The sequence below is a fragment of the Halobacillus trueperi genome (assembly GCF_003386945.1).
Classification (GTDB): Bacteria; Bacillota; Bacilli; order Bacillales; family Halobacillaceae; genus Halobacillus; species Halobacillus aidingensis.
This window is the reverse complement of the sequence record NZ_QUAE01000017.1, coordinates 1-57,671: the sequence shown is the minus strand read 5'-3', so window position 1 is coordinate 57,671 and position 57,671 is coordinate 1. Positions and strand designations below refer to the sequence as shown.

Annotated in this window: 55 protein-coding genes, 1 riboswitch and 1 other annotated feature (1 of these 57 running past the window's edge); of the genes, 29 read left to right on the top strand and 26 right to left on the bottom strand. The window is 46.0% G+C overall.

Going from position 1 to position 57,671, the window contains the following annotated elements; translation table 11 throughout:
• From DYE48_RS16205 to DYE48_RS16190, 4 genes are all read right to left on the bottom strand, one after another.
• On the bottom strand, positions 1-252 hold the 5' portion of the coding sequence (locus DYE48_RS16205) for an HD domain-containing phosphohydrolase (protein WP_115824550.1). The gene continues 1,233 nt to the left of window position 1, outside the view; the window shows 252 of its 1,485 coding nt (coding positions 1-252); it begins with the start codon at positions 250-252; the stop codon falls past the left edge of the window.
• A 216-nt stretch (positions 253-468) separates the two neighbouring features.
• A complete protein-coding gene (locus DYE48_RS16200; RefSeq protein ID WP_115824549.1) occupies positions 469-921 on the bottom strand; it encodes a DUF4064 domain-containing protein in 453 nt (150 codons plus the stop codon).
• A 17-nt stretch (positions 922-938) separates the two neighbouring features.
• On the bottom strand, positions 939-1,895 hold the full coding sequence (locus DYE48_RS16195; protein WP_115824548.1) for an ABC transporter permease: 957 nt from the start codon (positions 1,893-1,895) through the stop codon (positions 939-941).
• Positions 1,888-2,808 (bottom strand): ABC transporter ATP-binding protein, encoded by a 921-nt coding sequence (locus DYE48_RS16190; protein ID WP_115824547.1) that lies wholly within the window; start codon positions 2,806-2,808, stop codon positions 1,888-1,890. Before DYE48_RS16190 ends, DYE48_RS16195 begins: the two co-directional genes overlap by 8 nt.
• 782 nt (positions 2,809-3,590) lie before the next feature.
• On the opposite strand from DYE48_RS16190, the gene DYE48_RS16185 reads away from it, so the two are divergent.
• Both DYE48_RS16185 and DYE48_RS16180 read left to right on the top strand, forming a co-directional pair.
• Positions 3,591-4,733 (top strand): conserved virulence factor C family protein, encoded by a 1,143-nt coding sequence (locus DYE48_RS16185; protein WP_115824563.1) that lies wholly within the window; start codon positions 3,591-3,593, stop codon positions 4,731-4,733.
• A 12-nt stretch (positions 4,734-4,745) separates the two neighbouring features.
• Positions 4,746-5,174 (top strand): BrxA/BrxB family bacilliredoxin, encoded by a 429-nt coding sequence (locus DYE48_RS16180; protein ID WP_115824546.1) that lies wholly within the window; start codon positions 4,746-4,748, stop codon positions 5,172-5,174.
• A 36-nt stretch (positions 5,175-5,210) separates the two neighbouring features.
• On the opposite strand, the gene DYE48_RS16175 is transcribed toward DYE48_RS16180, so the two are convergent.
• Both DYE48_RS16175 and DYE48_RS16170 read right to left on the bottom strand, forming a co-directional pair.
• On the bottom strand, positions 5,211-6,401 hold the full coding sequence (locus tag DYE48_RS16175; RefSeq protein ID WP_115824562.1) for an MFS transporter: 1,191 nt from the start codon (positions 6,399-6,401) through the stop codon (positions 5,211-5,213).
• A gap of 113 nt (positions 6,402-6,514) precedes the next feature.
• Positions 6,515-6,967 carry a GNAT family N-acetyltransferase gene (locus tag DYE48_RS16170; RefSeq protein WP_115824545.1) on the bottom strand — a complete coding sequence of 151 codons (453 nt, stop codon included), beginning with the start codon at positions 6,965-6,967 and terminating at the stop codon, positions 6,515-6,517.
• 341 nt (positions 6,968-7,308) lie between these two features.
• Here DYE48_RS16170 and DYE48_RS16160 point away from each other — a divergent pair, with 341 nt between their 5' ends.
• Both DYE48_RS16160 and DYE48_RS21225 read left to right on the top strand, forming a co-directional pair.
• Entirely contained in the window at positions 7,309-7,590 is a 282-nt protein-coding gene (locus DYE48_RS16160) for a hypothetical protein (RefSeq protein ID WP_115824543.1), read from the top strand.
• Positions 7,591-7,691: 101 nt separating this feature from the next.
• Complete coding sequence (locus tag DYE48_RS21225; RefSeq protein WP_160917632.1) at positions 7,692-7,838, top strand: hypothetical protein; 147 nt, start codon at positions 7,692-7,694, stop codon at positions 7,836-7,838.
• Positions 7,839-7,881: 43 nt separating this feature from the next.
• On the opposite strand, the gene mscL is transcribed toward DYE48_RS21225, so the two are convergent.
• Positions 7,882-8,373 carry a large conductance mechanosensitive channel protein MscL gene (mscL, locus tag DYE48_RS16155; RefSeq protein WP_115824542.1) on the bottom strand — a complete coding sequence of 164 codons (492 nt, stop codon included), beginning with the start codon at positions 8,371-8,373 and terminating at the stop codon, positions 7,882-7,884.
• Between the two features lie 186 nt (positions 8,374-8,559).
• Positions 8,560-9,678, bottom strand: a complete 1,119-nt coding sequence (locus tag DYE48_RS16150; RefSeq protein WP_115824541.1) for an IscS subfamily cysteine desulfurase — start codon at positions 9,676-9,678, stop codon at positions 8,560-8,562.
• Between the two features lie 97 nt (positions 9,679-9,775).
• Between DYE48_RS16150 and nadB the strand changes: the two genes are divergently transcribed.
• The 5 genes from nadB to DYE48_RS16125 all read left to right on the top strand — a co-directional run bounded on the left by nadB (position 9,776) and on the right by DYE48_RS16125 (position 14,148).
• Positions 9,776-11,341 carry an L-aspartate oxidase gene (gene nadB / locus DYE48_RS16145; RefSeq protein WP_167449531.1) on the top strand — a complete coding sequence of 522 codons (1,566 nt, stop codon included), beginning with the start codon at positions 9,776-9,778 and terminating at the stop codon, positions 11,339-11,341.
• Positions 11,322-12,173: a carboxylating nicotinate-nucleotide diphosphorylase gene (gene nadC, locus DYE48_RS16140; RefSeq protein ID WP_115824540.1), complete on the top strand. Its 852-nt coding sequence runs from the start codon at positions 11,322-11,324 to the stop codon at positions 12,171-12,173. Before nadB ends, nadC begins: the two co-directional genes overlap by 20 nt.
• Positions 12,170-13,270, top strand: coding sequence for a quinolinate synthase NadA (nadA, locus tag DYE48_RS16135; RefSeq protein WP_115824539.1), 1,101 nt, complete (start codon positions 12,170-12,172; stop codon positions 13,268-13,270). Before nadC ends, nadA begins: the two co-directional genes overlap by 4 nt.
• A gap of 109 nt (positions 13,271-13,379) precedes the next feature.
• Positions 13,380-13,562 carry an H-type small acid-soluble spore protein gene (locus tag DYE48_RS16130; RefSeq protein WP_115824538.1) on the top strand — a complete coding sequence of 61 codons (183 nt, stop codon included), beginning with the start codon at positions 13,380-13,382 and terminating at the stop codon, positions 13,560-13,562.
• Positions 13,563-13,728: 166 nt separating this feature from the next.
• Entirely contained in the window at positions 13,729-14,148 is a 420-nt protein-coding gene (locus DYE48_RS16125; protein ID WP_115824537.1) for a hypothetical protein, read from the top strand.
• 41 nt (positions 14,149-14,189) lie between these two features.
• On the opposite strand, the gene DYE48_RS16120 is transcribed toward DYE48_RS16125, so the two are convergent.
• Both DYE48_RS16120 and ileS read right to left on the bottom strand, forming a co-directional pair.
• Positions 14,190-14,804 carry a PH domain-containing protein gene (locus tag DYE48_RS16120; RefSeq protein ID WP_115824536.1) on the bottom strand — a complete coding sequence of 205 codons (615 nt, stop codon included), beginning with the start codon at positions 14,802-14,804 and terminating at the stop codon, positions 14,190-14,192.
• 123 nt (positions 14,805-14,927) lie between these two features.
• A complete protein-coding gene (gene ileS / locus DYE48_RS16115; RefSeq protein ID WP_115824535.1) occupies positions 14,928-18,017 on the bottom strand; it encodes an isoleucine--tRNA ligase in 3,090 nt (1,029 codons plus the stop codon).
• Between the two features lie 96 nt (positions 18,018-18,113).
• Positions 18,114-18,341 (bottom strand) — a binding site (T-box leader).
• Between the two features lie 192 nt (positions 18,342-18,533).
• On the opposite strand from ileS, the gene DYE48_RS16110 reads away from it, so the two are divergent.
• From DYE48_RS16110 to metH, 11 genes are all read left to right on the top strand, one after another.
• Positions 18,534-19,310, top strand: a complete 777-nt coding sequence (locus tag DYE48_RS16110) for a class I SAM-dependent methyltransferase (RefSeq protein ID WP_115824534.1) — start codon at positions 18,534-18,536, stop codon at positions 19,308-19,310.
• 66 nt (positions 19,311-19,376) lie between these two features.
• Positions 19,377-20,708, top strand: coding sequence for a cytochrome ubiquinol oxidase subunit I (locus tag DYE48_RS16105; protein WP_115824533.1), 1,332 nt, complete (start codon positions 19,377-19,379; stop codon positions 20,706-20,708).
• Between the two features lie 32 nt (positions 20,709-20,740).
• Positions 20,741-21,766 carry a cytochrome d ubiquinol oxidase subunit II gene (locus tag DYE48_RS16100; RefSeq protein WP_115824532.1) on the top strand — a complete coding sequence of 342 codons (1,026 nt, stop codon included), beginning with the start codon at positions 20,741-20,743 and terminating at the stop codon, positions 21,764-21,766.
• A gap of 908 nt (positions 21,767-22,674) precedes the next feature.
• Positions 22,675-23,643, top strand: coding sequence for a glutaminase A (gene glsA / locus DYE48_RS16095; protein ID WP_115824531.1), 969 nt, complete (start codon positions 22,675-22,677; stop codon positions 23,641-23,643).
• Positions 23,633-24,079 carry a DUF4385 domain-containing protein gene (locus DYE48_RS16090; protein WP_115824530.1) on the top strand — a complete coding sequence of 149 codons (447 nt, stop codon included), beginning with the start codon at positions 23,633-23,635 and terminating at the stop codon, positions 24,077-24,079. The genes glsA and DYE48_RS16090 overlap by 11 nt, the downstream gene beginning before the upstream one ends.
• An 82-nt stretch (positions 24,080-24,161) precedes the next feature.
• On the top strand, positions 24,162-24,494 hold the full coding sequence (locus tag DYE48_RS16085; RefSeq protein WP_115824529.1) for a hypothetical protein: 333 nt from the start codon (positions 24,162-24,164) through the stop codon (positions 24,492-24,494).
• Positions 24,495-24,549: 55 nt separating this feature from the next.
• A complete protein-coding gene (locus tag DYE48_RS16080; RefSeq protein WP_115824528.1) occupies positions 24,550-24,939 on the top strand; it encodes a hypothetical protein in 390 nt (129 codons plus the stop codon).
• Between the two features lie 128 nt (positions 24,940-25,067).
• A riboswitch (SAM riboswitch) is annotated at positions 25,068-25,178 on the top strand.
• Positions 25,179-25,753: 575 nt separating this feature from the next.
• Complete coding sequence (locus DYE48_RS16075) at positions 25,754-26,872, top strand: methionine biosynthesis PLP-dependent protein (protein ID WP_115824527.1); 1,119 nt, start codon at positions 25,754-25,756, stop codon at positions 26,870-26,872.
• Positions 26,869-28,047, top strand: a complete 1,179-nt coding sequence (gene metC / locus DYE48_RS16070; RefSeq protein ID WP_115824526.1) for a cystathionine beta-lyase — start codon at positions 26,869-26,871, stop codon at positions 28,045-28,047. Before DYE48_RS16075 ends, metC begins: the two co-directional genes overlap by 4 nt.
• A gap of 3 nt (positions 28,048-28,050) precedes the next feature.
• Complete coding sequence (locus DYE48_RS16065) at positions 28,051-29,910, top strand: bifunctional homocysteine S-methyltransferase/methylenetetrahydrofolate reductase (protein WP_115824525.1); 1,860 nt, start codon at positions 28,051-28,053, stop codon at positions 29,908-29,910.
• Positions 29,891-33,346 (top strand): methionine synthase, encoded by a 3,456-nt coding sequence (gene metH / locus DYE48_RS16060; RefSeq protein WP_115824524.1) that lies wholly within the window; start codon positions 29,891-29,893, stop codon positions 33,344-33,346. Before DYE48_RS16065 ends, metH begins: the two co-directional genes overlap by 20 nt.
• A gap of 250 nt (positions 33,347-33,596) precedes the next feature.
• On the opposite strand, the gene DYE48_RS16055 is transcribed toward metH, so the two are convergent.
• Genes DYE48_RS16055 through DYE48_RS16045 form a run of 3 tightly spaced genes read right to left on the bottom strand, consistent with a single transcriptional unit; the run spans position 33,597 to position 36,553 of the window.
• A complete protein-coding gene (locus DYE48_RS16055; RefSeq protein ID WP_115824523.1) occupies positions 33,597-34,574 on the bottom strand; it encodes an NAD(P)/FAD-dependent oxidoreductase in 978 nt (325 codons plus the stop codon).
• 18 nt (positions 34,575-34,592) lie between these two features.
• Positions 34,593-35,603 (bottom strand): FecCD family ABC transporter permease, encoded by a 1,011-nt coding sequence (locus DYE48_RS16050; protein ID WP_425269309.1) that lies wholly within the window; start codon positions 35,601-35,603, stop codon positions 34,593-34,595.
• Positions 35,594-36,553: a FecCD family ABC transporter permease gene (locus tag DYE48_RS16045; protein ID WP_115824560.1), complete on the bottom strand. Its 960-nt coding sequence runs from the start codon at positions 36,551-36,553 to the stop codon at positions 35,594-35,596. The genes DYE48_RS16050 and DYE48_RS16045 overlap by 10 nt, the downstream gene beginning before the upstream one ends.
• 191 nt (positions 36,554-36,744) lie before the next feature.
• Here DYE48_RS16045 and DYE48_RS16040 point away from each other — a divergent pair, with 191 nt between their 5' ends.
• From DYE48_RS16040 to DYE48_RS16015, 6 genes are all read left to right on the top strand, one after another.
• The gene (locus DYE48_RS16040; protein ID WP_115824521.1) at positions 36,745-37,722 is read left to right on the top strand and encodes an ABC transporter substrate-binding protein; all 978 of its coding nucleotides are present in this window, start codon (positions 36,745-36,747) and stop codon (positions 37,720-37,722) included.
• A gap of 106 nt (positions 37,723-37,828) precedes the next feature.
• A complete protein-coding gene (locus DYE48_RS16035) occupies positions 37,829-38,152 on the top strand; it encodes a PadR family transcriptional regulator (protein ID WP_244157193.1) in 324 nt (107 codons plus the stop codon).
• The gene (chrA, locus tag DYE48_RS16030) at positions 38,145-39,323 is read left to right on the top strand and encodes a chromate efflux transporter (protein WP_115824519.1); all 1,179 of its coding nucleotides are present in this window, start codon (positions 38,145-38,147) and stop codon (positions 39,321-39,323) included. The genes DYE48_RS16035 and chrA overlap by 8 nt, the downstream gene beginning before the upstream one ends.
• A 129-nt stretch (positions 39,324-39,452) precedes the next feature.
• Positions 39,453-42,248: an EAL domain-containing protein gene (locus DYE48_RS16025; protein ID WP_115824518.1), complete on the top strand. Its 2,796-nt coding sequence runs from the start codon at positions 39,453-39,455 to the stop codon at positions 42,246-42,248.
• 4 nt (positions 42,249-42,252) lie between these two features.
• Complete coding sequence (locus DYE48_RS16020) at positions 42,253-43,887, top strand: thiamine pyrophosphate-binding protein (RefSeq protein WP_115824517.1); 1,635 nt, start codon at positions 42,253-42,255, stop codon at positions 43,885-43,887.
• Positions 43,888-43,980: 93 nt separating this feature from the next.
• Positions 43,981-44,454, top strand: coding sequence for a PCYCGC motif-containing (lipo)protein (locus tag DYE48_RS16015; RefSeq protein ID WP_115824516.1), 474 nt, complete (start codon positions 43,981-43,983; stop codon positions 44,452-44,454).
• Positions 44,455-44,518: 64 nt separating this feature from the next.
• Here the strand turns inward: DYE48_RS16015 and DYE48_RS16010 are convergent, their stop codons facing one another.
• From DYE48_RS16010 to DYE48_RS15980, 7 genes are all read right to left on the bottom strand, one after another.
• Complete coding sequence (locus tag DYE48_RS16010) at positions 44,519-44,899, bottom strand: VOC family protein (protein WP_115824515.1); 381 nt, start codon at positions 44,897-44,899, stop codon at positions 44,519-44,521.
• A gap of 132 nt (positions 44,900-45,031) precedes the next feature.
• Entirely contained in the window at positions 45,032-45,784 is a 753-nt protein-coding gene (locus tag DYE48_RS16005; RefSeq protein ID WP_115824514.1) for a sulfite exporter TauE/SafE family protein, read from the bottom strand.
• Positions 45,785-45,808: 24 nt separating this feature from the next.
• Positions 45,809-46,192: a hypothetical protein gene (locus tag DYE48_RS16000; RefSeq protein ID WP_115824513.1), complete on the bottom strand. Its 384-nt coding sequence runs from the start codon at positions 46,190-46,192 to the stop codon at positions 45,809-45,811.
• Between the two features lie 96 nt (positions 46,193-46,288).
• The gene (locus tag DYE48_RS15995; RefSeq protein WP_115824512.1) at positions 46,289-46,810 is read right to left on the bottom strand and encodes an RNA polymerase sigma factor; all 522 of its coding nucleotides are present in this window, start codon (positions 46,808-46,810) and stop codon (positions 46,289-46,291) included.
• A gap of 18 nt (positions 46,811-46,828) precedes the next feature.
• Positions 46,829-48,823, bottom strand: a complete 1,995-nt coding sequence (locus DYE48_RS15990) for a DUF6449 domain-containing protein (protein ID WP_115824511.1) — start codon at positions 48,821-48,823, stop codon at positions 46,829-46,831.
• A complete protein-coding gene (locus DYE48_RS15985; protein ID WP_115824510.1) occupies positions 48,798-49,697 on the bottom strand; it encodes an ABC transporter ATP-binding protein in 900 nt (299 codons plus the stop codon). The genes DYE48_RS15990 and DYE48_RS15985 overlap by 26 nt, the downstream gene beginning before the upstream one ends.
• The gene (locus tag DYE48_RS15980) at positions 49,690-50,067 is read right to left on the bottom strand and encodes a GntR family transcriptional regulator (RefSeq protein WP_089652885.1); all 378 of its coding nucleotides are present in this window, start codon (positions 50,065-50,067) and stop codon (positions 49,690-49,692) included. The genes DYE48_RS15985 and DYE48_RS15980 overlap by 8 nt, the downstream gene beginning before the upstream one ends.
• Before the next feature lie 174 nt (positions 50,068-50,241).
• Between DYE48_RS15980 and DYE48_RS15975 the strand changes: the two genes are divergently transcribed.
• A complete protein-coding gene (locus DYE48_RS15975; protein WP_425269308.1) occupies positions 50,242-51,078 on the top strand; it encodes a DUF2935 domain-containing protein in 837 nt (278 codons plus the stop codon).
• Between the two features lie 81 nt (positions 51,079-51,159).
• Here DYE48_RS15975 and DYE48_RS15970 read toward each other — a convergent pair whose 3' ends face one another.
• Positions 51,160-51,756, bottom strand: a complete 597-nt coding sequence (locus tag DYE48_RS15970; RefSeq protein ID WP_208639667.1) for a flavin reductase family protein — start codon at positions 51,754-51,756, stop codon at positions 51,160-51,162.
• 141 nt (positions 51,757-51,897) lie between these two features.
• Between DYE48_RS15970 and DYE48_RS15965 the strand changes: the two genes are divergently transcribed.
• Positions 51,898-53,313, top strand: a complete 1,416-nt coding sequence (locus DYE48_RS15965; protein WP_115824509.1) for an alanine/glycine:cation symporter family protein — start codon at positions 51,898-51,900, stop codon at positions 53,311-53,313.
• Between the two features lie 30 nt (positions 53,314-53,343).
• Here DYE48_RS15965 and DYE48_RS15960 read toward each other — a convergent pair whose 3' ends face one another.
• The 3 genes from DYE48_RS15960 to DYE48_RS15950 all read right to left on the bottom strand — a co-directional run bounded on the left by DYE48_RS15960 (position 53,344) and on the right by DYE48_RS15950 (position 54,858).
• A complete protein-coding gene (locus DYE48_RS15960) occupies positions 53,344-53,601 on the bottom strand; it encodes a hypothetical protein (RefSeq protein WP_115824508.1) in 258 nt (85 codons plus the stop codon).
• A gap of 102 nt (positions 53,602-53,703) precedes the next feature.
• Positions 53,704-54,285: a cell wall hydrolase gene (locus tag DYE48_RS15955; RefSeq protein WP_115824507.1), complete on the bottom strand. Its 582-nt coding sequence runs from the start codon at positions 54,283-54,285 to the stop codon at positions 53,704-53,706.
• A gap of 135 nt (positions 54,286-54,420) precedes the next feature.
• Positions 54,421-54,858, bottom strand: coding sequence for an OsmC family protein (locus DYE48_RS15950; protein ID WP_115824506.1), 438 nt, complete (start codon positions 54,856-54,858; stop codon positions 54,421-54,423).
• A 208-nt stretch (positions 54,859-55,066) separates the two neighbouring features.
• On the opposite strand from DYE48_RS15950, the gene DYE48_RS15945 reads away from it, so the two are divergent.
• On the top strand, positions 55,067-55,648 hold the full coding sequence (locus DYE48_RS15945; protein WP_115824505.1) for a CDP-alcohol phosphatidyltransferase family protein: 582 nt from the start codon (positions 55,067-55,069) through the stop codon (positions 55,646-55,648).
• Positions 55,649-55,661: 13 nt separating this feature from the next.
• Here the strand turns inward: DYE48_RS15945 and DYE48_RS15940 are convergent, their stop codons facing one another.
• Both DYE48_RS15940 and uvsE read right to left on the bottom strand, forming a co-directional pair.
• Positions 55,662-56,348, bottom strand: a complete 687-nt coding sequence (locus DYE48_RS15940) for a Crp/Fnr family transcriptional regulator (protein WP_115824504.1) — start codon at positions 56,346-56,348, stop codon at positions 55,662-55,664.
• A 56-nt stretch (positions 56,349-56,404) separates the two neighbouring features.
• Complete coding sequence (gene uvsE / locus DYE48_RS15935; RefSeq protein ID WP_115824503.1) at positions 56,405-57,361, bottom strand: UV DNA damage repair endonuclease UvsE; 957 nt, start codon at positions 57,359-57,361, stop codon at positions 56,405-56,407.
• Positions 57,362-57,671: the final 310 nt, after the last annotated feature.

The window sequence follows — 57,671 nt, the reverse complement described above, 5'->3', positions numbered from 1 at the left end:
TTGCTTGGTAGAATGCGGTTCTTTAATGAACAGTTGTTGAATGGGACGGACATGGTGCTTGTACATCATGATCTCACCGGTTAACATCACCCCAACAGAGCTTATCATGATAAAAATTAAATACATGATTTCTGTCGGTTCAAGCTGCAGTGTGTAGAAAATAAACAAGCTGCCAACACCGCAAACAGCCACAGCCGATCCCCATATATAATTCATCAGCATACGTCTTTGGAAAAAGGTGAATGGTTCCATCCGTTAAACTCCTTCAAATCATTCGTTTCTTTTATTCTTAATTATTCAACAAACTCCGACGAATTCCTACATGAGCAGCCTCTATTTTATGAACTTTTCGTTACAGACGCTTGTTAGTTTTTTATATGTATGACCACAAGTCGTTTAAAAAGCGCTCTACACTTTTGATGGATGACAAATAAAAAGACGCGGCTTTAGAGCCACGCCTTTTCCCATCTAATAACTGATTGCTTCCTCGGTTGCAGTTTTCTTCGGCTTACGGACGAGCGCAACGATTCCAGCAATCAAATACGCCACGCCTCCGAACAGCCCCATAAAGACCGTAGCAAACGTAAAGATAATGGCGGATATGATCAAAATGATTCCTGCTGCTTTCGGCTTCTTATTCCCTTTAAGGAAGACAGCTGCCAGAATACCTAACCCGATCGCAATTAAAGAGGCGATCAAAACGAACATCGCGAAGGACCCCATCATTTCAAACATCTGGGTCATATCTGTGGAACTCATTTCCCCTTCCATCTGCACTTCCGGCGAGTTCATGAAGTTCTCAATTTCTTGTTGTATTTGCGGATTGTCTGCAGAGTTTAACAACACACCACTCAACAGAACAGGAAGTCCAAAAAGAACAATTCCAATAATGGTAAGAACGATTTCTACCGTACGTTTCATTTCCTTCTCCTCCTTTTTTATGCTCCTGCTACGTCACGTTTTGTAAAAAAGCCCCATGCTAAAGCCATGAATAGTACATAATATACCGCTAAAACTGCGATGGAAAACCCTAGAGAAGTTCCTGATACGAATGGTGTCCCGGACATGTATTGGCTCAAGTCCGTATTCGCAAACAAGATATATTTCGCCCACTCTTTTTCCATGAAGAAAACGATGATTGAACTTCCAGCCATCATGAGGAAGATCGCCAATCCGATGGCAAGGGATGTATTCCTGAATACAGAAGCGATCATGAACGCGAACGTAGCCATCATAATTAATTCTACAAAACTCAATAAGTATTGTGAAACAGTAAATGAAAAGATACCGGCATCTTTGATTTCACCTGCCTGAGTATATACATACGTCTGCGAAAAGCTGCCCATTCCAAACAATAAAGATCCCACTAAAAAGGACAGGATGTATAAGGCAAGAAGCATTGTCAACGCATACATCACAACGGAGACATATTTCGCAAGCAAGATTTTCCACCTTGATATCGGGCGAATCAATAAGAGCTTGATTGTGCCCCAGCGAAATTCATTAGCTGTAATACCTGCTGCAACTATAATTGTGAATAAACTCACCAGCGCGACAAATGTCCGGTTATCACGGACAAAATCCCAACTATTATAGGCCGTTGGTTTTAAATCATTCTCAATGCGATATTGATTCATCTCAACATTTGTATATGCCGGGTACTCGATCTCTGGCGGCTGTTCTCCCGCGGCCATCAATTGCTCATTCTGCTTCTGAAGTTCCTTTTTCCAATTGTCACCCGTCGGAGGTTCTCCACCCGTAATGGCTGCATCGACTTTAAGCAGAGCCCCTATGCCGACAATTGAAACCACTAACAGAATAGCCATGATCCACGTCGCCTTTTGATTATAGAGCTTCATATGTTCATTTTTGATCAGTTGAAAAAAGTTACTCAATGGCTCCCTCTCCAATCAAATCCAAGAATTTATCTTCAAGCGTTGAGCGGTTGACGTTCACACTGTAAATTTGGATTCCTTTTTGCACCAGATCTGCAACAACGGATGGAATTTTTTCTTTTTCTACTGTGAAGGTCAGAAGCTCTTCCTTTCGGCTCACTTCCTTGCCTGTCATCTCTTGAAGAGCGACCATTGTTTGATCTACAGGTGTCGCTTCAATGGACACTTCTTTTTCATCTGTTTGCTGAAGCGCATCGTGAACCGTCTGAATGGAAATCAATTCTCCATTTTTGATAATGCCAATCCGATCACACATCATCTCCATTTCAGAAAGAATATGACTCGACACAATCACAGCTACCTCTTCCTCTTCCGCCAGCCTACGGATGTACGCACGTATTTCCCTGATCCCGGATGGATCCAACCCGTTCGTTGGTTCGTCAAGAATAAGGACGGATGGTTTATGTAAAAGGGCTTGAGCAATTCCAAGACGCTGACGCATCCCAAGTGAATATTTGCCCACTTTTTCCTTCATCCGTTTTTCCAACCCAACAAGCTTGACGACTTCTTTAATCCGTTCCTCTGTAATGCCAGGCATCATACGGGCATAATGGACGAGATTTTTCCATCCGCTCATGAATGGGTACATTTCCGGGTTCTCTACGATTCCGCCTACGTGACGAATCGCTCCTTTAAAGTTGTTCTGCACACTTTGCCCCTGGATAATCACATCCCCATCCGTCATCTCCATCAACCCGACCATCATCCGGATGGTTGTCGTTTTCCCAGCTCCGTTAGGCCCAAGAAAACCAAACACTTCCCCGCCGTAAATATCGAAATTCAAACCTTTAATGATCGCTTTATTGCCAATTGTCTTTTTGACATTCTTCAACTGCATGACAGGCTCCGACATTCTTCCCCCTCCTTTTTATCAACACACCTACTCTACGACACAAAACCAATCTGGTTTCATTATTTATGAAAATTTTTACAGCATTCAAGTATTGGCAGGTTTCTTGAAGACTTGATTTCGAGATGTAGAGGAGATTCTAGGGGCTCCGGGAAAAGATTCGCTTTCCATGGGGCGGGCGGTGAGCCTCCTCGGACTTCGCTCTTTGGTGTCTGTACCTGTCCCACACGTCCCATAGGAGTCTCACCGTTCTCTCCGCCCTTTTGCCCCATACGAGATTCTCGAAATCCCTTGAGCAGTAACCTGCCAAGCTCTGTAATGAAGGCCTGTTCACCCACGCCGTTATAGAGTCGTTTTAACCATAGATCACACGTATAAGGTGTGGGAACAGGGTCTGGGAAACGTCCGCATGAAAAGCGAATGGAGACACGAACGTGTGTTTTTTCTACTGACTGATCCAAAACACTGCAAATCGTCGTTTCCCTGACCCCGTATCCATGGCCAGGAATGGTCATTCATTATTTCAACTAGGCAAGGCTTTCTCTAAGAATGCGCGGTATGTGTTCCTTACGCTCCCACGGAAAGCGAGTCATTCCCCTGCGCCCCATATCCACTCAATCTCGAAACTGAGTCTTCCAGAAAAGAGGGCTTTAGTGGAACAATGGAGGGCGGGGACGGATGCGTGGATGAGCTGGGGAATCTTTGATAAAATGGAAGCATGGAATGAGGGCAGATCCCTCGGAACCGGATGGGAAGATGATCAGACCGTTAGGGGGTTATACTCAGTGAAAATCGTATCCATTGAACCGACGCCTAGTCCGAATTCAATGAAAATCAATGTGAACGAGACTTTGCCGGACGGCGAAACTCACAATTATAAACAAGGTGATGAGCTTAAGGACGCGCCTGACTTTGTCCAACACCTCTTCGAAATAGAAGGTGTCAAAGGACTTTACCACGTGACTGATTTCATCGCTTTGGAAAGAAATGCACGTGTCTCCTGGGAAGCGATTCTTCCTGAAGTAAGGAAAGTTTTCGGATCGGAATCAGCCGAAGAAGCACCTTCACAAAAACAGGAAGAACCGGATGAACACTTCGGGGAAGTCCGTGTGTTCGTGCAGATGTTCCGTGGCCTTCCGATGCAAGTAAAGCTTGAGGAAGGCGAAGAGGAAACACGCGTAGGGCTTCCTGAACGTTTCATGGAAGCGGCAATGAAAGCAGCTCCCGCATCTCCGAACATGATCATGGAGCGTAAGTGGGTGGAGCAGAATCCACGCTATGGTGACGTGGCTGAAATCGGGGAACAAGTAAAAGAGGAACTTTCGGCAAGTTATGACGAAGAACGACTGGAATCCCTTGTTAAACAAGCGTTTGACCAAGAATCGGTTGATGTCGAACCGAAGGAAGAAAAGACGAAAATCAGCTTGGAAACGCTGGATCATGACGATTGGAAAGTTCGCTATGCGGCTTTAGACCGCATGGATCCGACGGCAGAGGATTATCTCCTGCTTGATAAAGCTCTGGATGATGAAAAGGCATCGATCCGACGTCTGGCAACCGCCTATCTTGGTATGATCGAAGAAATTGAAACACTGCCGTATCTCTACAAGGCGCTCAATGACAAATCGGTTACCGTACGCCGGACAGCTGGCGATTGCATTTCGGACCTCGGTTTCAAAGAAGCGATGCCAAAAATGATCGAGTCACTTTCTGACTCCAACAAACTCGTTCGCTGGCGTGCAGCGATGTACTTGTATGAGCTTGGCGATGAATCAGCCCTTCCTGCATTGAAGGAAGCCGCTGATGATCCGGAATTCGAAGTTCGTCTGCAGATCAATATGGCGATCGAAAGAATTGAAGGCGGTGAGGAAGCTAAAGGATCTGTGTGGCATCAAATGACTCAAGCGACTAAGAAAAAACAACAATAGGAGGCTACGATTATGAACCCATATGAAGCATATATGAAAGAAATCTCCCAGCCGATGCGTGATGAATTAACGAACGCTGGTTTTACAGAATTGACAACCCCGGAGGAAGTGGACACATTCATTAGCGAAACGAAAGGAACGTCCCTTGTCGTTATCAACTCTGTCTGTGGATGTGCAGCTGGACTGGCACGTCCTTCTGCCCGCGAATCGCTCAACAATGAAAAACGTCCCGATAATATTGTAACTGTTTTTGCTGGCCAGGATCGCGAAGCAACATCACGCATGCGTGATTATTTGGAAGGCTACGAGCCATCCTCTCCTTCCATGGCTCTTTTGAAAGATGGACAGGTTCTCCACTTCATTCCTCGCGAAGAGATCGAGGATTATGAAGTAGAAGAAATTGTAGCCAACCTCACGAACGCTTATAACCAATACTGTTAACAAAAAGCGCCTTCCATCAGATGGAAGGCGCTTTTTTCATGCGGTCTTGGTTTGATCCCCGCTTTTTTCAGGCTTAATCAATACGAGAACAATCAATAGGAGAAGCCCACCTAAGGCACCGCTAGCGATATAACTGATATTCAAATATTCTTTCATAAGCAGCGACATCAACGGAGGACCTGCGGCTACACCTATGAATCTTGAGGAGCTGTAAAACGACGTAATCGTTCCACGCTCTTCTTTTTCAATCCCTTCAGTAATGAGCGCATCGAGAGTGGGGAGCATTCCACCAATCGCCGTCCCTAATATACTCGTCACAACTAGAAGCAGAAACAACTTTTCATTGACGTAACCGACAAAAATAACGCTTGCCGATACCATGATCAATGCAATGACAAGTACCCATTTCATGACGGTCGTATCTCCTTTGATTTTCTTACCGGTCACAAAGGCCGACACACATAGCGTGAACAGCGGGATGGCAAGAACGAATCCTTTTTTCACCCCTTCGATGTTATGAGTCTTCTCAAGAATGTCGGACATGAAGAATAACACCGCAAACAACACGAGCATCGCGTAGGCCCCTAATAGAAACACAGGATACAACCATTTCCCTTCCTGTTTGAATATCTTCTTCGTTTTTTTCAAAAATTGTTTAAAAGGCTGTGGTTTTTCCTCTTTCCCTTTAGGAACTTTTATAAAAAAGAAAACGAGAACGATGGAGATCAAACTGAAAAAGGAAATAGAAAAGAACGGCAAAAACCATAAAAACACAGCAAAAAGAGAACCCAATATCGGACTCAGTACCTTACCGAATGTATTCGACGTTTCAATGATGCCCAGGCAGGAGCTCGCTTTTTCATCATCATCTTTATATAAATCTCCGACGAGAGGTAGAATGATCGGGGTCGCCCCAGCTGCTCCCATCCCCTGCAGGATTCGTCCAATTGTAATCCAGAGAAAGGGGTCTTCCAATTTCCATGAAGAAAAACCGGCAATCAGCCCTCCAATGAAAGCCAGGACTAAACTTGGAAGGATGATTAACTTTCTGCCGAAACGATCGGATAAGTAGCCGGCAACAGGAATAAGGATAATGGCCGCTACGGAGTAGCTGGTGATGATTGTGCTCGATTGAAAAGATGTGATGCCTACCTTTTTTTCGAAAATCGGCAATACTGGAATCAGCATTGAATTTCCGAGCGTCATCACAAGGGGAATCGAAGCCATACTAACCAGGCACCAACGGCTTACTTTGTTTTCCAATGCAATTCCTCCTACGTATTCATAAACGTAGGATGCCCTATTCCACTGGATTCACGATGAGAAAAATATGGATATACTCACGTCGCTTTTGTGTAAACATTTATGGACTCACCAGTTATTCCAAAGGCTTTTCCTTCCTGTTTCCATCCATACCTTTCATAGTATCCATCAAGGTCTGTAGCCAGATGCAGAGCATCGTAACCTATCCTACCCGTTTCCTCAATCGCATGGCTAAGCAACTGTTTCCCGATCTTTCGTCCTCGATGATCCGGATGAACATAAAGGCACGCAAGCCATGGGCAAAGATCCTGGCGACTGTTCATATCATTTCTAAGCAGAGCATACGTGCCGATGATTTCGTCCTCAACCAATAGGATATAAAATAATGGCAGCTCATCTTCATTTTTTAATGATTGACGGATACAGTCTTCATATAGCATGAAATTCTCTCCACTCCCCCACTGTTCCCAAAAAAGGTCGATGGCAAGGTCAATCAAGTCCAACCTCTCTTGCAAACGAATGATTTTCATTCCTTTGTCCTCCTCGTTTGACCAAATTTATTTGTTATGAATATAGCCATAATTATAGGCAGCACCACCGTAAGCGCAGGCATGATCCTTACAAAAACCGACGGGTCTTCTCCGGCATTTACAATCCATGGATCAGCGTCATGAAGAAAGGTCAAAACCAAACCTGTTCCCCAAGAAACCAGCACATAGCTAAGAATCAACGTAAAAATGAACACGATATATTTTTTCACAAAATCACCTCTGTCTTTTATACGAAGACGATAGTCTCAAGTTTCAAACTTCTGTTTCACAGCGGTCATCACCGGGGATAAGGGTTATAAAAAGGAAGGAGTTGGAAGAAAATGAAAAAATGGATGTTGATTTTCGGTATCGCAACTGTATTCACTTTAGCAGGCTGTGGTGGAGAGGACGGCGGAGACATGGAAGAAGATCAGAACGAAAACCAGGAAGAAATGGAAGACACGGAAGATAATTCTAATGATACAGAGAGCGATATGGATGAAGGTGGTACAGAATCCGAGGACAACATGGATGAAGAAGATGGAGGTACAGAAGGAGATGGTTCCACAGATACCGAAGACAATGGTCAAGATGATGATGCCATGGATGATGAAGAACAATAACAGCTGATTTCATTACCATAAAATTACACTATATTCACTTCCCCTTAACAAAGGACGGGTATCTTTTATACGTAACTCACTTTGGAAAGGGGATTTTTTACATGTTGAAGAAATGGATGTTAGCGTTAGGTTTGGTATCTGTTTTGACCCTTGCTGCTTGTGGTGGAGAAGAAGACGGTGAAATGGAAGAAGAACAGACAGAAGAACAGGAACAAAGTGACACAGAGAGCGAAGACAGCGCAGAATAATACATGAAAACAAAAGGCGGATCCTCTTTAGGATTCGCCTTTTTTATTTGATTCGCCATTTCGTCTTCACTTGCTGGCGCGGAGAGGGATTGGTTTCAAGCGAAGATGAACAATTCGGGCAGATGATCGCCTGAGTCGGAATCGGCATACAGCAATAAGGACACTCCTTCTTCGTCATTCCATGCAAAGGGTGCTGATGAGGTTTTTTCCAGCGGTTGATTTGGCGGACGACGAGAAAAACCGCAAACAAGATGATGATAAAACGGACAGAAGCTGTAACGAAAAGACCATAGTTGATGGTAGCCGCTCCCGCTTCTTTAGCGGCTGCAAGCGAAGGGTAAACTGATCCATCCAGACTTAGAAACATATTCTCAAAGTTCATTCTTGTATACAAAACACCAACGGGCGGAAGTAAAATATCAGTCACCAGTGAATCAATAAATCCACTGAAAGCGGCACCCAGGACCATCCCGACTCCCATATCGACAGCACTTCCACGGACGGTGAACTGTTTGAATTCATGAAACAACCCCAACCAGGCTCCTCCTCTCACCCATCATCCTATGAGTGAAAAGGACAAACTATGATTCAGAACAATGACCTTCATACCTGGCACTGTTTTCCCTTACTTTGGTACCCGGTACGGATGGGAAACATTGTGTACCGGGTACGTTTATTCAGTAGCTCGGTACCAGGTACAGATGAAGGTCCTTAAATGCATTTACCGAGCCGCGGTTGGCTTGCTTAATCCACTCAAAAACATGGCAAGTTTCTCCACCTGTTCATTCGTCTGATGATGACTGAAAGAAAGGCGGATGAAGGACTTGGCCTCTTCAGCATCATAGCCCATCGCGAGCAATGTACCCGGCGGCTCGTGGTTACCCGTACTGCAGGCACTGCCCGTGGAAAAATGAAAACCGCGTCGATTTCCTTCAAGCATGGCCCATTGCCCTTCCATTTCAGGCAAAAGCAGACCGATGATCGGCACAGCATTATCTGTCGTGTGTCCGACCAACTTCCACTCTCCCGCATTCAGAAACGTTCGTTTCATTTCCATAATCCTCGAAAGGTTATGAGGTCTTTCTTTCACCATTTTTTCAGCGGCCACCGTAAATCCCGCAATACCTGGTGTGTTGACGGTTCCTGCTCTAACTCCTCCTTCATGCGTGCCTCCGGGAATTTTGGGAGGAAACGAAAGCGAAGGCCGTATGTAAACCGCCCCTGCCCCTTTGGGTCCGTATAGTTTGTGTGCACTGACCGAAAGACTATCGACATAAGGAGCGACTTCTTCCATGGGCAGTTTCCCAAAGGACTGGACGCAATCACTGTGAAAGAAGATGCCGTGCGCCCGGCAAAGTGTAGAAAGGTGCTGAACCGGCTGCACCGTACCAATATCGGAATTCACATGCTGTACCGCCATGAGGACGGTATCCTCTTGAATCGCTCTTTCAACATCTTCCACATTGATGATTCCCGCTTCATTCAGAGGCACCTTTGTTACCCTGTAACCTTCTTCTTCGTATCTGTGAATCAGGTTCCGCACAGAAGAATGCTCGGCCTCCGTTGTAATGATATGCTTCCCCACCCCCGCTTTCAACAGAGCATCCAACGCAAGTTCATTACTTTCCGTGCCCCCACTTGTAAAATAAACACCTTCTTGTTCGACCCTCAGCAACCCTGCGATTGTATTTCGGCAATGTTCCAATAAATCATGAGCTGTTGTTCCAGGATCGTGTAAACTTTTCGTATTCGCAAAATAGTTGCGAGCAGCATGAATGTAAGCCTCCAGCGCACCCTCATCCATAGGGGATGTGGCCGCATAATCAAAGTACCCTTCCATATTTCTCTCTCCTTTTTGATCCAAATCTCTTGTCAATAGTTTAACAGTGTGTAAATATAAGTGTAAATACACATGTATAGTTATGGGGGATGAATTCATGATACGGACCGCAGATATCATCATCATCGGTAGTGGCGTAGCGGCCTTACAACTCGCCCGACAACTTGCTTCGGACAAAAATGTGATTATTATCACAAAGTCCTCGCTCGGTCACGGGAATTCTCGTTTAGCTCAAGGTGGAATTGCTGCAGCCATCGGTGGGAGCGATCATCCTTTTTATCACTTTGTCGATTCAGTCATCGCTGGGCGTTCAATGAATAATCATCAAGCCACGCTCATGATGACTAAAGAAGCCCCTCATATTATCAGGGAACTGGAAACGGATGGTTGCGCCTTCGATTATGATGAAAAGGGAAGCCTTGCTCTTGGAAAAGAAGGCGCACATACACAGAACCGCATCATCCACGGGGGTGGAGATCAAACAGGAAAAGTTCTTATGGATTACTTGACGCAATCCCTTCCCCCGCATGTTGAAATTTTTGAGAACCATTATGTATTTGAATTGATGACAAATGAGGAAGGTCGCTGTTTTGGAGTAAAAAGCAAGGATGCCTCGGGTATTCATAAATTCCATGCTCCCCATACCGTCCTTGCGACAGGAGGATGTGGACAATTGTTTGCATCCACATCCAACTCTTCTTCTGTAACAGGCGATGGAATGGCGCTCGCCTATCAGGCAGGCGCGGAACTTACAGACATGGAATTCATCCAGTTTCATCCCACCCTATTGTACATACAAGAAAGACCGGTCGGGTTGATCTCTGAAGCGGTGCGCGGTGAAGGTGCGGTTCTTGTTGATAAAAATGGGACACCTATTATGGAGAACGTCCACCCTCTGAAAGACCTCGCCCCTAGGCATGTGGTTTCTCAAACGATTTATCAAAAAAGGAAAAACGGCGAAAACGTCTATTTGGATATAAGAGGCGTAGACGGATTTCAAGAAAGATTTCCTCATATCACAAATCTATGCCTGCAGTACGGTGTGGATATGAATAAAGGACGGATTCCAGTAGCGCCCGGCTGCCATTTTTCTATGGGTGGAGTAAAGACGGATATGGTTGGAAGATCAACGGTCGAAGGTTTGTATGCGATCGGAGAAGTCGCTTGTACGGGTGTGCACGGAGCCAACCGGCTGGCAAGCAACTCACTCCTTGAAGGACTCGTGTATGGAAAAAGGCTGGCCAAACATTTACAAAATGGTTCGGGCCTTTCCTTTCAATCAAAGGAAACAAACGAGAAAAGGAAACCCCTCCCTTTCCACCTCCCCGTTAAAACCAAGATCCAGGAGCGAATGATGGAAAACGTCGGTATTGTAAGGGATGAACAAAGATTGGTCAACCATCTGCAGTGGTTGGAATCGTTCGTCAAACCTTCCGAATGGAGCGAGTATGATTTAAGTATGCTCACATTCGAGCAAATGACGAGAATGTTCATGCTGCAAACGTGCTGGTTGATCACCCGATCCGCCTTGGAGCGCGAAGAAAGCCGCGGTGGTCATTACCGCAGCGATTTTCCTGAAGAACAATTAGACTGGCTAAACAAACAAATCATCAGACAAAGAACATTAGAAATGAGGGAACCCCATGAATCAGTGGAGACGTAAACAACAGTTAGAGGCCTTTTTCACGGAGGATATTGGTGAGCATGATTACAGTACCGACTTTTTATTCCCGAAAGATCACCATGGCAGACTGACCTTCACATCTAAAGCAGAAGGGGTTTTTTGCGGAGAAGATATCATCACTGATGGCTATCAGCTGCTGGACTCTACCATTACGGTTGAACTCTATATTCATGACGGTGATTGGATGAGTGAAGGAGAAACGATCGCCACCATCCTTGGCCCTGTAGGTGAGCTATTAAAAGGAGAACGCGTCATCCTCAACCTCATTCAACGCATGAGCGGAATTGCAACGCTGACGAAAAAAGCCGTTGAAGCCTTAAATGATAAAAACATTAGAATTTGTGACACACGTAAAACCACCCCTGGATTACGCTCTTTTGAAAAGTATGCTGTCCGGACTGGAGGCGGCTACAACCATCGTTTCGGACTTTACGATGCCGTCATGCTGAAGGATAACCATATTGCATTCTTTGGTTCAGTCCCTGAAGCAATCGCCCAAGCGAAAGCAGCGGTTGGTCATACTGTCAAAATCGAAGTGGAAACAGAAACAGAAAACCAAGTCATGGAAGCTGTAGAAGGTGGTGCCGATATCATTATGTTCGATAACCGGACCCCCACAGAAATCAAACACCTCGCGACATTGGTCCCTTCTTCAATCACGACAGAGGCATCCGGAGGAATCACTCTCGAAACCTTACCTGCTTACAGCGGCCTTGAAATTGACTATATTTCCCTCGGATTTTTAACCCATTCCGCCAGAGCGCTTGATATAAGCGCCCGCGTAGCCACAACAAAGGAGGAAGTACGATGAACCTTTTTGAAACGATTGAAAAGAATACGCTGCCTGATCAGTATAAGACGATGGAAACGACGGATCTTGAGCAGAAAGTGCTTCAGGTAAAGAAGGAAATGGGAGATAAACTTTTCTTACCTGGTCACCATTACCAAAAAGATGAAGTCATTCAATTTGCCGATGCACGCGGAGATTCTTTGAAACTCGCCCAGCTGTCCGCGTCCCAGCATGAAGCGGAAGCCATCGTTTTTTGTGGTGTTCATTTCATGGCAGAGACAGCAGACATCTTGACGCGCGAGGACCAGCACGTCTACCTTCCCGATATGCGCGCGGGCTGTTCCATGGCGGATATGGCGAACATTCAACAGACGGAGAAATCATGGGATCGTCTCATGGATCTTTTCGATGATACCATCCTGCCTCTCACCTATGTGAATTCAACAGCAGCCATTAAAGCTTTCGTAGGAAAAAATGGCGGAGCCACCGTCACTTCTTCGAATGCCGCTGATATGCTGAAGTGGGCGTTCTCCCAAAAAGAACGGATTCTTTTCCTTCCCGATCAGCATTTAGGACGAAATACCGCGTACGACCTCGGTATCCCTCTCGATCAAATGGCGGTCTGGGATCCGATTATAGAAGAATTGTTATATGACGGCCCTTTGGAAGCTGTCAAAGTGATTCTATGGAAAGGACACTGCTCCGTTCATGAGAACTTCAGGGTTGCCAATGTTGAACAAGTTCGTGCAGATCACCCCAACATGAAAATCATCGTCCACCCGGAATGCAGTCGTGAAGTCGTGGAGCTTTCCGATCTCTCAGGATCAACGAACGCCATCATCCAGGCGATTGAAAACGCTCCGCCTGGAAGTGAGTGGGCCATTGGAACCGAAATGAACCTCGTGAACCGGATCATCCAGGAACATCCAGAGCAGCACATCATTTCGTTGAATCCAAGGATGTGTCCGTGTCTGACGATGAACCGGATCGACCTTCCACACTTAGCCTGGTCGCTTGAATCATTAGCAGAAGGTCGGCCACAGAACGTGATACGAGTGGAATCTTCCGTTGCTTCTGATGCGCGAAAAGCATTAGACCGGATGTTGGTGCGGGCGTAATAAGGTATGAAATTGTCCTAAGGGACTGGAAAAGTGACTTAACGTTTTTTACGGAGAATACTGCACCCCTTTCTTGAGAATATTACGTTTAAAAGGAGGGGTTGCTGAGATGAACAAAGAACGTGCAAAAGAAATCTTCAAATCTGAAGACATGATCCCGGTTATGCACGAAGATCGTGAAATTTACATTGAAGAGGTTATTGAACGTAACGAAATGGCGCGTATTCACCCGACGGATCAGCCGAATATCGTGCAAAAAGTTCCGTTATACGAATTGAAAGAGCAAGAATAAGTTAGAAGCCGCACTCAAAACTGAGGCGGCTTTTCTTTTTCAAGTGTGTACATCTTCAATCACTTATATAATAATGGAAATATATTACACAAGATGAGGGGATACTATTAAAAAATTACTGTGGGGATTAAGCATACTCTTCTTAGCTGCATGTTCTGAAGGGGAAATGGAAGAACCTTACACCATTGAGGATGCGAAGAAAGATGGACATATCATCGTTGAACATCAATCAGAACAATTTGATCAAATAAAAAATGGGGCACTGGAAGTTGAAAATGTTAAAGATTTGACCACTTTTATTCATAACGTAGAGCAAGGAGCGGAAGACGAAATTGCCGTATCTATCTTCAATCCGGACGGTTCCCATTATCAAAACTCCTTCTCTTACGATGGAGAAGCCATCCGTTTCGTTAATAATTATGGGGCCTATCCGTCCTCTCCTGCTGGGACATTCGATTGTGAATACATGACTCGACGCGGGCCTATGGTGTATGTGAGCAATTGTGAATCAGAGCAAGGAGAAGATCTTTCCACCTTGCTGAGCTTTGTCGGAACCGAAAAAGCGTTCAGAGAATCTGCAAATTAAAGAAAACCCGGATCATCCCATATATATGATCCGGGTTTTCTTTAATTCTGAATGTACTTTTCAAATACATCATCAAAATCTTTGCGGGTATTTTCTTTATACTTTTGTGTAAACCAATCATACGCAAAGTTTGCCGCTTCACCGAACTCTTTCGAAATATCATTCTCATGGAACCGGTTGTCATGGATGAGATCCTGAGCCATTCCGATGCTGTCTTTTGCAAAGGTCGCCTGACGCTGATTCTCTTCCTGGATGTGAGAGATGGACACCAGCGATTTATACAAGTCTGCAATCGCCTCCCCTTCATCCTTGGCGATATCGATGCTCAAATACTGATCACCGATATAAAATTTGATTTCTAAGTCCAAGTCGATCGTTCCGGCCGTTTCCACCGACACATTCCGAATTGGATGCTGGTAATAATCATAGCGGTAGATGTTGCGTTTACTACTTGTCGCTTTGTCTCCATCAAGGTGGATGAGCGCACGATTCGTAAAGCAGTATTCATCACTTTTTGATTTGATTAGAAAATGAATTTTCTCCCCGTCTTCCGTCAATACAAAATCATCGGACTGGGCTTTATCAAAGTCTTCTTTTCTAATGATCTTTCCAATATCACTTAATCCTAATGCATCACTTGCCATTTTTTTGAACATGGTTATACCTCCTGAATGATTCTATTCGTTGTTAATTTCTATACAACAACTACAAATCCTCCTTCTTTATGAAGTCTCAATAAACTAAGAAAAGCCTGAGCAAGATGCTCAGGCTTTTCTTCTTTATTTTTGAAGCGCTAGTTTCAGCTGGTGGTCACCGACTGTGTACTCTTTCATCGCTTCTTTTTCACCGACCGTCAAATCATTCACAAGAACATTCTCACGGATTAGCTGTTCATTTTGCTGGATCGCTTCTTTTACGTCTGCATCTCCATCAAGGGCGATGTCGACACGAAGATCGATCGGAAGGTCCTGCTGTTTACGTTCATCCTGGATGACACGGATCACTTCACGCGCGAGGCCTTCAAGACGAAGCTCTTCTGTGATGTTCGTATCAAGCACGACGTGGAAGTCCTGGTTGGATCCCATAGAGAGTCCAGCATCCGCGACGCGTTCTACGTTCAACAGGTCCATCGTCACTTCGACTTCCCCATCTCCCGTCGGCACAACGACTTTTTCGTCCTGGACGATTTTCGCTGCTTCCTCGTCTGACAATTTTTCAAGATAGCCTTTCACGAGACCGACGTTTTTCCCAAGGACAGGACCTGCCGCACGGAAGTTCAGCTTCACTTCATAACGGACGAGATCATCAGAAGACTGCTTCACGACAACTTCTTTTACGTTGATCTCATCACGGATGATGCTGCTGTATTCTTCGAGCGCTTTTCCTTGATCCTGGTTGACCGGAATCACGACAAGTTCAGATAGTGGTTGCTTTGTTTTGATGGACTCTGTATTACGGACTCCACGAGCAAGCTCAACGACTTGCAGGACGGCATCCATATCTTTTTCAAGCTGTGTATTTACAACCGTATCGTCCACTTTCGGGAAGTACGCCAAGTGCACACTTTCACCCGTCAAGTTTTGATAGATGTCGTCAGCAAGGAATGGTGTATAAGGAGCCATCAGCTGACTCAGCTGTGCCAACACTTCATGAAGTGTATGGTAAGCCGCTTTCTTGGACTCTGTCATCCCCTCTTCCCAGAAACGATCACGGGAACGGCGGATATACCAGTTACTCACTTCATCCACATACTTCTCAAGAGCTTTGGCAGCTTTCGTGAAGTCATAATCGTTCAACGCTTCTTCTACGACACCTGTTACACTGTTCAGGCGGGAAAGCACCCAGCGGTCAAGCAGTGTCTTTTCGCCTTCTTCATTTTTATCGAACGTATAGCCATCGATATTGGCATACAACGTGTAGAAGCCATGTGTGTTCACGAGTGTGTCAATGACTTTCGATTTCGCCTCAATGACGACACGTTCGGAGAAGCGCTTGTTGTTCCATGGTGCACTGTCTGCAAGAAGGGCCCAACGGAAAGCATCGGCACCGAATTTCGTTACAAGATCTGTCGGGTTCAAGGCATTCCCTTTACTCTTGGACATTTTGCGTCCTTCTTCATCAAGGATGTGACCGGTGGAAAGAACACGCTTGTATGGGGCTTTACCTGTAAACAATGTGGAAACAGCAAGTAAGCTGTAGAACCACCCACGCGTCTGGTCGATTCCTTCACAGATGACGTCTGCAGGGAACTGCTTCTCGAACTGATCTTTGTTTTCAAACGGATAGTGCTGCTGGGCAAATGGCATAGACCCAGAGTCGAACCATACGTCGATGACTTCAGGTACACGGTTCATCGTGCCATTACACTTCTCACACGTCACCTGCACACGGTCGACGTAAGGCTTGTGAAGCTCGACATCACCGATATCACCGATCGCTTTTTCTTGTAGATCCGCTTTGCTGTGCGGCGCGTACTGATGGTCACAAGAATCACACATCCAGATTGGAAGTGGTGTTCCCCAGAAACGGTTACGACCGATATTCCAGTCGACCATGTTTTCAAGGAAATTACCGAAGCGGCCATCTTTGATATGGTTCGGGTGCCAAGTGACTTCCTGGTTATTCTTGATGAACTGATCTTTCAGTTCTGTCGTCTTGATGAACCAGCTCTCGATTGCGTAATAAAGCAATGGAGAATCGCAACGCCAGCAATGCGGGTAGCTGTGCTCGTATTTTTCTTTATGGAAAAGAAGTCCTTCGTTCGCCAAGTATTTCACGATGTCTACGTCACAATCTTTGACGAAACGGCCTTCAAATGGTGGAATATCCTCTGTGTAACGACCTTGACCATCTACGACGTTGAAGAAGGACAAGTTGTTTTCCTTCACCAAGTTATAGTCATCCTCACCATAGGCAGGTGCGATGTGAACGACACCTGTACCGCTTTCGGCGTTGACGAAGTCTGCTTCGACTACGAAGTGACCACGTTCAGGCTTAACGAACGGGAACGGCGGGTGATATTCAACATCCTTGAATTCGCTACCTTTATGTTTGGAAACAACTTCGTACTCTTCCCCAAGGTTCTTCTCAGCAAGAGCTTCCGCAACGATGTACACTTCGCCATCTTTCTTCGCCTTGACGTAGTCAAGATCCGGGTGAACAGCAAGTGTGACGTTGGCAGGCAGTGTCCAAGGCGTCGTCGTCCATCCTAGGAAGAATTCATTTTCAGAACCCTTCACTTTGAACTTCGCCGTAGCAGAAAGATCTTTAACGTCTTCATATCCTTGAGCCACTTCGTGTGAGCTTAGGGTCGTCTGACAGCTCGGGCAGTATGGCGTAACACGATGACCTTTAGAAAGCAGGTTGCGCTTGTGCAGGTCACTCAGGATATACCAGACACTTTCGATATAACGGTCCTGAAGCGTGACATACGGATCATCCATATCCAGCCAGTAGCCGATGGATTCCGTAAATTCGCGCCATTCTTTTTCATAGTTGAAGACACTTTCCTTACATTTCTCGATGAACTTCTCTACTCCGTACTCTTCAATCTGCTGCTTTCCGGAGATACCAAGCTGCTTCTCGACTTCAAGCTCTACCGGCAAACCGTGTGTATCCCAGCCGCCCTTACGAAGTACTTGATAGCCCTGCATCGTTTTGTAACGTCCGACAAAATCCTTGATGACACGGCCAAGCACGTGACCGGCGTGAGGAAGGCCGTTGGCTGTCGGCGGTCCTTCATAAAAAACAAATGTTTCTGCACCTTCGCGCTCGTTCATAGAGCGACGGAAGACATTCTCTTTATTCCAGTAATCTTTGACACGATTTTCGCGGTCTAAAGCCGCTTCTTTCGTATTGACACTGCGCATTTCTTCCACCTCTTACCCTTTTATTTTTTGTATAGAAAAGTATTACGAACATCCAATGACGGCAGGAACAAAATAAAAATCCGCCCCTGCTGTAAAAACAGGGACGGATTTGATTCCGCGGTACCACCCATATTCCGCACACGATGTGCACGGCTCTCGGTTCACATAACGGATAACGGCCGCCCACCGGTTCCACTTACTCGATATCCTTTCAGCAGAACTTCTCAGAGATGATCTTCAGCTATTACCCGTCATCGCTTCACACCTGCCAGCGACTCTCTTGAGACAGAAATAAAAGCCTACTCTTCTCGTCAACGAAACTATACGTATCTTCTCCATATCCTACAATGTAATCTTTTGTATGTCAAAGCTTTCTTATCCTCATCCTCGCCCATTTTTTGCAAGCTTATACGTATTCACTTTATCTTATCGCTTTCTATAAAAATCCCATATTATCGCCAATCACCTCTTTTGCTTACAATATAAAGTAACAAGAAAGGAAAGAAGGGGTTATGGATGTCAGATGAAATGAAACGTCACGTGCAGGAAGTATTTTCGAAAAACAAACAGGCGTATGTCGACAGTAAAACACATAAAAAACAATCCGATCTTGATGAGGTCATTGAGTGGCTGAAACCTGATCCATCGCACAAAGCGCTGGATATCGCTACTGGAGGCGGCCATGTTGCGAAAGCGTTAAGCAGCCATTGCGGAACTGTTTTTGCTACAGACATTACGAAAGATATGCTGCAAAACACCGCCCGCCATCTAACTTCCCAACAGAATATCGAATACGTCGTCGCTGATGCTGAGCAATTGCCTTTCCTAGATGAGAGTTTCGATCTTGTCACATGCCGGATCGCCCCCCACCACTTCCCATCTCCACACCATTTTATAAAGGAAGTGGCCCGCGTTTTAAAAGACAACGGCAGATTTCTCATGATTGACAACGTGGCACCTGAAGATGACGGTTTGGATGAGTTTTATAATCGATTTGAGAAGAAGCGCGATTACAGCCATGTACGCGCCTTAAAAATCAGTGAATGGGAACAACTTTTCTTCAACAACCGGTTGAGCGTCAAGAAACACCTCACTCGAAAAAAGGCCATGCCTTTTCCAGACTGGGTGTGCCGTACATTAGACAACGAAGCAGACCAAAAAGCCGTGGAGGAAGTTTTCAAACAAGCCCCTGCTCAAGCAAAGAAACACTTTTCCATCATAGAGGAAAACGGTCGTGTCCAATCATTCACGATTGATGAGTATATGGTAATTGTAGAAAAACATTCCTCCTGACGAATAATCCACCATCACATTGGAAAAATAAGCGAGGTATTGAATTCGTATGTGAGGTGGAGATCAATGGATATCGTCGTAATGGCCCGGGCTTTGTTCGGAACGTCGCTTGGGTTCCATATTATTTATGCAACGATCGGTGTTGGACTTCCAGTCATGATCATCATCGCGGAAGTCCTGCACTTTATAAAAAAAGACCCGGATTATGCATTGATGGCGAAACGATGGACGAAAGGTTTCGCTATTTTACTGGCCGTTTCAATTGCCTCAGGAACAATTGTCGGTGTCATGATCTCACTCTTATTCCCTGATTTCATGGAAATTGTCGGACAAGTCATTGCCCTCCCGTTCCAAATGGAGATCTTCGCTTTTCTTATCGAAGCGGTGTTCATGTCGATTTATTTGTATGCGGCCGATCGTCTGCCGCCGACATTGAGACTTGTCAGCATCATTTCCGTCGCGCTTGGAGCGACAGCCTCGGCCATCTTAATTACTGATGTGCACGCATGGATGAACACACCGGCAGGTTTCAACATTACCCCGGATGGTGAGGTTACAGATGTTGATACATGGGCTGCCTTTTTCAATCCAAGCTTTGGGGTCACCGCCATTCACGTGACTCTCTCTGCTTACATGACGGTAGCCTTTCTCGTTGCATCGATTGCCGCTCTCCGGCTCATGAGAAGGAAAATCACGAAAACTGAGCGTGCCTATCATAAAAAAGCTCTGACCATCGCCCTTTACTTCGGTGCTCTCATGTCTCTTGCGACAGCAGTCAACGGTCATGAAACCGCTCAAATGCTTTATGAATACAACCCACGTAAGTTAGCAGCTGCGGAAGGGCTTTTCGAAACTCAACGCTACGCTCCCTTATCCGTCGGTGGTTATACTTCTCTTGAAGATCAACGGGTGAAATATGCGGTTGAAATCCCCTACGGACTCAGCTTTCTTGCTGGGGACCGATTGGATACAGAAGTGATGGGACTCAATGAATGGCCGGAAGAACTATGGCCGCCGCTCTATGTCCACATTCTCTTCAACGTCATGGTCGGGATCGGTACGGTCCTCATCCTAATTGCGTTCATCGCTTTGTTCTGGAAACACGTCCTGAAAAAAGAATTCCCAAGCTGGCTCCTCGCTACACTAGTTGTCAGTGGACCACTCGCGATGCTTGCCATTGAAGCGGGCTGGTGCTTCAGCTGTATTGGGCGTCAGCCTTGGACCATCAATGAAGTGCTTCGTACAGACGAGGCGGCAACCAAATCCAACAGTGTCGGTTTCCTTTTCTACCTGTTCATGACCCTTTACATCACGTTGCTTTTTGTCACCGGTTTTGTCATGCGTTACTACTTCAAGCGGAACCCGGTCCGTAAAGATTTGGATGCGCGGGAAGCGTAAGAAAACATCATCCCAGAAAGGACGTACAACCTATGGAAGCATCAACATTAGCGATTACGATTTTGTGGAGCTTGCTTTTCGTCTATTCCATCCTCGGGTCTCTCGACTTCGGCGCCGGATTCTGGGGCATGATTTATGGGAAAAATGAAGAAAAAAGCGCCTCCCAAATCGCCAACCGTTTTCTTTCTCCGACATGGGAAGTGACCAACGTCTTTCTCGTCATTTTCGTCGTATCTGTCGTCACCTTTTTTCCGTTCGCAACGACCCTGCTCAGTAATGTATTGCTTGTCCCTGTAGGACTTGGCGTTCTGCTTTTGACAATCCGGACGACGTTCATGGTTTTCCAGCATCACGCTGATCGATACAAAGACTTGCTACGGCTGACTTCCGGCTTTACAGGATTGATCATCCCGGCACTTCTAGTCAGTATTCTACCGATTACGTTGGGAGGTTTCGTTAGTCTTGAAAATGACTATCCTCGCCTGCAGTACGGAGAATTACTCACTCACCCGACCTTGTACATGCACATCCTGTTCGGATTATCGACAGAGCTGTTTATCTCGGCCATTTTCCTGATGGACTACGCCAAGGAAGCGGAAGATTGGAACGCGTACGATACCTTCCGTAAGCATTCCCTTTGGCTTGGACCTGTCAGTATCGCCATCGCTATGCTGACAATCGGGACCTTCCCTGAAGAAGCTTCGTGGATCGTCGATAACATCCAAGAACACTGGGTGGCGTTCGGCTTGTCCCTGCTTTGTTTTATCATCGGGTACGCTTTTCTCTTCATCAAGAAAAAAGACGGTCGCCGCGGTCTGGCAAGAGCTGCTGTCATTATGGTCGGACTTCAGTATGCCATCGCCATTTACGCTTATGGGGCCGCCCACCTGCCTTACTTGATTTATCCTGATATCACCATTTCAGACGGGTTTACAAACCCTGATACGTTCTATCAGATGCTGATCGTCTACGCCGTCGGATTCGGTATTCTCATCCCAGCCTTCTTCCTATTCTGGCGCCTCTTCCTCAAAGACCGCCGCTATTTAAAACAGGAATAACACATAACGGCACCCTCTCATGGGTGCCGTTTTTTATGCTCTCAATTAGAGCGCACCTATTGTTTATCCTGTTTTTAAAAAAGGGTACATACTACAAGGCTCTCTATATACAACAATATGGCAGGATTGTTGAATACTTGATTTCGAGATGTTTCGGGGTTCGTTGCCTGGTTGAGCGTCAGGGGTGGCTGGGAAGCAACTCGCTTTCCTGTGGGGAGCGCCGAGCTTCCTCGGACTACGTCCTGCGGGATCTCGCCTTTCTCCTTCTCCCACGGGAGTCTCGCAGCTTCCCAACCACACCATTCCATGATGGTGAAAAACAATCCCTTTACTGTAGGAGGGCGCCTTTCACTATCCTGATGTTATAAGTATAAAGCGCTCTATAACAAGCCTGCCGCATGCAGAATAGCATTCTTAGAAGTTCATCCCCCTCCAATTACCATGTGCATTAAAGCGTCTTATTCCAGAAATGGTTTCGAGATACTTATATGGCAAAGGGGCGGAGGGGAATGGCGAGACTCCTACCTTATGTGTGCAGGCGCCTCGGTCAGCGGCGTATGGACTGGACTGAGCTGGCGGAGATAAAGGAAACACGAAGAACGGAGTGATTCGATGTTGACTTATCGTACAGAAGCGAGGGAAGTCTCACTAGCCGCTAGGCGCCGGAACCGGATATCTAATAGGAAAAAAGTGCATGGTGAGACCCCACAGGACGCAGTCCGAGGAGGCTCAAGAGAACAGAGGAAGTTCGATTAAGTTCGGCACGTCCTGTGCCAACATCGAACGACCCCACCTCGTGTGAGGCCCCGCGGAAAGCGAGCCATTCCCCTCCGCCCTATCCACTCAACAAAAGTCTCGAAACTGAATCTTCCACAATCGGGAGCTTATATGAAGAAAGGAGAACAGCTATGCAAAAACTGACGAACGATTATCTAGAAGAAGCCATTCAAGACAGCCGCCCGTTCGCTTCATCCGGGAATGTCAACATGACCCTTCCAGAATACGACGAAACGATCAAAGATTACCTCGGTGTGACCATCATCACAACAGAGGGGGAATGCTTTTCAGCCGGTGATAATAACAAATACATTCCGATGCAGAGCACCTCGAAAATCATCGGCCTTATGCTAGCTTTACAAGACTTCGGAAAAGAGCGTGTGTTCCAAACGGTAGGCATGGAGCCGATGGGGGACTTTTTCAATTCCATCAGCCAGTTGGAGTCTTACGATACAAGTAAACCTTTCAACCCAATGATCAATGCTGGAGCTATCGCTGTTTCTGCTTTGATCAAGGGACAAACAGTCGATAAACGTTTCAACCGCTATATGGATTTCCTGCGTAAGGTAACGAATAATGAAAAACTGGAAATGAGTAAGGAAGTATACGAAGCCGAAAAGGCGAACGGTGCACGGAACCGCTCCCTCGCCTATTTCATGCAGAGTACCGGCACGTTGGTTACTGATGTGGAAGAGGCGCTCGACCTTTACTTCCGGATGAATTCCGTCATGATGTGCTGCCACGATTTCGCCCGTGTCGGTCTATTCTTAGCCAAAGGAGGGCTGGACCTTGAAACAGGAGAAAAGCTCATCCCCTCCCACCACTTACGCACGGTGAAAGCGATTATGATGACCTCAGGGATGTACAATTCATCCGGTCATTATGCAGTAGAAGCAGGTTTCCCTTGTAAAAGCGGAGTATCTGGAAGCATCATCGGTTCATCCCCTGGACGAATGGGAATCGGCGTCGTAGGACCCGCCATTGATGAAAAAGGAAACAGCACAGCAGGAGGAGCCTTGATTAAAAAGCTTTCACAGGATCTTGAACTGAACATGTTCGGTGTCGAGAACACAGAAAGGAAGTATGAAGATGGCGTTTGATTATGATCTTGACTTTGATAACATCGATTTTCGAAAAAATCCCGAGAAGTACCGGGTGGGACGCGGGGAACAAGGCGTTCTGCTCGTTGAACCTTACAAAAGTGAAATCCTGGCCCATTGGCGCTTCAAGACACCTGAAATCGCGAGGGAATCCTCAGACAAGATCTATCAGATGTTCTTGGACTATAAAGAAGCGGATGACTTTGTCGGTATGGATATGGCGCGGAAGTTCCTGCAGATGGGCTACACCCGATCGCGGAGATACGCTAATTATAAGGGCGGGAAAAAGTATGACAAAAACGGAGAGGTGAATGATCGCGATATTGACGAAGAGAAAGCTGAATCGGCAAAAATCTTTGAGGAAAAATGGATTCTTGCCCGGGAGGATGAAGACTATTTAAACAAAAAGAAAGCCCATCAAAAAGAATATGGCTAAAACGTTGACAATTTTGAGCGTTGAACGTAGGATAACATTAACCCAAGTAAACAAATCGGATTAATGAAAAAGGAGTGTACACGTGAAAACATACCCACTTCTGATTAACCTGCTGTTCATGATCATCTCTTGGTCCATCGGGGTTTATTTCCTATCTGTCATTTACACTCCCACGATTATTATCCCCCTCTTCAATGACTTCATCTGGATTCGCGACTACAAAGGACTTCTCGGCTTGACGGCTGTTTTTACCGTCCTGACCATTCCCTTGGTGGCCTTTCTATATAAAAAACGCGGACAAATGAAGAAGAAGACGACCTGGTATGGGGTGAATGCAGTCACCCATCTGCTCTGGATCGGTACGCTTGCTCTACAAATCAAAACGGTTCTCTACAATCTAGGAATCTGTCATTAATTTACAGGAGTCCCACCTTCTCTGTCGAACTATTTTGTAAAGAGGAGGAATAGATTTGGAATTTCAGACCTTTTATGAAGATTACAAACGAAGAGCCAGCCAACATGATTTGGATTACTTAAAAAAAGTGACATCACGGAACCTCGCAGCAAGAGAAATCCGCCATGGTGAATGGGTCGATTATTCTTATGAAGAGTCGATCGAAGGATGGCGGCAAGCTTTTGATCATTTCCAGGATCAAGATATGTCCTGGATCTACACCGACCACTCCGTGACTCAACTTAATGAACACACATACCTTGCCGCCTTCTGGATCTCCATCCGTTTAAACGGAGAACTCCTGGAGACATCCAACCTCTTTTTTGATACATTCGAAAAAGTTTATGGAGAATGGCAGCTCGTCCGCTCCTACATCGAAGCTGGAGTGCAAAACCCACCCACCTAAGCCTGCTCTTTCAAAAGGAGGCTTTTTTCTGATTCCAAAAATGTTTTCACAAAATTCTTTCCAGCATATTGTCAAAACTTTCTGAGTAGTGTAGAGTAATCAACAATTAGAAAAAAATACAATTGAATCTCTTATCAAGAGAGGCAGAGGGACTGGCCCGACGAAGCCTCAGCAACCACTGGTTCGACCAGAAAGGTGCTAACTCCAGCAAGTTGTTTTCCCAACTTGGAAGATAAGAAGAAGAGCCATACACACAAAAGTCTTCTTCTTCAAGAAGGCTTTTTTTATTTTTATTTTAGATGTTGCTGATTCGTTATTGAAGATTATGGCAGGATTGTTGAATACACGATTTCGATACTTTTGTTGAGTGTATTGGGGCTGCGGGGAATGACTCGCTTTCCATAGAAGATTCTCGAAACCACTTCTAGAAGATCAACTTTTACCATTAAAGATAGTGGATCATATAAATCGCTCCACAGAACATAAAAGCTTGATGCAGAGCGCTTTATACTTCTAACAGTGGGATTGTGGAAGACAATCGAACTTGGTAAAGGGGTTCGTTTCTCACATTATCGAATGGGGTGGTTGGGAAGCTGCGAGACTCCCGTGGGAGAAGGAGATAGGCGAGATCCCGCAGGACGCAGTCCGAGGAAGCTCGGCGCTCCCCCACAGGAAAGCGAGTTGCTTCCCAACCACCCCTGAATCCCCACAAGGCACGAACCCCGCTAATTTCGAAACTGTCTTCCACAATCGGGAGCTTATGTTTAACGAGGCGTTAGATTTTAAATCATTAACTAATAAAGGATGTGTTGTTATGTGTCCGCATACGGATACGAAATTCGTTCAGACTGGGAACCAGCGGAATGAACCTACAGGGGCGATCAACCCTCCCGTTTATTTTTCCACCCCTTACCGACACCCCGGTTTAGGGGAATCGACTGGATTCGATTATACGAGAACCGGTAACCCTACCCGACAGATTCTGGAGTCTTCGATCGCTGATATTGAAGGTGGAGACGCAGGATTTGCGTTCAGCTCCGGGATGGCTGCGATCCAGACGGCTTTATCCCTTTTTAAAAAAGGTGATGAGATCATTGTTTCTGAAGATTTATACGGCGGCACGTTCCGCTTGTTTGAACACATGGAAGAGCGCTACGATCTCCGCTTTCATTACTGTGACAGCAGCAACCTTGAACGAATTCACGAGTACGTGAATGAAAGGACAAAAGCCATCTATGTGGAAACACCAACGAATCCACTGATGCATACGGCAGACATCACACAAATTTCAACGGTCGCGAAAGCGCACGACCTTCTGCTGCTTGTCGATAACACGCTGTACACTCCGGTGTTGCAACAGCCGATTGCCGAGGGTGCAGATGTAGTCATCCATAGTGCTACGAAATATTTGGCCGGACACAATGATGTTCTTGCCGGAATCCTTGTGAGTAAAGGAAAAGCCATAAGCGAGAAGCTTGCTTTTCATCAAAATACATCCGGAGCTGTTCTCTCTCCTTTCGATTCATGGCTTGTGATGCGCGGGATGAAGACCCTTCCCCTTCGGATGCGCCAGCATGAAGCGAATGCAAAATCTGTGGTTGCCTTCTTGGAGGACCACCCGCACGTGGCGGATATATTTTACCCAGGCAAAGGCGGCATGGTTTCGTTCAGACTACAATCCGAAGATTGGGTCGATCCATTCTTGCGGAATTTGAACTTGATCAGTTTTGCCGAGAGCCTCGGGGGTGTGGAGAGCTTCATCACCTACCCCGCGACCCAGACGCACGCCGATATTCCTGAAGAAACGCGGATCAGCTACGGGGTTTGTAATCGCCTGCTTCGTTTCTCTGTCGGTGTCGAACATATCGATGACTTGATTCAAGATCTTGATTATACCCTTGCGCAACTACCAAAGGAGGAATCTATACGATGACTGATCATTCTTTGCAAACCCGATTGCTGCACAGTGATTATAAGTTCGATCCGCATACCGGCGCGGTCAGCGTCCCCATCCAGCAGGCATCCACTTTCCATCAGCAGGATTTCGACAATCCCGGAGTCTATGATTACAGCCGCTCTGGTAACCCGACCCGGGAAGCTCTCGAGGATACTATTGCGGGACTGGAGAGTGGAAGTCACGGCTTTGCTTTCGCCTCCGGAATGGCTGCAATTTCTACAGCCTTCATGCTTTTATCGAAAGGCGACCATGTCGTCATCACCCAGGATGTTTACGGGGGGACTTTCCGAATGATCCGTGATGTTCTCGTCAGATTTGGAATCGATCACACATTTGTTGATATGACGGACCTCCACGCGGTAGCGACTGCCATCCAGCCGAATACGAAACTTATCTATATTGAAACACCATCCAATCCGACGCTTGAAATCACAGATATTCGTGCCGTCGCAAAGTTAGCGAAAGCGAACAATTGCTGGACATTCGTCGATAACACTTTCATGACACCAGCCCTGCAGCGTCCGCTAGAACTTGGTGCCGATCTCGTCCTGCACAGTGCGACGAAATTCATCGCCGGTCACAGTGATGTGGTCGCAGGTCTTGCGGCTACCAAAGATGAAGAAATTGCAGCGCAGCTCGGTTTTTTACAAAATTCATTCGGATCCATTCTTGGCGCACACGATTGTTGGCTCGTGCTTCGCGGCTTGAAAACCTTGCATTGCCGAATGACGCAGTCTCAAGCATCGGCTGTAAAGATCGCAGAAAAACTAAGTGCTCACCCACTCGTGGAGCAGGTTTACTATCCAGGCTTCCGTTTTCATCCGGGAAGTTCGACGCAAACCTATCAGGCTGAGGGTTCCGGTGCGGTATTGTCCTTCCGGCTGCGGGATGAAGACGCGGTAAGGCAGTTTACGAAACATGTGGAACTCCCCGTGTATGCCGTTAGTCTCGGAGCAGTAGAATCGATCCTGTCCTACCCCGCCCGCATGTCTCATGCCTCCATGCCAAAAGAAGAGCGCGAAAAGCGCGGCATCACAGATGGATTGCTACGCTTATCGGTCGGCCTTGAAAATCCGGACGACTTAATCAAAGATTTTCATCAGGCATTAGGAAAAACCGAATCCGAAGCATTCTTACAAACAGGAGGTTGAACAATGGATTTACGCGAAGCTTTACAAAACCGGACACTGATCGGGGACGGAGCTATGGGAACCCTCCTCTACTCCTATGGCATCGATCGATGTTTTGAAGAACTGAACCTCTCCCACTCCGAAGAGGTATTGAACGTCCACCGCGCTTACGTGAACGCCGGTGCCGATGTCATTCAAACGAACACCTATGGCGCGAATTATATAAAACTGGAACGCTACGGCCTTCAGGACCAGGTGAAAGAAATCAATACAGCTGCCGTAAAGCTTGCCAAACAAGCGGCGGGAGAGAATCAATATGTCGTCGGAACAATCGGAGGCGTCCGCGGAGCCCGCAAACAAGCAATCTCAACAGAAGAGATCAAGCGAAGTTTCAGGGAGCAGTTGTACTGTCTTCTTTTTGAACAAGTCGACGGTCTACTGCTTGAAACGTTTTATGATTTAGAAGAGTTGACGACCGTTTTGAAGATTGCCAGAAAAGAAACAGAGCTCCCGATCATCGCTCAAGTATCGATGCATGAAGCAGGTGTATTGCAAGATGGCACCCCTCTCCCTGACGCGTTGAAACAGCTGGAAGGGTTAGGCGCTGATGTTGTCGGTGTCAATTGCCGGCTGGGACCTTATCACACAATACAATCCTTAGAGGAAGTACCGCTTCCGGAAAAAGCGGTGTTGTCAGCCTATCCAAATGCGAGTTTACCAGCCTACCAGGATGGGAGACTCGTCTACCCGACAGATCCGGCATATTTCCAGAAAAGTGCCCAGTCGCTCTATGAACAAGGGGCACGCCTAATTGGAGGCTGCTGCGGCACCACCCCTGAGCACATCGAGGCAATTGCCGCTAGAGTGAAAGGCAGGTCCCCGATTCAAGACAAAGTCGTCCCAATCAAAGAAAAAGCCGAAGTGCGTGTTTCCGAGACGAAAGATGATCGCCCCCATCTACACGAGAAAGCTAAAAAGGGACGTTCCATTATCGTTGAACTTGATCCGCCGAAAAAGCTGAAGACGGAGCGCTTTTTAGAAGGTGCCAAAGCCTTGCACGAAGCAGGTGTGGATTCGGTCACCCTTGCAGATAATTCCCTCGCTTCCCCGAGAATCAGCAACACGGCGATGGCCTCGATCATCAAACAACAATACGGTGTCGACCCCCTCGTTCACATCGCTTGCCGTGACCGTAACTTACTAGGGTTGCAATCCCACCTAATGGGGCTTCACGCCCTCGGTATCCGTCAGCTGCTTGCCGTGACAGGCGATCCGACGAAAATCGGGGATTTCCCTGGTGCCACATCGGTGTATGACTTGAACTCTTTTGATTTAATCCATTACATCAAGCAAATGAACAAGGGAATTTCATTTTCCGGAAAGAATCTAGGGGAAAGCACCTCCTTCTCAGTAGCCGCTGCATTCAACCCGAATGTACGCAACTTGAACCGTGCGGTGGGACGCCTGGAGAAGAAAATCAAATACGGAGCCGACTACTTTATCAGTCAGCCTGTATTCAATGAAAAGCAGATCATTGAAGTTTATGAAGCAACGAAACATATCGACGCGCCTATTTATATCGGAATCATGCCCCTGACAAGCGCGCGGAACGCTGAATTTCTACACAACGAAGTGCCTGGGATCACGCTTGCTCCTGAGGTACTTGAAAAAATGGAGCTTGCCGGTTCAGACAAAGAACAAGCACAGGCTGAGGGGATCAGCATCTCGAAATCTCTCATTGATACAGCCCTCGACCTATTCAATGGCATCTACTTGATCACCCCCTTTTTACGATACGAAATGACTGTTGAATTGACGAACTATATTAAACAGCAAACGGCAGAACGAGAAAGGAAGATGGCCAATGGCATCCACATCGTTTAACGAACAACTCAAACAACGCATTCTCATTCTCGATGGCGCCATGGGAACGATGCTGCAGGAAGCCGACCTCTCCCCCGATGATTTCGGCGGAGAAGAATACGACGGCTGTAACGAATATTTAAATCTGACCTACCCCGACCTCTTAGACCAGATCCATTCCCGCTATCTTGAAGCAGGTGCGGACATTATTGAAACGAACACCTTCGGGGCGACCGACCTCGTCCTGGACGAATATAACCTTGGTCATCTGGCTGAAGAAATCAATATCGAAGCCGCTAAAATCGCGAAAAAAGCCGCTGCCCGCTTCCATACACCGGACCGCCCCCGCTTTGTAGCTGGGGCCATGGGGCCGACAACAAAAACTCTTTCTGTGACCGGTGGGACAACATTTGAAGCATTGGCCAAGGCTTATGAAGAACAAGCCCGCGGACTCATCAAGGGCGGGGTCGACCTCCTTTTATTAGAGACGTCCCAGGATATGCTCAATGTCAAATCCGCTTTTCTCGGCATAACAAAAGCTAAAGAATCGTTAGGAAAAGATCTGCCCCTAATTGTTTCCGGTACGATCGAACCGATGGGGACGACACTTGCCGGTCAAAGCATCGAAGCCTTTTATCTTTCGCTTGAACATATGAAACCAATCGTTGTCGGACTCAATTGTGCGACAGGGCCTGAGTTCATGCGCGATCACCTTCGTTCATTATCAGATCTCGCCACGTCCGCCGTCAGCTGTTATCCGAACGCAGGCCTTCCAGATGAAGAAGGTAATTATCACGAAACACCAGAATCACTGGCTGCCAAAGTCGCTGGTTTTGCTGAAAAAGGCTGGCTGAATGTGGTCGGTGGCTGCTGTGGGACAACACCGGATCACATCCGTGCCATTGCAGAAGCGGTAAAAGGTTTCAAGCCTCGGGTAGCACCTTCCGACCATGCCCACGCCGTTTCAGGCATCGAACCATTAATTTACGATGACCCCGGCGATCGTCCGATCCTTGTGGGTGAGCGTACGAATGTCATCGGTTCACGGAAATTCAAGCGTCTGATTGCTGAAGGAAAATTTGAAGAGGCGTCCGAAATTGCCCGTGCCCAAGTGAAGAAAGGCGCGCAGGTCATCGACATCTGCCTCGCCGATCCGGACCGGGATGAGATCGAGGACATGGAAACTTTCATGAAGCAGGTCGTCAACAAAGTCAAAGTGCCACTCGTCATCGACTCGACCGACGTGGATGTCATTGAAAAAGCGCTCACCTACTCTCAAGGAAAAGTCATCATCAACTCCATCAATTTGGAAGACGGAGAAGAGCGTTTTAAAGAAGTGCTTCCCCTTGTGAAACAATACGGAGCAGCTCTCGTGGTGGGAACGATCGATGAAAAAGGAATGGCCGTAACGGCGGAAAGAAAGCTTGAAATCGCCAAGCGATCACACGATATTCTCGTTGAAGATTACAACATCAATCCACAGGATATCATTTTCGACCCGCTTGTCTTCCCTGTCGGCACTGGTGATGAGCAATATATCGGTTCAGCAGAAGCGACCATTGATGGAATACGGCTCATTAAAGAACATCTGCCGCTCTGCCAGACGGTCCTTGGTGTCAGTAACGTCTCATTCGGTCTCCCTCCTGTCGGCCGCGAAGTATTGAACGCCGTTTATTTGTACCACTGTACGAAAGCAGGACTGGACTACGCCATCGTCAACACCGAAAAGCTTGAGCGTTATGCCTCCATCAATCAGGAAGAAATCAATTTGGCGGATGAGCTGCTTTTCAAAACGGATGATAAAACGCTCGCTTCTTTCACAGCTTTTTACAGAGGAAAGAAAAAGGAAACCAAAGTGCCGACTTCGACGATGACTCTTGCCGAGCGCCTCGCTCATTACGTTGTAGAAGGTACAAAAGAAGGCTTGCTGCCTGACCTGGAACAGGCACTGTCCGAATACGATACGCCACTCGCCATCATTAACGGACCCTTGATGGACGGCATGGCGGAGGTCGGCCGGCTCTTCAATGACAACCAGCTGATCGTAGCAGAAGTTCTGCAGAGCGCGGAGGTCATGAAGACATCTGTCGCTTACCTGGAACCTCATATGGAAGCAGATGATTCTTCGAATAAAAAAGGAAAAGTCCTGCTTGCCACTGTCAAAGGCGATGTCCATGACATTGGTAAAAACCTCGTAGAGATCATTTTAAGCAACAACGGCTTTGAAGTCGTCGACTTGGGCATCAAAGTGACCCCTGCGGAACTGATCGAGCAGATCAAAAAGGAACAGCCGACGATTGTTGGACTATCCGGACTGCTCGTCAAATCCGCTCAGCAGATGGTACTGACCGCCCAGGACTTGAAACAGCAGAACATTTCCCTGCCGATTCTCGTCGGAGGGGCTGCTTTGTCACGGAAGTTTACGCACACGAAAATTTCGCCCGAATATGAAGGCCCTGTTCTGTATGCGAAAGATGCGATGGATGGTCTTTCGATCTCCAATCAGCTCAGCAATGATGAGCAGCGGGGTCAATTTTTACAAGAACAGGAAGAAAAGAAAGCAGCTGCCCTTACCCGTGCGGCGAGCGCCGCCCCCAGGGACCGCGGCGGGACGGCTGTGGCTGTGAAGCCGAAATCTACGGTGTCCACAACGGTGCCTGTATTCAAACCGCATGATTTCGATAAGCACATCATCCGGAATCACCCGGTCGCCCATATTGAACCATACATCAATATGCAGATGTTGATTGGACACCATCTTGGTTTGAAAGGAAGATTCGACAAACTGCTTGCAGAAGGAAACGAAAAAGCGGTTCATTTGAAAAGTGTCGTAGATGGGTTACTCACACGTGCGAAAGTGGAAAATTGGATCCAGCCCTCTGCTATGTACCGCTTTTTCCCAGCTCAGTCCAACGGTGATCAGGTGCTCATTTATGACCCGAACGATCACCAGACGATCATTGAGCGGTTCACCTTCCCTCGCCAAAATAAAGAACCGTTCCTCTGCCTGGCGGACTACTTGCGATCTGTCGAGAGTAGCGAAATGGATTATGTCGGGTTCTTTGCAGTGACAGCCGGAAAAGGTATCCGGAAACGAGCAGTGGAATTGAAAGAGCAGGGAAACTACTTAGAAAGCCATGCGCTGCAGGCACTTGCTCTTGAGACGGCGGAAGGTCTCGCTGAACAGGTGCACCAGAAGATCCGCGACAAATGGGGATTTCCTGACCCGACGGACTTCACGATGCAGGAACGCTTTTCCGCCAAGTATCAAGGTCAGCGCTACTCTTTCGGTTATCCGGCCTGCCCTGAGCTTGAGGATCAGAAGAAGTTGTTCGAGCTCATTCGGCCGGAGGAGATCGGTATTGAGCTGACGGAAGAATGCATGATGGAGCCGGAAGCATCGGTTACAGCGATGGTTTTCGCTCATCCAGAAGCGCGTTACTTTAATGTGATGTAAGGTTAGATTGGTGGTTTGGTTTATCAGTGGGTTGGATGCTTTTATCAGTGGGTTTTAGTCATTTATCGGTGGGATGAATGCTTTTATCGGTTACTTTTGAGCATTTATCAGTGGATTGAGCGCTTTTATCAATATCCTCTTGGAAACTTATGAGCGGCTTTCCCCTTTTTATTGGCATCTGACCATCCAGCCGAGCCCTTTCAATAGAAAAAACGCCGAACGACAGCATCAGCTGCGTTCGGCGTTTTTCTTATTGATGCTTATAAATGACGGTGCTGTACACTTGTGATTTCGCTTTCGGATCCAGATGCTTGGCGGCACTGTTCACCGCTGCCATCGCTTCATTGAACCCAGAAGCAATAAGCATCGTTTTCGCTGGATATACAGCGGCGTCACCAGCAACAAAAACTCCTTCCATGCTCGCACACATATCTGTCGAAACAGGGATTCTTCCTTTGTCCGTATCCAACCCCCATTCGTCATATAAGCTCTTATCGATTTGCAAGCCTTCATAGACGAGGATATGATCGACCTCAAGCACGGATCCGTCTTGAAGAACCGCTTCTTTCAGAGTTTCATCCCCTCGCAGCTCTTCAATCTTCTTATTTTTATGGATATGAACAGAAGAGGCTTCGACCTTTTCGACATCCTGTTCATAAACCGCTTTGAATTCATCACCGCGATTAAGAAGGTGAACCTCGTCAGCAACCCCTTCGAGAGCGAGCGACCAGTCAATGCCGACACGGTTTTGCGAAACGACCGCAACCTTCTGCCCGTGATACTGTTCAAGGTTTTGTATAGTGTAGTGAATTTGCTTGCCGTCATAATGCTCGCTGCCTTTTACTTCAAGCGGCTGCATTTCAAACGTGCCAAGACCAGAAGCTACAATCACGGTCTTCGTATGATGCATTTGTCCGTCATCTGTTTCCAGGACCAGAGTCCCATCTTCCTTTTTATCAAAAGATGTCACTTTCACACCCGTCACAAAAGCAGGATCGATCATTTCCGCCTGTTCCTTGACGTTAGTGACAAGATCTTCGCCTGTAATGCCTGGAAATCCACCGACGTCATAGATTTTCTTCTCCGGATAGAAAAAGGAAACCTTGCCCCCGACCTGTGGCTGGTACTCAATCACTTTTGTCTTTAAATCTCTCATTCCACTATAAAAAGCAGCATATAAACCTGTCGTTCCTCCACCAATTACTGTTACATCGTACAACTCTTCCATGGACGTGAACTCCTTTTTCTATTGGGTTTTCATAAGCAAATAGACAAAATAAGGGGTGCTGACAATCGACACGACGATCCCCACAGGAATTTCTGCAGGGGCGATGATATTTTTTCCAATCGTATCAGCCACGACTAAAAATATGGCCCCGATCAATGCAGCAGCAGGAATCATCCGTTGATGCCCGGGTCCGACGATTCTGCGGGCGATATGCGGGGCAACAAGCCCAAGGAAGGCGATCCCGCCGCCTGCGGCTACAGATAAACCGGCAAGACCGACAGCAAGCAGTAAAAACGTCCGACGCGCTTTTTCCACTTGAATGCCGAGTCCCATTGACATAGAATCTCCTAAATTCATGACGTTCAGCGTTCGAGACTTATAGATTGTCCAACCGATCATCAAGAGGATGGGCGGCACAATGACAAACACAAGATTCCAATTGCCCATCCACAAATCCCCTGCTAACCAGACGAGCGCCTGATTGAAATCCTGTGGGTTCATTTTCACTTGAAAAATGATAAGTATGGCGCTGAAACCTGCGTTCACACCAATTCCGACAAGGATGAGGCGGATGGGATTAACTCCTTTTTTCCAAGCCAGCGCATATACAAGGAAAGCCGCAATGAACGCACCGATGAGGGCAAACAATGGCAAAATGTAAATGCCGAAACCGGTCACCATCGCCATCGACTGTTGGAAAAAGAAAATATATAAAATGACAGCAAATCCTGCACCCGTATTAATTCCGAGAATGCCCGGGTCGGCAAGGTCGTTTTGCGTGACTCCCTGGAGGATCGCTCCAGACACGGCAAGGCCTGCGCCGACAAATAAAGCAAGGACCATGGATGGAAGTCTAAAATTAAAAAGCACCAGTTCCTGGCGGTCGGTCCCTTGTCCGATGAATGTTTTTAAAACGTCCAGAGGGGCAATTTTAACGACACCCATATTCAAACTGATGAGAACCATGAAGCTTAGGAAAAGAAACAGCACAGCCATCACGAAAGAAAAACGTGTCTTTTTCATAAGGATCCCCTCCCTTCACCACGAGCAAGGTAAAGGAAAAATGGGACCCCGATACATGCCGTAATAGCTCCGACTGGTGTTTCGTAAGGAGCGTTGACGAGCCTTGCTCCGATATCTGAAAGCACAAGCAGCAAACTGCCGAGCACCGCAGAGACGGGGATGATCAGCCGGTAATCGGGCCCTACGAAAAAACGCGACACGTGAGGGATAACAAGGCCGATAAACCCGACCGTTCCCGCTACAGAAACAGCCGCTCCGGTTAAAACGAAAACAACGATGACGCCGAGGGCTTTAACAAGGAATGTGTTTTGACCAAGGCCTTTGGAAACCTCATCACCGAGACTCAGAATCGTGACGGATTTAGAAATCAAAACAGCGAGGGTCAATCCAATCGCTCCTGCAACGAGCAAGATCTGCACAGAAATCCAGTCCGTTGCAGCTAGTCCACCGGCATACCAGAAGCTCATTTGTTTGGCCACCTGAAAGTGTAAAGAAATGGCCGAGGACAGTGAACTCAGCATGCCGCCAATGGCGACACCAGCAAGAGCTAACTTTGCCGGTGTGAGACCACCTTTAGAAAAGGATCCTACCGCAAAAACGAGGATCACCCCGAGTCCTGCCCCAATAAAAGCAGCCGCTGTCATTCCGATGTTACTGACGGCAGGGAAAAAGACGATCGTCAAAATTAAGGCAAACGCCGCCCCATGCGTAACCCCCATAATGGACGGGGAAGCAAGAGGGTTTCTCGTCAGCCCCTGCATGACCGCACCGGACACAGCTAAAAACGCACCGACAAGGGCACCCGCTAAAGCCCGTGGCATGCGCAGCTCACGAATGACGGCATGGTTCGTAGACTCTGGGGAAAAAGCGACAAGCGAATTCCAAACCGTACGGATGGAGATTTCAGTTACCCCGACAGAAATCGATAAGGCCATCGCGACAGCTAATACGATCATACCACCTGTAAAAAGAACGGCCGCACGCCATACTTTTCTCGTTACTTCATTCAACTCTTTGTTTGCTTCTCTCGTTCGTTCTTCCACTGCCAGCGACCCTCTCTACCTATGTATCTACTATAATGAATTGACACATTCAATGATAATGATTATCATTATCTTATCACATATTTCTTAGGAGGAACAAACAAATGTCGAAAAAAGTAACCCTTTACATAACCGGTTTACTGCTTCTCGTCCTATTAGCGACAGGGTGCAGCAGTGACGGTGAAGATACATCATCCGCAAATGGCGAGTCTGATGAAGCCACGAGCGAAGAAAACAGCGAGGAAACAAGCGAACGTACACTTACACATGCGATGGGTGAGATTACACTAAAAGAAAAGCCTGAACGCATTCTTGCTCCTTATCTAGAAGATTCACTCGTGGCTTTAGGTGAAAAGCCTGTTGCTCAGTGGTCCATTGGTGAGACGGTCCTGAATTATTTGCAGCCACAGCTTGAAGGCGTACCGAAAATTGGCTGGGATCTGCCAATTGAACAAGCCATTGAACAAAACCCTAATCTCATTATCTTCAGTGCCCCTTCAGCATTGCAGAACGGAAGTTACGAAGACTATTCCAGCATTGCCAACACGTATGTCTTTGATGAAGAAACAGGTGCCGATTGGCGGAAACAGCTGACAACAATGGGCAAAATCCTGAACAAACAAGACAAAGCGGAACAAGTGCTGTCTGATTTTGACCAAAAAGTAGAAGAAGCATCTGCGACAATCAAAGAAAACATCGGCGATGAATCTATCGCGTTCGTCTGGACGATGGGCGAGCAGTTCTATGTGTTTGATGAAAACCGTTATGGCGCAGACATTTTCTACAATGAGATGAGAATCGCTAAACCGGAATTCCTGCAAAGTCTTCCGGAAGAAGGTGAGCAATGGAACCCTGTTGCCCTTGAAAAACTTGGGGAATTGGATGCTGATCACATATTCTTAATTGGTAACGAAGGCGAGCCAGGATTCGAAATCCTTGAAAACAGCTCCGTATGGCAGAACACTCCTGCTGTTCAAAACGGCCAGGTGTACGAGATGAACGACCCGAGTCACTGGACGATTGACGGTGTCATCGCCCATGAAATGAGTATCGATCAAATGGTAGACACGTTAAGTAAATAGAACGTAAAGATTCGCGCAAACTTCGTAAAGTTTGCGCGTTTTTTATTGTTTTTCTTTCTACAATATCGTATATTGATATCGGATTTCGATACAGGAGGTGCTTTCCGTGCTGAGAGACTTTTTCTTAGGATCGATTAAAATCCACATTCTCTATCACGCAAGCATTGAACCAATCTATGGAGCGTTCCTCATGGAAGAGCTGGCTTCCCACGGCTATGACATCAGTCCAGGGACCCTTTATCCTACACTGAAACAGCTCCACAAAGACGAATTGCTTGAGAAATACGAAGAAAAAGTGGAAGGAAAGATCAGAAAATATTACGTCATTACGGATAAAGGCAGGCAAGTGCTTGCTGAAGGAAGAGAACAAGTCCGTGAACTGGCGGAAGAAATTTTAGGAAAAGATTGGAGGAATATCGATAATGAGTAAACCAAAAGGTTCTCTCTTGGAAATCTTCAAAGCATCAACAAAGCTTGGATTAACATCATTCGGTGGTCCGGTTGCGCACCTGGCTTACTTCAAAGATGAGTATATCGACAGAAAAAAATGGCTCGATGACAAAACGTATGCGGACATCATCGCCCTTTGTCAATTCCTGCCCGGACCTGCAAGCAGTCAGGTTGGAATTGCCATCGGTATGCTGCGCGGAGGACTGCTCGGCGGTATCATCTCATGGATTGGCTTTACCGTGCCATCCATCATTGTTCTTGTCCTTTTCGCTCTGTTATACCAATCGTTCGATCTCGCGGATGCGAACTTCATTCACAGCTTGAAGGTCGTCGCAGCTGCTGTCGTTCTGCACGCCTTGATCGGGCTGGGGAAAAAACTGACCCCTGACCGCCCGCGGATTGCCATAGCGTTAGTATCCGCCCTTATCTTACTCCTATATCCATCCGCCTGGATGCAGCTTTTGATCATTCTCGCTGCTGGATTATTCGGATGGAGAATGTTTTCAAGTATGGTGGAATCCAAGATCCAGCCATTCCCTGTGACGTTTTCAAAAAAGGTCGGTGTCGCCTCTCTTGGCGTACTTGTCGCCCTGCTTGCCTTTTTACCGATGCTTGCAAGAAACACCGAAAGCATGCTGATTCAACTCTTCGATACGTTCTTCCGTGTCGGTTCCCTCGTATTTGGCGGCGGCCATGTCGTCTTGCCGATGCTTGAACGTGAAGTGGTGCCGACCGGATGGCTGACGGCGAATGAATTTCTTGCTGGTTATGGAATGGCGCAGGCGGTTCCAGGGCCATTGTTCACCTTCTCTAGTTACCTTGGGACGATGATTGAAGGCATTGGAGGCGCCCTTGTAGCAACTGCAGGCATCTTCCTGCCATCCTTCTTGTTTTTGATGGCGGCTCTGCCATTTTTGAATGAATTGAGAAAGCGTCCAGCCTTCCAGGGCGTCCTTACAGGAGTGAACGCAAGTGTTGTTGGCATTCTTCTTGCAGCTTTTTATGACCCTGTGCTGAAAAGTTCGATTATGGAGGGAGCAGACTTTGCACTAGCTGCCATTCTTTTCGCTCTTTTACACTTCTTCAAAGTCCCAGCCTGGGCGATCGTATTGATTGGTGTCGGTGCCGGCGCTATTTTGAATTTATTGTAAGAAAACAGGCGCAAAAGTCCCCTTTTGTGCCTGTTTCTTTGTTTTTTTGTAAAAGTTACGCTTCAAATGCAGGAAGTTCGTTATAATAGTCGAACTTTATCAAAATATGACAACTATGGAGGTTTTTCAATGGCTGAAGAACAAACTAGATATTCTCGTCTCGCTCAAATCACACAGCTCATCAATACCGAGCATGATTTACGCGATGTATTAGAACACGTGGTCACAGCCATATCTGAAGAAATCATGCGGTGCGATTCTGTCGGCATTTACCTGCCTCGTGAGGATGGTACCTATCAAGGCTATGTCGGAAAACCGGCCTTGATCAATGGAATGACCCTTGATATGCACATCGTGGACCCGGAGTATGACCTCCTCGCTAAAGAGGTCATCGAAACAAGAAAAACCATTTACATACCGGATACATCCAAAGATGACCGTCCCGATCAACGGGCCATACAGGCGTTTAAAATCAATTCTCTGCTCGTCGCCCCGATTTCATATGAAGATGAACTCTACGGCCTCGTGTTTTTATTTGATTACGGGACACCGATGAATTTGACAGAATCGGAAATCGAATCCGTGAAAGCTTACGTCAACATGGCCGCTGTAGCGATCAGAAATGCAAACAACCTGACACGTAAAGAGAAATTGATCAGCGAAAAACAACTGTTGCTCAATGTCACACGTGACCTTTCCTTATGTTCCTCTTTACAAGAAGCGCTGGACAAATGCTTCTATTATCTTGGAGAAGTCCTGGACAATCCGAATATCGGCGCCCATTTCATAGACCCCATTGCAGAACACAAGCTGAAGCCTGCGAGTCTTAGTAAAGAAAGTGAGTGGACAGAAGAAGACTGGAAAGAAACCCATCAGAAAGCTCAGTTCAACCATAGAGAGGATCCGATATTCCAGGAAGTCACCCATACAAAGACATCCATTCTGATCCCGGACGTTTTTGAGGACCCTCGGACGAATAAGGAAATATGCGAAAGGTTCGGGATGAAAGGCTTATATATGATCCCTCTCGTCTCCCTCGGTGAAGTGCTTGGTGCGATTGCGGTCGTGAACCTTAAAGAACCCGGACATATCTACACTGACTCTGCCTGCCAATTGGCTGAATCAATCGTGGATACAACGGCCCCTGTCCTTTTCAACCTGTTGTATATGGAGAAGCAGGAAATGATCATTCAAGACCGTACCTCAGAACTGATTCAGAAAAATGACGAGCTTGAAGAAGCCATTTCTGAACTGACGCAGATCAGCCGTGATAAGGACCTGATTTTGAATTCAGCAGGAGAAGGAATTTTCGGAATCGACTTGGATGGCCAAATCACCTTCGCTAACCCTTCAGCAACACAATTATTAGGTTATGAGAATGAAAAGGAGATCATAGGTGCTCCTTATTCTCAAATCTTTGATGATCAACAAACGTTTTTGGAACATTACGAGCAAAAAGGTGACCATACGGACAAGGATCATTTCTTTTATAAAAAGTCCGGGGAGAACTTCCCCGTGGAGTATGTCATCACTCCTAAACTAGAAAACAATCTCACCATCGGGTATGTTGTCACTTTCAAAGATGTAACTTCGAGGAAGCAAATGGAAGAAAAAATAAAATACCATGCTTATTATGACAGTGTTACAAACGTGCCAAACCGGGTGCTGTTCCAAGACAGACTGAACCAGGCCCTTCAATATGCAGAACTGACGGATAAACCTTTAGCTATTCTTTTCCTCGACCTTGATCGATTTAAGAAAATCAATGATACTTTTGGACATAGTTTTGGAGACAAGGTCTTGCTGAATGTGGCAGAGCGCCTGCAAAAGGCTGTGCCAAACGGAGCGACCGTCTCGAGACAAGGCGGGGACGAGTTCATCATCCTCCTGCCGACGATTGACCGGGAAGAAGGAGCCGTGAAATGTGCGAAAAGAATCCTTGAAGCCTTCAATGATTCTTTTGTAATCGGGGATCAGGAGATTTCCATCAAAACAAGTATCGGCATCAGTCTTTTCCCGGAAAACGGTGATACCGTCGAGACGTTGATTAAACATGCGGATGTCGCTATGTACAAAGCGAAAGACCTGTCTGGCAATCAATATCAGCTGTTTTCACCAGAAATTGAGAGTCGCACGTTCGAACAAATCCAGCTTGAGAATGATCTTTTCAAGGCATTACAAAGACATGATGAATTTGAACTGTATTACCAGCCTAAATTCGATGTACGTACAGAAAAGCTCATTGGTATGGAATCGCTGATCCGGTGGAATCACCCACAGCTTGGCACCCTCCCTCCCGGCCATTTCATTCCTCTCGCAGAGGAAACCGGTCTCATTACAAACCTTGGAGAATGGGTCATACGGAAAGCGTGTCAGCAAATGAATAAATGGGTGTCCTCAGGATATACGGACTTGATCGTATCCGCTAATTTATCTCCTCAACAATTCAATCAACAGAACCTTGTGCTTACGGTGGCTGACATATTAGAAGAAACCGGCCTCCCCGCTAAGCACCTTGAACTTGAACTAACGGAGAATTTAATCATCCATAATACGGATCACACATTAAAAACAATCGGCCGATTGAAAGAACTCGGTATCCAAATTTCCATTGACGATTTTGGTACGGGGTATTCTTCCCTTGGCTATTTAAAAGATTTCCCTGTCGATACTTTAAAAATCGACAAATCCTTTATTAACGACGTCACAACAAATCGGAACAATGCGGCGATTACAAAAACCATCATCACCCTTGCTGACAGCCTGCAGCTCAACGTGATCGCAGAAGGGGTTGAACGAGCAGATCAGGCCGCTTTCCTTGCAGAGCACGGTTGTCATTGGATCCAGGGGTTTTATTACAGTCATCCGTTACAAGCGGAAACATTTGAAGATCATTTTTTAAAATCATTAATAAAAAGGGGATAAGGCTATGAAATCTGTTCGTGCTGTGTTGGATTACTTGGTTGCTGGTGAGGTATCTTATATTTTCGGAATACCGGCAGGATCTGTGAATGCTTTCTTTGATGAACTTTACGATACTCCGTCGATCACACCAATTGTTACCAAACATGAAGGGGCCGCGTCTTATATGGCAGCTGCTTATGCAAAGTATTCGGACTCCCTCGGTGTATGTATTGGAAGCAGCGGCCCTGGAGGAACAAACCTTGTGACAGGGGCAGCGAATGCCATGCGTGAACACCTCCCTGTACTATTTTTAACAGGAGCGGTTCCTGTAGACACTGTCGGTTTGAACGCTTCTCAAGAGTTACATGCCGACCCGCTTTACCATTCTGTCACGAAATACAGTCAGAGAGTCGACCGTGCAGAAGACCTGCTTCCCGAAATTCACAAAGCCGTGGAGATCGCTTTGACAGGAGTCCCCGGGCCCGTCCACATCGCCATGCCGATTGATGTTCAATTGACAGACATTCTGGAACCAGCCATTCCGACGTTTCCCCAACGAACGCCATTGCTTCCAACGGATGAGGTGGTCTTAGAAACAGCGAAAACGCTCGCATCAAGTGAAAGTGGCTTCCTATTCGTAGGACAAGGGATTCGTGGGGCAGTGGATGATGTTCTTGAACTTGCCGAAACATTGAACTGGCCGATTGTCACAAGTCCTCAAGCCAAAGGGTTCATTCCCGACCATCACCCTTTGAAGAGAGGAATCTTCGGTTTTGCCGGACATGAAGAGGCATCCGATCTGATTAATCATGGAAAAGAAGAAACCGTACTTGTGCTTGGCTCAAGTCTTGGAGAAACAGCCACGAACAATTGGAACCCAAATATTACGAAGAACCGGACACTTATTCAAGTCGATTATGACGCGACCGTTTTCAACAGAAAATATCCCGTGGACCATCCGCTTCATGGAGACATCGATGTAACGGTATCCTCTTTAATCACAGCATTGAACGGGTTAGGTGTTAAACGGGCACCCTTCCCGGCTATGGATTCTGCCGTTCCAGATGTGACCGAAGAGTTCAACTCACAAAACGTCTTATGGTCCTTGCAGGAAAAGCTTCCTGCCGATACTCGTTTCACAATCGACATCGGTGAATTTATGGCTTACGTCGTCCACTACATGGGTGTAAAAAGTGAAGATTCCTTTGATATCAATGTCCACTTCGGAGCGATGGGAAGTGGAATCGGAAGTGCCATTGGAGCAAAACTTGCTGACCCAGAACGTCCAACCGTAAGCATTACGGGGGACGGGTGTTTCTTCATGCACGGCATGGAACTTCTGACAGCGAAAGAATACGACATCCCTGTTTTATTTATCGTCATGAATAACTCCAGACTCGGCATGGTCCATCATGGGCATACGCTTCAATACAAACGCGCCCATGAGCGCTTTGGACAGGAAGAAGTCAATATCTCCCAGATGGCTGCATCGCTCGGCGTGCCAAATGCGCGTATTGAATCCATGGAAGATCTCAATGATGAGAACTTATCAGCCATTCTAAACGCCGAAGGTCCGGCTGTCTTAGAAGTATCTCTCGTTGATGATAACGTCCCTCCTATGGGCGACCGCGTGAAATTCCTATCTTCGTTCGGAAAATAAATGTGACTGATGAACGAACTTTATTGAAAAACATTGAAACTTCATGCCACCCTCTTTATGATGAAACTATCAATATGAAGAGGGTGCCTTTTTATGAAAAAATCACTATTCCTTATCCTTACGCTTTTGATTGGTACCGCCCTTTCCGGGTGCTCTTCCGAAGCCGAAGAAGAAGCCCATATCGAACACGTCAATGGCGACATCAGAGAAGAGACAGCATCTGTGACGACCCTTCCATCATTCATGGATGAAAAACCACAGGAAATGCATGACATCTATATGGCTGCCGCCCAGAGTAAAGAACTGTTGGAAAATATCCCTTGCTACTGCGGATGCGGCGAGAGTGTAGGGCATCGGGACAATTATGACTGCTTTGTAAACAAAACCAATGAAGATGGCAGCATCGTTTGGGACGATCACGGCACAAAATGCGGTGTTTGTATGGAGATTGCTGCACAGTCCATCATCGATTATCAGGATGGTAAATCAATAAAAGAGATTCGCGAAAAGATTGATTCTACGTACGAAAATGGGTACGCAGAACCAACCCCGACGCCAGCTTTATAAGCAAAAAAAGACCAGAACACTCTGGTCTTTTTTCAATCCTCTATGATTCATTTAAAATCCCATATTATTTATTTTCCATAACAGCAAAATACTGATCTTCATTGTCCGCAAAATTAAATACCCTGCCCGTCGGCATAGGAACAATTTCTCCTACGGTCACTTTTCTGTTTAACAAATCACGATGAAGCTGCTCAAAATGATCCGTGAAAAACATTAAGGAAGGTGGATCAAGGTTGAGGTCTGGAGACATTTTTGCAACCACTTCTTTATTGTGAAGAACAATGGTTGTTTCTACTCCCTCTTTGGGACCAACCTCAATCCATCTCATTCCTTTCCCGTTATTTTCTTCAGAAACTACTACGAACCCTAATTTCTCTTTCCAAAAATTTACGGATTCCTCCTGGTTGTTCACATACAACATAATTTGACCTACTTTACTAAGCACAATTCTTCACTCCCTGACAGTGATACTTAACTATTCGCTAGTGGGAGTGGGAATCCCTCTTATTATAGAAGCCTCTAAACGATGTCTCTCGCAATCTTGCCATTTTGTAGAAAAACTTTTAGCAGACCGGTTTTATGTAAAGAAGAATAGCCTGATCGCCATGGCAATGACGGCGACGATAAGGAACCTTTGGATCCACTTGTCCCCATGCTTGACCGCAAATTTGCTTCCTAAGAATGCACCGAGACTCGTACCGATGGCCAGCGTAATTCCATACCCCCAATGAATCTGATCATTGACGACGAAAACCACCAAGGCCGACAATGTATAAACGGCAACGACAAAAACCTTGATGCTATTAATCTTCACTAAAGACAAGCCAGTCACTAAGGTCAGCGCTGCTATAATCACAAAGCCTACACCTGCTTGGATGAACCCTCCATAGATGCCTATAAAAAAGAAGATAAGAACCAAACCTATCTTTTTCATCCGGGAGTTCTGGCCGCTTGCTGCGGACAGGTTTTTGTGAGGTTTCCATATCATGATCACTAAAACCACAATCATGACAATGGATAGAATACGATTGAATAGATCATCCGGGATATTCACCGCAATTTGTGCACCAACGATCGAACCGATGAGAGCCGGTATAGCTAATAGGAGACTGAATTTGCCATCAAAATAGCCGTCTTTACGATAAGAGGCGATGGCGACAATGTTCTGTGCCATCAACGCAATTCGGTTGGTACCATTGGCTACGGCGGAAGGCAGCCCGAAGAAAATGAGTATAGGCAGTGTTAAAAGAGACCCTCCACCTGCGATGACGTTAATAAAACCTGCTCCAATCCCTACCCCTAAAATAGCGAGAAAAGATAGAATGGTCACGATCTCCCCTCCTTTCTATTTAATTTAATCTAGTGCGCCTGCACGATCTATATATTCTGCTACTTCATCCAAGTTCGTCGTCTTCAACACAATTCCTTCTCGATTTAAAATGAAATAGGTCGGGAAACGAACAATTTCTTCTCCATGCGCTTGTATAGGAGCTTCTTTTTTCACTTGAACGTCCACCTGAGTAAGGTCGATCGCTTCATTCCCTTGCATTTTGGCTACAAGATCATACATCCGTTCATATTCTGGATCCGACTCTCCTTCAGTCGGCACTTCCTCCACAAAGGCCTGAAAGTGGATGTCCCCTTCCCTCTCAGGTAATGGCAGGGACTGTTGTTTATTTGTACACCCCGTCAATATGAACAGTAAAATGATCAAACACCAAAGATACGTATTTCTCAAATCATTCACCTCCTTCTTTCTATCTCCTCATACAAAAAAATATAACATCCACCGTTAAAAAAAGCAGAACCTCCGATTTGAGGTCCTGCTTTTGAACTATGCCGTAGAGTAATGGTGTATTACTTCACCCAGCTTCCCTTTCATGGCCTGCCTTGCCCGGTGAAGGCGTGATTTAACGGCCGCTTGTGTGATATGGAGCGTTTGGGCGATTTCCTTTTCTTGCAGTTGTTTATCGTAACTTAATTGAAACACCGCACGAAGCTTAGGGGACAATGTGCTGATCCGCTTCTTGATGTCTTCTTCAAGATGACGGCATTCACATATATGTTCGACATCAGATCCAGCATTCTCGTAGAAAGGTTGAGGTACCGGCATTTCCTCTATCGGCAAAAGGACCGCCTTCTTTTCTTTGCGCAAAAGGTCAATCGCTTTCCGGTGGGCGATGGTGGAAAGCCATGCTCCCACCTTCCCTTCTTCACGGACTTCATCGAGTTTATTGTACGCTTTTATAAAGGTTTCTTGAAGGATATCTTCGGCTGAACTAGGGTTCTTTGTCACTTTTAAAGCTGTGTAATAGACACGATGATAATATTGTTCATACATCTGACAAAAGTCCATCTTCCTGTATCTCTCCCTTTATTCGAAGTGTTCCTTTATAAAGTTCGGCGCGTCACCTTCATCGAAACTTAAGAGATCATAGTGATTGGTGTTACGTTCATCAAAATAGAAAGCGACGATATACTTTCCATCTTCTTGATTTTCTCTCCCTTGGAGGAGGGCTTCAACCTGATCTTTATTAGTGACCTCCAGGGGTTCTACACCACTTTCTTTTAACCGATCAAACACATAATGTACATAGTCATGATCATAATCACGATTCTCAGGCCACTCGTAAACTTCAACTCGATGAATGTCTTCTGATTGAATCATCATTTGTTCATAAACCCCTTCTTGCTTCATCCACTCGATGGTATTTTCATACGATGGGAAGAGTTGAGCATGATATGGATTATCACGCTGGCCATCCACAGTAAAGGATACTCCTGAAGACAGACCTCTCGGTGCCACCATCTGGTCATAAGAGAGATCGTTAATGTCCCGCTTCAGTGCTTCCATAAAGGCCGAGATTTTTTCAGGGTCGTACAACTCTTCTCCTCCTGGACCTGCGTTCGGGTGGATCAACAACTGATCGATTTCAGAAGAATCAAGACTTAGGACTGGATATTCAATACTCTTGTATTCTTCCGTTTCATAGACGGCTTTTTTCTCTTCTCTTACGCGCTCTTCACTTATTTGGTATTGACGATAGACTTTACTGCCATCCTTCAATTCATATACGAAAAAGAAAGAATCCTCTCCATCTTTCAAAGGGTCACTTACCTCAATAAGCTGATTATGAAGGTTTAGAGCGGATTGGACTCCCTCATCTGTGGTGATGTAAGGAACATCACGTTCATGATCAATAAGCTCCTGATAATTCCAGTAACCACTGCTGATATAGACTTTTTCTACTTCATCTTTTTCAGGTACATAGGATTCGTAACTCTGCCAAAGGAGTGGAATAGCCGCAATTATTACGCCAGCAGCCACACCATAACCCAGCCACCCCTTTAAGTTTTTCAAGTTGAAAACTCTCCAAGTTTTTTCTAGAAGCATAGAAGCTGCAGCAAAACCGAACGTTCCTCCAATGAAATAGCCTGTGATCATCCAGCTATAAGTATTTTGGGCAACACTGAAATACATGCCTCCAAATAAAGCGAAGCAGAAGGTTACCCCCAGTTTGAAAACAGGGTTCAGGGCGCTTACCGCTAACGCACGGCCTGCCGCTTCCAGAGGACGTTTTTTATACAGCCACACGGAAGCCACGTAAAAGAGAATGGCTATGCCCCCATAAATGAATAGGGATAGAACCTCGACAGGGACACTTACCTCCTCCGGGCCATAGCTCCGATATTCTAAAAGGTCCACAAGTGGTGAAAAATACTGAAGGGAACGATCCAACACCATGTCACCTGAATACCCTTTGATATAAGTGCTCAGGTGAAAAGCGACCAAACCGTATAACCCAACAGGTAAAACCAAAAGGATATATGTCAGAATCCCTTGGACAGCGGATAAACCAGTCAATGTCCCGACAAAAACGCCCGCCACAAAAATAAGCAGGGTCATCGTCGTAAACAGCCACAGCCAGTAACTAGCATTTGCCAAAGTATAGTACTCTGTCACATCCGTTACTCCAGCCGTAATAACGAGAACCAAATAGTTCAGTAAAATCGGCAAGATTAATAGAATCATGCCTGAGAGAATATGGTGGTGAAATAGTTTCCCTCTCTTCATAGGAAAGCTGTGAGCAAAATCTGAAGCTCCTTTGACATGCAGGTAACGGAATAAAAACACCGCCATCAGCACAGGCATCACAATTAAAAATAGTGACTGAAGCTCATAAGCAAATATACCGCCAAATAACCCACGATCATCTGTGATACGAGGTTCATCTCTACCGAATTCCATGAATAATTGCATCGGTACAATGAAGAACAATCCTAAAAAGTAACCGATACTGATCCATCCGACATTTCGGAAATCCTGCTTGATGATCTCTTTATTAAACGAGGATGTTTTCGAACGCATACCCGACACCTCCCATTTCATAAATAAAGATCTCCTCAAGCGTAAGTGGAAGCCTGTCATATACGAGCGGCCGGTGCTCTTTGATTTCAACTGAAATGTCAGCTTCACTTCCGCGGACAATCAGCAGCCAGACACTGCCACGCTTTTCTTTGTGAAGAATATCCAGATTCGCTTCCTCCGGCTGAAAGGAATCGTCATTGAAAGCGACCTGGATTTTATGAACATCGGCTTTTAAATCATCCAAATCACGTTCAAGAAGGATTTCCCCTTTATGTAGGATTCCGACATGATCACAGATGTCTTCGACTTCCCTCAAGTTATGGGAAGAAATTAATACCGTCATCTCCCGTTCAGCCACATCCTGAATGATCAAGTTCCGGACTTTCTGCCTCATAACAGCATCGAGTCCATCGAATGGCTCATCAAGGATCAAAACATCAGGCATAGCCGACATCGCCAACCAAAAGGCGACCTGACGCTGCATCCCTTTGGAAAACTGACTGATTTTCTTTTTTTCATCCAGCTGGAAGACTTTTTTTAATTTTTCATATCGCTCTTCGTTCCAACTGTCGTACATAGACCGGTTATAATCGGCCATTTGACGGGTGGTGTATTGGGGAAGAAAGTAAAGACTGTCGGGGATGAAGACCATCCTCTGTTTAACGGATTCGTTCTCAAACACGTCATCCTCCAAAATATGAACCTGGCCATTATTCTGTTTGAGAATACCCGTTAGAATTCTCATTAATGTTGTTTTCCCTGCACCATTAGAACCAAGAAGACCATAGATGGATCCTTTATTCACACGAAAAGAAACGTCTTTCAAAATCTTGGTTCGATCAAACGATTTGCTGACCGTATTGACCTCAATCATCCTGCTGACCCCCTTCAACTTCACGGAGAAGAGCTGCGATCTCTTCTGAAGTCATCCCTAAATAAATCGCTTCCGCAAACAGCTTCTTCAACTCTTCTCTCACTTTTTTCAACTCCTCTTCATTGTCGACTTTTCCAGAAGGATGCACGAAGCTGCCCTTCCCCTTCAACGAGTAGATATACCCTTGCGACTCTAACTCCCGATATGCTTTCTGAATCGTATTCGGATTGATTGTCAACTGTTGGGCAAGTTCCCTCACAGAAGGTAGTTTTTCGTCTTCCTTCAGAACGTCATTAATAATCAGTTGCTTCAGCTTTTCCACGAGCTGCTCGTAAATCGGCTTTCGGCTCCTGACGTCCAACTCAAACATCCAGCCACCTCCAACGGTGTGTTCTATCTGTATTAACTGTATTATTACTTCTAGTACAGTAGTATATAGGAGGATCTTCCATTTGAGAAGCCCTTTTTTTATTTTTTCCAAAGAATCTCAAATTCTTCCTTGGGAAACATGACTCTTTCATGAAGAAAACAATGAGTGAATAGAATGGAAAGGATGACCTACAAAAAAAGGGTGATGAACGTGAAGAACTATGCTGAACAAGCGAATTTTGAGCATCTGTTCTGGTTACAGATTCTAGGAGACCACGCACGTTTTATACGGGATTCTTTGTACGCCTCCGAAGAGGAAACTTTAAATCAAGCACGGAAATATGTCTCACAATGGGATGATCTTTTAAAGAAAGTACGTGAGGGTAACATTCAGGACATGGCCGACTTTTCAAAGAAAGTTGGTGAAAAAGCCAGAAAGTTTCACAAATTTAAACTCAACTTGATCGAGCGTTCTCTTTTTGGAAAAGTAAAGATCCATTTGAGCCCGACCTTCCTCAACCATATGGTCAATGAAGTAGAAGAATATTTGCTTGTGCTTGGTTTTTTAGGAAAAGGGGATGTACCTCCGTTATTTCACGAGCTTCATCACCATATGCTGTGGTTGATGGATGCTTCAGGGCATGCTGGAGCCATCCATGATGAAATGGATGCGGTGGAAAAAAGGCTCAAAGAAAAAAGTGATACGTTCCGGAAACATTTCGATCAGTTCTACATAAAAGCCGTCGAAATGAAAGGGTACCTCAGAACGAATCAACACTCCTTCCCTGCCCTGAAACGGTTCAACGATGAAGTCGATTTAGAAATGAAGATTTTCCGGACGTTCTTGAAAGAATTAGAGGAAATGGAAATGAATGAAGTCGTACTCGGCACATTTTCCACCCTCATGGCTGACCATATGGCAAGGGAAGAATGCTACTACCTTTACAAATTGGCAGAAACCACAAATGGCGAATATCCCACGTGCGACCCCACCAAACCACGGGTGGAGTGAATTACCAAATAATGTATGACCTGGTACACCAGTAAATGTAAAAAATCCGCAGGGCCTTTGCTAAAGGTCCTGCGGATTTTTTCATTTGGGTAGGTGGTCGTTGGGGAGTGGGAAGAAGTCCTGGATGTAGCTGTAGTCTCCGGCCATCCGCCCGACAGGTTTCAGTTTGTGCGGATTCACTTTGTCTGTTTCTTCGTAAACGTCATCTTGAATGTGGTATCCAACCAACTTTCCTAAAACCAGATTCCCTTCACCGATTTCGATGACCCGATCGAGCTCACATTCCATGTGAACGGGTGACTGTTTCACCCTCGGCACGGAAACGAAATCGCCTTCTTCAAATTCTGTCCCCGCCATCTCAAATTCATCGACATTAGAGTCATATTCTTTACTGCTTTCATGCATCTGGTTAGCCAGAGATTCCGAAACGACATTGATAATGAACTGTTTTGTCTCTCTTATGTTTTCCAGTGTATCTTTATCTTTGTCCACACTTCCTACAGAAAAACAAAGCGTAATCGGACTCATGGAGGCTACCGTAAAAAAACTGAACGGAGCCAAATTGCGGATGCCATCCTGACTTACTGTCGAAACCCAGGCAATCGGACGCGGCACCACCGCTCCTTTAATTAACTTGCTCATGGAATGGTTTTGAAAATTCTCTTCGCTAATAATCACATGACCCCTCCTCTATCTTTCTTCTAGTGTACGTCTTTTCCCCTCAAGTCTCACCTTCTTCACTTCAAAATTGATGGGTTTAACATTATACGAAAAGGGAATATATGGGTATCTTACAGTTTGTCGAAAGGGGATCTTTCATTGGGAGATTTATGGAATAGTATTAAAGAGGGGATCACAACGATTTCCGACTTTTTATGGACGTATCCATTAGCGATTATTTTAATTCTGGGTGGAATCTTCCTCACCATCCGAATAAAGTTTTTCCAATTCCGCTTTTTTGGACATGTCCTCCACCAAACCATCGGACAAATTTTCAAGAAAACAAAAAAGAAAGGAACCATCACCCCATTCCAGGCTTTCACTTCAGCCTTAGCCTCTACAGCAGGGGCAACAAATATTGTCGGTGTGCCTATCGCGATCTCTTTAGGTGGACCAGGTGCTTTGTTTTGGATGTGGCTTGTCGCTTTGATAGGAATGGCTACAAAGTACAGTGAAATTTTATTAGGCATGAAATACAGGGAAAAGAACGACAAAAACATTTGGGTCGGCGGGCCTCAATATTACATAAAAAAGGCCCTTGGATGGAAATGGGTCTCAACAGCCTTCGCCTTTTTCCTAATGATTGAATTAATCCCCAGTACGATGGTGCAATCAAACTCCATCGCTACCCAAACAGAGGGGGCCTTCGGATGGCCGGTTGAAATTACAGGGATTGTCATGTGTGCGGCAATCGCCATCGTTGTTTTCGGTGGAATCAAGCGAATTGCCAAGGTCACAGATAAGATGGTACCAGGCATGGTGCTCATTTATCTAGCTGTCTGTTTTTATGTTATTTTTGCCAATATCGATCAAATCCCTAACGTATTCGGGTTGATCTTCACCCATGCTTTCACACCAATTTCGGCAACTGGAGGGTTTGCCGGGGCAGCCGTCGCTCAAGCGTTACGCTGGGGGATTGCACGTGGTCTCTACTCTAACGAAGCGGGGCTTGGAACAGCATCGATTGCCCATGCAGCAGCAAAAACTGATCACCCGTCCCGCCAAGCGTTATGGGGAATCTTCAGTGTTTTCGTAGATACAATTGTCATTTGTACTGTATCCGGTTTGACCGTCCTCGTGACGGGTGCTTGGCAGGAAGTCGGTGGAAGTGATGCATCGAATATGATTAACGTTGCCATCGGTTCCGAATTCGGGGATGCGTTCGGAGGCAGTTTCATCACGGTATTTTTACTCTTTTTTGTCATTACGACCATCGGTGTCCTCGTCTTTTATGGTGAAAAACAAGCGGAGTACCTCTTTGGTTTACGGGCGGCCAAAATCATGCGTATTGTCTACATCGTTGCCGTATTCGTAGGAGCGATCGGAGGACTTCAATTCGTCTGGCAGTTCCTCGACTTGATTTTAGCCTTCGTCCTGCTCACAAACATCATTCCTTTACTGTTTTTGCACAAGGAAATCGCTGCCATAACGGATGACTATGTAAACCGTGTGTACAAAAAACGGACGAAGAAAAGGAAAGTCCAGCTGTTTGATGAAGAAGAAGATGCGAGTTAAACCGATAGTATTAGAAAGGGAGATTCCTGTCTAGGAATCTCCTTTTCCTTTTTCCCATTTCCCCTCTTTGACCAATTGTTCCTTAAGTACATGGAATAGATTGTCATGAACGCGTGCGTATGGAGCACCATTGGCCTTCGTGCGCTCTGGGTGTTTTGAGGAATGCTCAATGGTTGTTACGTGATGGGGATTTTTTCCTTCTTTCACATTCAATACATAGACTTGGATCGTATGTTCATCCCTCTGATGAATGTTCATTTCCATACCATAAATCATTTGATTGCTCATAGCTCTCTCCTTTGCTTATGTAGACATGCTCCTTTATGAGTACGATACTCCGTAAAAAAAGTTACAAAAAAAGCACCTGCATGAGGTGCTTTTCAAAATTTATTATCTCAAGAAAACGTGGTCGCCAATGACTGTGGTCACTTCTTTACTGCTCAAATAGTCACTTTGAGCTTTATCAGGGTTATAGAAAAATAGAGACTCGCGGTCATACCCTTGATAAGCAATGGCTTCATTGACCGCACGTTTGGACTCAGCGCTTGCCGGCTGATTGATCGTACCATTCAGAACAGGAGAGAACTGAATGCCGTCATAGATTACGCCTTTCAAGGAATCTGGGAAAAGATCACTATCTACGCGATTCAAAACAACTGTAGCCACCGCAACTTTACCCGCGTAGCTTTCACCCTTAGCCTCTGCTTCTACTAGACGGGCGAGTAAATCTTTTTCAGATTCATTAAGAGCAACAGGAAGCTGCAACTGCTCCCCAGGGTGGATTTCTGCATTCGATTTATTGTTCATCGCCTGCAATTGTTGGGCAGAAACGCCATGTTCCATAGCAATTTTATAAATAGAATCGCCCTTTTGGACGGTGTGAGTATTGGCATGTGCGAAACTTTCGACAGGGAAGGAGAAAGCAAGCAAACTAACTGCAGCTATTCCTGTCAGCAAGAATTTTTTGAACATTTAAAATCTACCTCCTTATCTGGTTCTCTAATAAAGTAACATAGGAGGAATGAGAGATTCATTATTAATTCTTTCCATCGTTTCCATGGAAATCTCTTAACAAAAAAAGAGGCCCCCTAAGGAGCCTCTTTTTTGTTAGGCTTTCTGCCAGTCTACATTCAAAGTAACGCCCGCTGCTTTCAGCGTTGTGAACACAGGACAGCGCTGGTCTACGGTTTTCCGAAGTTCTTCAATGCGATCCTGGGACTCTGAAGTTTCTACTTCCGCTTTGATGTTCACCGTATCAAAATACGGTTTCACATCTGCCGTTCCCATCAAACCACGCATATCCAAGGTTCCATTAATATCAAAGGAAATGCTCTGAAGATCGAACTTCATTTCCTTCGCCACCATATTCGCAATCACCGTTTCACAGCCTGCGAGCGAACCTAACATGGTCGCAAGTGGATCAGCACCTTCATCTGTCCCGCCCATTTGTTTCGGCTCATCAATCGTCAATGAATGCTTACCAGCTTCGATTTCCGATTTCATCCCTTGGGACTTACTCGTAATTGCTACTTTATGTTCTGACATGTCTGATTCCTCCTTGTTGTGGGTTACAGGGATACTATACACCCTGTTCTTTTTTTACAAACCTCATGTGCTCAACAATGTAATCTGCCTTACATTAAAAGCAGAGTGATTCTATTTGCGCGGAACGTATGCTATCGTCTAAAGGAAGATTAAATAGGGTAAAGTGGTAACAAGACGTTGTTATTATTCGCTAAAGCAGGTGTTTTTTATGCTCGACACACACGCAAGAAAATTCGTTCAACCATCCATAGAACGTACCGCTTCTTATTTGTTGGAAAAAGGACGTACAGCAAACGAAATTACAGTGCTCGCCTTGTTTGTCGGGGTTGGTACAAGTGTACTCTACGTTTTGGGATTTCCTATTTTAGCGGTTGTATTTTTGTGGCTATCCGGATTTTTAGACGCCGTGGACGGGACGATGGCCAGGAATACAAAAACATCGCCCTTTGGAACCGTAATGGACATTACATTCGACCGAGTTGTTGAAATCGGAATGATCGTCGCCATTGCTTATGTCCATCCAGAGGTTTTATGGCCGCTGCTCCTTCTCAGCGTTTCCATCATCGTTTCGATGACGATCTTTTTAGTCGTAGGGGCCGTGTCTGAAAAAGCAGGAATTAAATCCTTTTACTATCAGGCTGGACTTGCGGAGCGTACAGAAGGCTTCGTTCTCTTCAGTGTGATGCTCTTATTTCCTTCATTCCTTTTCTGGTCAACGCTGTTATTCTTTGCTGTGGAATTGTTTACAGGAATCCAGCGCTTCATGGAGGCCAAACGGATATTAAAATAAAACCCACCTCGGCTTATGTAACGACTAAGCCGAGATGGGTTTTTGCTTTTTCTGCATCAATGGATAAGACTTGGTCCTTTTTTAAATAGCCTTCCTTTTTTAAACGACTGATTTCTGCACTTGTCGTTTCCCTCGTCGCCCCGATCATCGTCGCGATGTCCTGATGGGTTAACTTCATCTCAACGGTCTGCCACTCCTGGTGGCGACGTCCGCTTTTTTCACTTAGCATGAGCAGCAGATAGAGAATCCGTTCCCGCACCTCACCTAGCGCAATCTTTTCACTTCTTTTGTAAAAATCGTTCAACTTGGACGAAAGCAATTGAACGAGACGAAGAGTGATCTTCGGGTACTTTTCCATGAATCGTTCGAACTCTTCCCGGCTCATCAGACAAACATATGTATCTGTCATTGCCTCCGCGTACATTTCATAATCCGTCAGGGTCAGTGTCGATGCCTCCCCAAACAGATTCCCGTCTTTCAAAATGTCCAGGGTGAACTGTTTCCCTTCTTTGTTTGTCCGATATAATCGGATTTGACCTTTTTTCAATATATATAAATGCTCAGCCGGATGTTCAGGGGAAAGGATGACCTCACCCTTCCCGACTATTTTCATTTCACTGATCGCATCTATTTCCATTAGTTCTTCTTTTGTTAATTCTTCAAACAAATTGACTTCGGATAAGAGGGTCTGTTTATCCATCATTCCACCCCTTTCACTACCAACAATATACTTGATTCGAGCATACGCATGCAAAGCTAAACGTCCAAAGTCGCCTCTCCTACTCGTTTCACACCACGAATATTCGAGAAGTCTTCGACAAGCTTCAAAAGGGCGCGGTCCTTTTCTTTCGCTTCAATCATAAAGTCTACAGGGGTGTCGAGTGCCTTCAATTCTTTAAGGAGAGGACGAATGAAATCCGCATCCACAAAATCGGCGTGACTCCTGTACGCCTTTTCCGACTTTGGCGAAGAGATATGAATCTTCGGCGGGAGACCCAGCCTGTCCCACGTTTTATAAAAGCGCGGCAGAATTTCAGACAGTGGTTCATCTTCCGTGTGATTGGCCATGTAATGATGGTAATCAAACATCATGGGGATCTCCTCTTTTTCGCAGACATCCAGGGTTTCCGTTGTCGTATAGGTCTTATCATCATTTTCAAGCGTCATCTGTTCCTTGATTGGACCTGGGAGCTTCTTAATATTTTCATGAAAACGAGCAACGGCTGTTTTTTTATCCCCATACGCTCCTCCCACATGCAGGTTGATATGAGATTCATTGTGAAGCCCCATCGCTTCAAGCATCGCATAATGATACTCCATATCTTGGACGGCATTGTCTGTCACGTGAGGTCGGTCACTTGTAAAAAGAGTGAATTGGTTCGGGTGAAAACTCGTCCGCATATGGTGCGCCCGTACCAGCTCGCCAATTTCCTCAAAAAGATGGCGAAAAGGCGTAATATAATCCCACTCCACCTCATCATGTGTTGCAAGCGGGATGATCGATGATGAAAAGCGGTACAGATGGATTTGCCTCGCAATGTTGTAGTGGATGATCCGACGAGTGCGCTGCAAGTTCATTTCCGCAATTTTGTGAAGCTGCTTTATGGCTGCTTCATGGCCTAATTTTTTATAACGTGCAAATGTCATCGTTTTAGCCGGGGTCGCTTCCCATAAATTGAGCGCATGCGATACGTAACCGAACCGGATGATCATACAAAAGCTCCTTTACCGAAAAAATTGATACCTTTATGTTCCCCAGATTTGGTGGGAATAACATAGGAGTCGGTTTGTGGGGTTTTGTAGGCGGGTACTCGTGCGTCGTCCTGGCTTCTTGTGCGCGGCTCATTCTTCCTACGCGCGGCTCACTCTTCCTGCGCGCGACTCGCTCTTCCTGCGCGCGACTCACTCTTCCTGCGCGCGGCTCGCTTTTCCTGTGCGCGACTCACTCTTCCTGCGCGCGACTCGCTCTTCCTGTGCGCGACTCACTCTTCCTGCGCGCGGCTCGCTTTTCCTGTGCGCGACT

Bases quoted from the DNA above. Each gene is read 5' to 3' on its own strand.
- DYE48_RS16015 (WP_115824516.1), top strand. From the start codon at position 43,981: ATGAAAAAATCACTATTCCTTATCCTTACGCTTTTGATTGGTACCGCC.
- DYE48_RS16025 (WP_115824518.1), top strand. From the start codon at position 39,453: ATGGCTGAAGAACAAACTAGATATTCTCGTCTCGCTCAAATCACACAG.
- DYE48_RS16120 (WP_115824536.1), bottom strand. From the start codon at position 14,804: ATGTTCAAAAAAATGGCAAGTGATGCATTAGGATTAAGTGATATTGGA.
- DYE48_RS15940 (WP_115824504.1), bottom strand. From the start codon at position 56,348: ATGGATAAACAGACCCTCTTATCCGAAGTCAATTTGTTTGAAGAATTA.
- DYE48_RS21225 (WP_160917632.1), top strand. From the start codon at position 7,692: ATGTTGAAGAAATGGATGTTAGCGTTAGGTTTGGTATCTGTTTTGACC.
- DYE48_RS15980 (WP_089652885.1), bottom strand. From the start codon at position 50,067: ATGTTTGAGTTGGACGTCAGGAGCCGAAAGCCGATTTACGAGCAGCTC.
- DYE48_RS16020 (WP_115824517.1), top strand. From the start codon at position 42,253: ATGAAATCTGTTCGTGCTGTGTTGGATTACTTGGTTGCTGGTGAGGTA.
- nadC (WP_115824540.1), top strand. From the start codon at position 11,322: ATGAATCAGTGGAGACGTAAACAACAGTTAGAGGCCTTTTTCACGGAG.
- DYE48_RS15990 (WP_115824511.1), bottom strand. From the start codon at position 48,823: ATGCGTTCGAAAACATCCTCGTTTAATAAAGAGATCATCAAGCAGGAT.
- uvsE (WP_115824503.1), bottom strand. From the start codon at position 57,361: ATGATCATCCGGTTCGGTTACGTATCGCATGCGCTCAATTTATGGGAA.
- DYE48_RS16105 (WP_115824533.1), top strand. From the start codon at position 19,377: ATGGATATCGTCGTAATGGCCCGGGCTTTGTTCGGAACGTCGCTTGGG.
- chrA (WP_115824519.1), top strand. From the start codon at position 38,145: ATGAGTAAACCAAAAGGTTCTCTCTTGGAAATCTTCAAAGCATCAACA.
- DYE48_RS16170 (WP_115824545.1), bottom strand. From the start codon at position 6,967: ATGAAAATCATTCGTTTGCAAGAGAGGTTGGACTTGATTGACCTTGCC.
- DYE48_RS16190 (WP_115824547.1), bottom strand. From the start codon at position 2,808: ATGTCGGAGCCTGTCATGCAGTTGAAGAATGTCAAAAAGACAATTGGC.
- DYE48_RS16200 (WP_115824549.1), bottom strand. From the start codon at position 921: ATGAAACGTACGGTAGAAATCGTTCTTACCATTATTGGAATTGTTCTT.
- DYE48_RS16110 (WP_115824534.1), top strand. From the start codon at position 18,534: ATGTCAGATGAAATGAAACGTCACGTGCAGGAAGTATTTTCGAAAAAC.
- DYE48_RS16175 (WP_115824562.1), bottom strand. From the start codon at position 6,401: ATGGCTTCGATTCCCCTTGTGATGACGCTCGGAAATTCAATGCTGATT.
- ileS (WP_115824535.1), bottom strand. From the start codon at position 18,017: ATGCGCAGTGTCAATACGAAAGAAGCGGCTTTAGACCGCGAAAATCGT.
- DYE48_RS15995 (WP_115824512.1), bottom strand. From the start codon at position 46,810: ATGGACTTTTGTCAGATGTATGAACAATATTATCATCGTGTCTATTAC.
- DYE48_RS15985 (WP_115824510.1), bottom strand. From the start codon at position 49,697: ATGATTGAGGTCAATACGGTCAGCAAATCGTTTGATCGAACCAAGATT.
- DYE48_RS16055 (WP_115824523.1), bottom strand. From the start codon at position 34,574: ATGGAAGAGTTGTACGATGTAACAGTAATTGGTGGAGGAACGACAGGT.
- DYE48_RS16075 (WP_115824527.1), top strand. From the start codon at position 25,754: ATGTGTCCGCATACGGATACGAAATTCGTTCAGACTGGGAACCAGCGG.
- DYE48_RS15975 (WP_425269308.1), top strand. From the start codon at position 50,242: ATGGAAAGGATGACCTACAAAAAAAGGGTGATGAACGTGAAGAACTAT.
- glsA (WP_115824531.1), top strand. From the start codon at position 22,675: ATGCAAAAACTGACGAACGATTATCTAGAAGAAGCCATTCAAGACAGC.
- DYE48_RS16045 (WP_115824560.1), bottom strand. From the start codon at position 36,553: ATGATCGTATTAGCTGTCGCGATGGCCTTATCGATTTCTGTCGGGGTA.
- DYE48_RS16065 (WP_115824525.1), top strand. From the start codon at position 28,051: ATGGATTTACGCGAAGCTTTACAAAACCGGACACTGATCGGGGACGGA.
- nadB (WP_167449531.1), top strand. From the start codon at position 9,776: ATGATACGGACCGCAGATATCATCATCATCGGTAGTGGCGTAGCGGCC.
- nadA (WP_115824539.1), top strand. From the start codon at position 12,170: ATGAACCTTTTTGAAACGATTGAAAAGAATACGCTGCCTGATCAGTAT.
- DYE48_RS16180 (WP_115824546.1), top strand. From the start codon at position 4,746: ATGAACCCATATGAAGCATATATGAAAGAAATCTCCCAGCCGATGCGT.
- DYE48_RS15945 (WP_115824505.1), top strand. From the start codon at position 55,067: ATGCTCGACACACACGCAAGAAAATTCGTTCAACCATCCATAGAACGT.
- DYE48_RS16125 (WP_115824537.1), top strand. From the start codon at position 13,729: ATGGAAGAACCTTACACCATTGAGGATGCGAAGAAAGATGGACATATC.
- DYE48_RS16150 (WP_115824541.1), bottom strand. From the start codon at position 9,678: ATGGAAGGGTACTTTGATTATGCGGCCACATCCCCTATGGATGAGGGT.
- DYE48_RS16100 (WP_115824532.1), top strand. From the start codon at position 20,741: ATGGAAGCATCAACATTAGCGATTACGATTTTGTGGAGCTTGCTTTTC.
- metC (WP_115824526.1), top strand. From the start codon at position 26,869: ATGACTGATCATTCTTTGCAAACCCGATTGCTGCACAGTGATTATAAG.
- metH (WP_115824524.1), top strand. From the start codon at position 29,891: ATGGCATCCACATCGTTTAACGAACAACTCAAACAACGCATTCTCATT.
- DYE48_RS16160 (WP_115824543.1), top strand. From the start codon at position 7,309: ATGAAAAAATGGATGTTGATTTTCGGTATCGCAACTGTATTCACTTTA.
- DYE48_RS16040 (WP_115824521.1), top strand. From the start codon at position 36,745: ATGTCGAAAAAAGTAACCCTTTACATAACCGGTTTACTGCTTCTCGTC.
- DYE48_RS15950 (WP_115824506.1), bottom strand. From the start codon at position 54,858: ATGTCAGAACATAAAGTAGCAATTACGAGTAAGTCCCAAGGGATGAAA.
- DYE48_RS15960 (WP_115824508.1), bottom strand. From the start codon at position 53,601: ATGAGCAATCAAATGATTTATGGTATGGAAATGAACATTCATCAGAGG.
- DYE48_RS15955 (WP_115824507.1), bottom strand. From the start codon at position 54,285: ATGTTCAAAAAATTCTTGCTGACAGGAATAGCTGCAGTTAGTTTGCTT.
- DYE48_RS16090 (WP_115824530.1), top strand. From the start codon at position 23,633: ATGGCGTTTGATTATGATCTTGACTTTGATAACATCGATTTTCGAAAA.
- DYE48_RS16130 (WP_115824538.1), top strand. From the start codon at position 13,380: ATGAACAAAGAACGTGCAAAAGAAATCTTCAAATCTGAAGACATGATC.